Source organism: Parasphingopyxis lamellibrachiae (assembly GCF_003385775.1).
GTDB lineage: Bacteria > Pseudomonadota > Alphaproteobacteria > Sphingomonadales > Sphingomonadaceae > Parasphingopyxis > Parasphingopyxis lamellibrachiae.
Genome location: NZ_QRDP01000004.1, coordinates 2,546,135 through 2,601,927, shown reverse-complemented (window position 1 = coordinate 2,601,927; position 55,793 = coordinate 2,546,135). Strand labels below are relative to the sequence as shown.

The 55,793-nt window shown below is 60.0% G+C and carries 59 protein-coding genes and 1 tRNA gene (2 of these 60 running past the window's edge); 29 read left to right on the top strand and 31 right to left on the bottom strand.

From position 1 onward, the window contains the following. The 9 genes from DFR46_RS13065 to DFR46_RS13025 all read right to left on the bottom strand — a co-directional run. A protein-coding gene (locus DFR46_RS13065; protein ID WP_116236837.1) for a trimeric intracellular cation channel family protein crosses the window boundary here: on the bottom strand, positions 1–422 show its 5' portion. 205 nt of this gene lie to the left of the window's left edge; 422 of the gene's 627 nt are visible here — the first part of the coding sequence; its start codon is at positions 420–422; its stop codon lies beyond the left edge, outside the window. 54 nt (positions 423–476) lie between these two features. After that, positions 477–1,169, bottom strand: coding sequence for a PepSY domain-containing protein (locus tag DFR46_RS13060; protein ID WP_116236836.1), 693 nt, complete (start codon positions 1,167–1,169; stop codon positions 477–479). 46 nt (positions 1,170–1,215) lie between these two features. Next, positions 1,216–2,622: a dihydrolipoyl dehydrogenase gene (gene lpdA / locus DFR46_RS13055; protein ID WP_116236835.1), complete on the bottom strand. Its 1,407-nt coding sequence runs from the start codon at positions 2,620–2,622 to the stop codon at positions 1,216–1,218. Between the two features lie 30 nt (positions 2,623–2,652). Continuing rightward, positions 2,653–3,897 (bottom strand): 2-oxoglutarate dehydrogenase complex dihydrolipoyllysine-residue succinyltransferase, encoded by a 1,245-nt coding sequence (gene odhB, locus DFR46_RS13050; protein WP_116236834.1) that lies wholly within the window; start codon positions 3,895–3,897, stop codon positions 2,653–2,655. A 1-nt stretch (position 3,898) separates the two neighbouring features. Beyond that, the gene (locus DFR46_RS13045) at positions 3,899–6,802 is read right to left on the bottom strand and encodes a 2-oxoglutarate dehydrogenase E1 component (RefSeq protein ID WP_116236833.1); all 2,904 of its coding nucleotides are present in this window, start codon (positions 6,800–6,802) and stop codon (positions 3,899–3,901) included. Between the two features lie 56 nt (positions 6,803–6,858). Further along, positions 6,859–7,743, bottom strand: coding sequence for a succinate--CoA ligase subunit alpha (gene sucD / locus DFR46_RS13040; RefSeq protein ID WP_116236832.1), 885 nt, complete (start codon positions 7,741–7,743; stop codon positions 6,859–6,861). Between the two features lie 30 nt (positions 7,744–7,773). Further along, positions 7,774–8,736, bottom strand: coding sequence for a malate dehydrogenase (mdh, locus tag DFR46_RS13035; protein WP_116236831.1), 963 nt, complete (start codon positions 8,734–8,736; stop codon positions 7,774–7,776). Between the two features lie 119 nt (positions 8,737–8,855). Next, positions 8,856–10,232, bottom strand: coding sequence for a M20/M25/M40 family metallo-hydrolase (locus DFR46_RS13030; protein ID WP_116236830.1), 1,377 nt, complete (start codon positions 10,230–10,232; stop codon positions 8,856–8,858). 77 nt (positions 10,233–10,309) lie between these two features. After that, positions 10,310–10,687: a VOC family protein gene (locus DFR46_RS13025; protein ID WP_116236829.1), complete on the bottom strand. Its 378-nt coding sequence runs from the start codon at positions 10,685–10,687 to the stop codon at positions 10,310–10,312. A gap of 73 nt (positions 10,688–10,760) precedes the next feature. Between DFR46_RS13025 and DFR46_RS13020 the strand changes: the two genes are divergently transcribed. Then, on the top strand, positions 10,761–11,291 hold the full coding sequence (locus tag DFR46_RS13020) for a winged helix-turn-helix transcriptional regulator (RefSeq protein ID WP_116236828.1): 531 nt from the start codon (positions 10,761–10,763) through the stop codon (positions 11,289–11,291). A gap of 19 nt (positions 11,292–11,310) precedes the next feature. Here DFR46_RS13020 and zapE read toward each other — a convergent pair whose 3' ends face one another. The 4 genes from zapE to DFR46_RS13000 all read right to left on the bottom strand — a co-directional run bounded on the left by zapE (position 11,311) and on the right by DFR46_RS13000 (position 14,813). After that, entirely contained in the window at positions 11,311–12,420 is a 1,110-nt protein-coding gene (zapE, locus tag DFR46_RS13015; protein ID WP_116236827.1) for a cell division protein ZapE, read from the bottom strand. Next, positions 12,417–12,869, bottom strand: a complete 453-nt coding sequence (locus DFR46_RS13010) for a PaaI family thioesterase (protein WP_245953854.1) — start codon at positions 12,867–12,869, stop codon at positions 12,417–12,419. The genes zapE and DFR46_RS13010 overlap by 4 nt, the downstream gene beginning before the upstream one ends. 16 nt (positions 12,870–12,885) lie before the next feature. Further along, positions 12,886–13,668: a succinate dehydrogenase iron-sulfur subunit gene (locus DFR46_RS13005; protein ID WP_116237350.1), complete on the bottom strand. Its 783-nt coding sequence runs from the start codon at positions 13,666–13,668 to the stop codon at positions 12,886–12,888. Between the two features lie 137 nt (positions 13,669–13,805). Then, the gene (locus DFR46_RS13000) at positions 13,806–14,813 is read right to left on the bottom strand and encodes a D-alanine--D-alanine ligase family protein (RefSeq protein WP_245953853.1); all 1,008 of its coding nucleotides are present in this window, start codon (positions 14,811–14,813) and stop codon (positions 13,806–13,808) included. Positions 14,814–14,922: 109 nt separating this feature from the next. Here DFR46_RS13000 and DFR46_RS12995 point away from each other — a divergent pair, with 109 nt between their 5' ends. Further along, positions 14,923–16,071 carry an alpha-hydroxy acid oxidase gene (locus DFR46_RS12995; protein WP_116236824.1) on the top strand — a complete coding sequence of 383 codons (1,149 nt, stop codon included), beginning with the start codon at positions 14,923–14,925 and terminating at the stop codon, positions 16,069–16,071. Between the two features lie 18 nt (positions 16,072–16,089). On the opposite strand, the gene DFR46_RS12990 is transcribed toward DFR46_RS12995, so the two are convergent. The 6 genes from DFR46_RS12990 to sdhC form a co-directional block, all read right to left on the bottom strand. Next, a complete protein-coding gene (locus DFR46_RS12990) occupies positions 16,090–16,908 on the bottom strand; it encodes a class I SAM-dependent methyltransferase (RefSeq protein ID WP_116236823.1) in 819 nt (272 codons plus the stop codon). Positions 16,909–16,994: 86 nt separating this feature from the next. After that, a complete protein-coding gene (locus tag DFR46_RS12985) occupies positions 16,995–18,305 on the bottom strand; it encodes a M20/M25/M40 family metallo-hydrolase (RefSeq protein ID WP_116236822.1) in 1,311 nt (436 codons plus the stop codon). Between the two features lie 34 nt (positions 18,306–18,339). After that, on the bottom strand, positions 18,340–18,681 hold the full coding sequence (locus DFR46_RS12980; protein WP_116236821.1) for a hypothetical protein: 342 nt from the start codon (positions 18,679–18,681) through the stop codon (positions 18,340–18,342). Further along, entirely contained in the window at positions 18,681–20,495 is a 1,815-nt protein-coding gene (sdhA, locus tag DFR46_RS12975) for a succinate dehydrogenase flavoprotein subunit (RefSeq protein ID WP_116236820.1), read from the bottom strand. Before sdhA ends, DFR46_RS12980 begins: the two co-directional genes overlap by 1 nt. Next, a complete protein-coding gene (sdhD, locus tag DFR46_RS12970) occupies positions 20,495–20,881 on the bottom strand; it encodes a succinate dehydrogenase, hydrophobic membrane anchor protein (protein ID WP_116236819.1) in 387 nt (128 codons plus the stop codon). The genes sdhA and sdhD overlap by 1 nt, the downstream gene beginning before the upstream one ends. After that, positions 20,881–21,318, bottom strand: a complete 438-nt coding sequence (gene sdhC, locus DFR46_RS12965; RefSeq protein ID WP_116236818.1) for a succinate dehydrogenase, cytochrome b556 subunit — start codon at positions 21,316–21,318, stop codon at positions 20,881–20,883. Before sdhC ends, sdhD begins: the two co-directional genes overlap by 1 nt. 160 nt (positions 21,319–21,478) lie before the next feature. Here sdhC and DFR46_RS12960 point away from each other — a divergent pair, with 160 nt between their 5' ends. Genes DFR46_RS12960 through DFR46_RS12950 form a run of 3 tightly spaced genes read left to right on the top strand, consistent with a single transcriptional unit; the run spans position 21,479 to position 24,494 of the window. Then, positions 21,479–22,795, top strand: coding sequence for a methyl-accepting chemotaxis protein (locus tag DFR46_RS12960; protein ID WP_245953852.1), 1,317 nt, complete (start codon positions 21,479–21,481; stop codon positions 22,793–22,795). Between the two features lie 39 nt (positions 22,796–22,834). Continuing rightward, positions 22,835–23,557, top strand: a complete 723-nt coding sequence (locus DFR46_RS12955) for an SDR family NAD(P)-dependent oxidoreductase (protein ID WP_116236816.1) — start codon at positions 22,835–22,837, stop codon at positions 23,555–23,557. Between the two features lies 1 nt (position 23,558). Continuing rightward, positions 23,559–24,494 (top strand): 50S ribosomal protein L11 methyltransferase, encoded by a 936-nt coding sequence (locus DFR46_RS12950; RefSeq protein ID WP_116236815.1) that lies wholly within the window; start codon positions 23,559–23,561, stop codon positions 24,492–24,494. On the opposite strand, the gene phhA is transcribed toward DFR46_RS12950, so the two are convergent. Beyond that, entirely contained in the window at positions 24,442–25,320 is an 879-nt protein-coding gene (gene phhA / locus DFR46_RS12945; RefSeq protein ID WP_116236814.1) for a phenylalanine 4-monooxygenase, read from the bottom strand. The genes DFR46_RS12950 and phhA overlap by 53 nt on opposite strands. A 68-nt stretch (positions 25,321–25,388) precedes the next feature. Between phhA and DFR46_RS12940 the strand changes: the two genes are divergently transcribed. Beyond that, entirely contained in the window at positions 25,389–26,054 is a 666-nt protein-coding gene (locus DFR46_RS12940) for a TIGR02117 family protein (RefSeq protein WP_116236813.1), read from the top strand. Here DFR46_RS12940 and ligA read toward each other — a convergent pair. The 3 genes from ligA to DFR46_RS12925 all read right to left on the bottom strand — a co-directional run bounded on the left by ligA (position 26,051) and on the right by DFR46_RS12925 (position 30,779). Beyond that, positions 26,051–28,180 carry an NAD-dependent DNA ligase LigA gene (gene ligA, locus DFR46_RS12935; protein ID WP_116237349.1) on the bottom strand — a complete coding sequence of 710 codons (2,130 nt, stop codon included), beginning with the start codon at positions 28,178–28,180 and terminating at the stop codon, positions 26,051–26,053. The genes DFR46_RS12940 and ligA overlap by 4 nt on opposite strands. 67 nt (positions 28,181–28,247) lie before the next feature. Continuing rightward, a complete protein-coding gene (gene recN, locus DFR46_RS12930) occupies positions 28,248–29,909 on the bottom strand; it encodes a DNA repair protein RecN (protein ID WP_116236812.1) in 1,662 nt (553 codons plus the stop codon). Positions 29,910–29,978: 69 nt separating this feature from the next. After that, positions 29,979–30,779 (bottom strand): outer membrane protein assembly factor BamD, encoded by an 801-nt coding sequence (locus DFR46_RS12925; RefSeq protein WP_116236811.1) that lies wholly within the window; start codon positions 30,777–30,779, stop codon positions 29,979–29,981. A gap of 100 nt (positions 30,780–30,879) precedes the next feature. Here DFR46_RS12925 and DFR46_RS12920 point away from each other — a divergent pair, with 100 nt between their 5' ends. Further along, positions 30,880–32,049 carry a glycosyltransferase gene (locus DFR46_RS12920; protein WP_116236810.1) on the top strand — a complete coding sequence of 390 codons (1,170 nt, stop codon included), beginning with the start codon at positions 30,880–30,882 and terminating at the stop codon, positions 32,047–32,049. On the opposite strand, the gene DFR46_RS12915 is transcribed toward DFR46_RS12920, so the two are convergent. From DFR46_RS12915 to yajC, 4 genes are read right to left on the bottom strand one after another with little or no spacing between them, the layout of a single operon-like run. Beyond that, the gene (locus DFR46_RS12915) at positions 32,026–32,412 is read right to left on the bottom strand and encodes an Mth938-like domain-containing protein (protein ID WP_116236809.1); all 387 of its coding nucleotides are present in this window, start codon (positions 32,410–32,412) and stop codon (positions 32,026–32,028) included. The two genes, DFR46_RS12920 and DFR46_RS12915, sit on opposite strands and share 24 nt — an antisense overlap. Continuing rightward, a complete protein-coding gene (gene secF / locus DFR46_RS12910) occupies positions 32,412–33,392 on the bottom strand; it encodes a protein translocase subunit SecF (protein WP_116237348.1) in 981 nt (326 codons plus the stop codon). The genes DFR46_RS12915 and secF overlap by 1 nt, the downstream gene beginning before the upstream one ends. Beyond that, positions 33,392–34,996, bottom strand: coding sequence for a protein translocase subunit SecD (gene secD, locus DFR46_RS12905; RefSeq protein WP_116236808.1), 1,605 nt, complete (start codon positions 34,994–34,996; stop codon positions 33,392–33,394). The genes secF and secD overlap by 1 nt, the downstream gene beginning before the upstream one ends. 15 nt (positions 34,997–35,011) lie before the next feature. Next, positions 35,012–35,341 carry a preprotein translocase subunit YajC gene (yajC, locus tag DFR46_RS12900; RefSeq protein WP_116236807.1) on the bottom strand — a complete coding sequence of 110 codons (330 nt, stop codon included), beginning with the start codon at positions 35,339–35,341 and terminating at the stop codon, positions 35,012–35,014. A gap of 178 nt (positions 35,342–35,519) precedes the next feature. Here yajC and DFR46_RS12895 point away from each other — a divergent pair, with 178 nt between their 5' ends. From DFR46_RS12895 to DFR46_RS12875, 5 genes are all read left to right on the top strand, one after another. Continuing rightward, the gene (locus tag DFR46_RS12895) at positions 35,520–35,828 is read left to right on the top strand and encodes a putative quinol monooxygenase (RefSeq protein WP_162843476.1); all 309 of its coding nucleotides are present in this window, start codon (positions 35,520–35,522) and stop codon (positions 35,826–35,828) included. Between the two features lie 54 nt (positions 35,829–35,882). Further along, positions 35,883–35,959: transfer RNA gene (locus tag DFR46_RS12890), tRNA-Pro, on the top strand. A 144-nt stretch (positions 35,960–36,103) separates the two neighbouring features. Then, a complete protein-coding gene (locus DFR46_RS12885) occupies positions 36,104–36,514 on the top strand; it encodes a holin family protein (protein ID WP_116236805.1) in 411 nt (136 codons plus the stop codon). 127 nt (positions 36,515–36,641) lie between these two features. Continuing rightward, a complete protein-coding gene (locus DFR46_RS12880; protein ID WP_116236804.1) occupies positions 36,642–36,893 on the top strand; it encodes a hypothetical protein in 252 nt (83 codons plus the stop codon). Continuing rightward, positions 36,878–37,498, top strand: a complete 621-nt coding sequence (locus DFR46_RS12875) for a DUF6969 family protein (RefSeq protein WP_116236803.1) — start codon at positions 36,878–36,880, stop codon at positions 37,496–37,498. Before DFR46_RS12880 ends, DFR46_RS12875 begins: the two co-directional genes overlap by 16 nt. Positions 37,499–37,510: 12 nt before the next feature. On the opposite strand, the gene DFR46_RS12870 is transcribed toward DFR46_RS12875, so the two are convergent. After that, entirely contained in the window at positions 37,511–39,418 is a 1,908-nt protein-coding gene (locus tag DFR46_RS12870; RefSeq protein WP_162843475.1) for a hybrid sensor histidine kinase/response regulator, read from the bottom strand. Between the two features lie 109 nt (positions 39,419–39,527). Between DFR46_RS12870 and hslV the strand changes: the two genes are divergently transcribed. Continuing rightward, positions 39,528–40,085, top strand: coding sequence for an ATP-dependent protease subunit HslV (gene hslV, locus DFR46_RS12865; RefSeq protein ID WP_116236801.1), 558 nt, complete (start codon positions 39,528–39,530; stop codon positions 40,083–40,085). 46 nt (positions 40,086–40,131) lie between these two features. Beyond that, complete coding sequence (gene hslU / locus DFR46_RS12860) at positions 40,132–41,445, top strand: ATP-dependent protease ATPase subunit HslU (RefSeq protein WP_116236800.1); 1,314 nt, start codon at positions 40,132–40,134, stop codon at positions 41,443–41,445. A 21-nt stretch (positions 41,446–41,466) separates the two neighbouring features. Here hslU and DFR46_RS12855 read toward each other — a convergent pair whose 3' ends face one another. Then, positions 41,467–41,988, bottom strand: a complete 522-nt coding sequence (locus tag DFR46_RS12855) for a hypothetical protein (protein WP_116236799.1) — start codon at positions 41,986–41,988, stop codon at positions 41,467–41,469. A gap of 169 nt (positions 41,989–42,157) precedes the next feature. On the opposite strand from DFR46_RS12855, the gene DFR46_RS12850 reads away from it, so the two are divergent. Further along, complete coding sequence (locus DFR46_RS12850) at positions 42,158–42,763, top strand: peroxiredoxin family protein (RefSeq protein ID WP_116236798.1); 606 nt, start codon at positions 42,158–42,160, stop codon at positions 42,761–42,763. Positions 42,764–42,772: 9 nt separating this feature from the next. Here DFR46_RS12850 and DFR46_RS12845 read toward each other — a convergent pair whose 3' ends face one another. Then, positions 42,773–43,576: a class I SAM-dependent methyltransferase gene (locus DFR46_RS12845; RefSeq protein ID WP_147297689.1), complete on the bottom strand. Its 804-nt coding sequence runs from the start codon at positions 43,574–43,576 to the stop codon at positions 42,773–42,775. 122 nt (positions 43,577–43,698) lie between these two features. Between DFR46_RS12845 and DFR46_RS12840 the strand changes: the two genes are divergently transcribed. Beyond that, entirely contained in the window at positions 43,699–44,457 is a 759-nt protein-coding gene (locus DFR46_RS12840; RefSeq protein WP_116236796.1) for an aspartyl/asparaginyl beta-hydroxylase domain-containing protein, read from the top strand. Between the two features lie 43 nt (positions 44,458–44,500). Here the strand turns inward: DFR46_RS12840 and DFR46_RS12835 are convergent, their stop codons facing one another. Further along, a complete protein-coding gene (locus DFR46_RS12835) occupies positions 44,501–45,835 on the bottom strand; it encodes a DEAD/DEAH box helicase (protein WP_116236795.1) in 1,335 nt (444 codons plus the stop codon). Between the two features lie 401 nt (positions 45,836–46,236). Here DFR46_RS12835 and DFR46_RS12830 point away from each other — a divergent pair, with 401 nt between their 5' ends. The 13 genes from DFR46_RS12830 to DFR46_RS12770 all read left to right on the top strand — a co-directional run. Beyond that, complete coding sequence (locus DFR46_RS12830) at positions 46,237–46,806, top strand: NifU family protein (RefSeq protein ID WP_116236794.1); 570 nt, start codon at positions 46,237–46,239, stop codon at positions 46,804–46,806. Positions 46,807–46,833: 27 nt separating this feature from the next. Further along, complete coding sequence (locus tag DFR46_RS12825) at positions 46,834–47,427, top strand: malonic semialdehyde reductase (RefSeq protein ID WP_116236793.1); 594 nt, start codon at positions 46,834–46,836, stop codon at positions 47,425–47,427. A gap of 15 nt (positions 47,428–47,442) precedes the next feature. Further along, positions 47,443–48,057 carry a tRNA (adenosine(37)-N6)-threonylcarbamoyltransferase complex dimerization subunit type 1 TsaB gene (gene tsaB / locus DFR46_RS12820; protein WP_116236792.1) on the top strand — a complete coding sequence of 205 codons (615 nt, stop codon included), beginning with the start codon at positions 47,443–47,445 and terminating at the stop codon, positions 48,055–48,057. Next, the gene (gene rimI / locus DFR46_RS12815) at positions 48,054–48,539 is read left to right on the top strand and encodes a ribosomal protein S18-alanine N-acetyltransferase (RefSeq protein WP_116236791.1); all 486 of its coding nucleotides are present in this window, start codon (positions 48,054–48,056) and stop codon (positions 48,537–48,539) included. The genes tsaB and rimI overlap by 4 nt, the downstream gene beginning before the upstream one ends. A 102-nt stretch (positions 48,540–48,641) precedes the next feature. Beyond that, positions 48,642–49,064: a Ros/MucR family transcriptional regulator gene (locus DFR46_RS12810; RefSeq protein ID WP_116236790.1), complete on the top strand. Its 423-nt coding sequence runs from the start codon at positions 48,642–48,644 to the stop codon at positions 49,062–49,064. Positions 49,065–49,134: 70 nt separating this feature from the next. Continuing rightward, complete coding sequence (locus tag DFR46_RS12805; protein ID WP_116236789.1) at positions 49,135–49,557, top strand: Fur family transcriptional regulator; 423 nt, start codon at positions 49,135–49,137, stop codon at positions 49,555–49,557. Positions 49,558–49,722: 165 nt separating this feature from the next. Next, a complete protein-coding gene (locus DFR46_RS12800; RefSeq protein WP_281270041.1) occupies positions 49,723–50,301 on the top strand; it encodes a lysophospholipid acyltransferase family protein in 579 nt (192 codons plus the stop codon). Then, positions 50,298–51,086 carry a lysophospholipid acyltransferase family protein gene (locus DFR46_RS12795; protein ID WP_245953850.1) on the top strand — a complete coding sequence of 263 codons (789 nt, stop codon included), beginning with the start codon at positions 50,298–50,300 and terminating at the stop codon, positions 51,084–51,086. The genes DFR46_RS12800 and DFR46_RS12795 overlap by 4 nt, the downstream gene beginning before the upstream one ends. Before the next feature lie 8 nt (positions 51,087–51,094). Beyond that, positions 51,095–52,441, top strand: a complete 1,347-nt coding sequence (gene miaB / locus DFR46_RS12790) for a tRNA (N6-isopentenyl adenosine(37)-C2)-methylthiotransferase MiaB (RefSeq protein WP_116236787.1) — start codon at positions 51,095–51,097, stop codon at positions 52,439–52,441. Further along, positions 52,441–53,433, top strand: a complete 993-nt coding sequence (locus DFR46_RS12785; protein ID WP_116236786.1) for a PhoH family protein — start codon at positions 52,441–52,443, stop codon at positions 53,431–53,433. The genes miaB and DFR46_RS12785 overlap by 1 nt, the downstream gene beginning before the upstream one ends. Then, complete coding sequence (gene ybeY / locus DFR46_RS12780) at positions 53,430–53,954, top strand: rRNA maturation RNase YbeY (RefSeq protein WP_116236785.1); 525 nt, start codon at positions 53,430–53,432, stop codon at positions 53,952–53,954. The genes DFR46_RS12785 and ybeY overlap by 4 nt, the downstream gene beginning before the upstream one ends. Before the next feature lie 12 nt (positions 53,955–53,966). Further along, entirely contained in the window at positions 53,967–54,878 is a 912-nt protein-coding gene (locus DFR46_RS12775; protein ID WP_116236784.1) for a hemolysin family protein, read from the top strand. After that, positions 54,875–55,793 carry the 5' portion of a PQQ-dependent sugar dehydrogenase gene (locus DFR46_RS12770; RefSeq protein ID WP_116236783.1) on the top strand. The gene runs 449 nt beyond the window's last position, so 919 of the gene's 1,368 nt are visible here — the first part of the coding sequence; its start codon is at positions 54,875–54,877; its stop codon lies beyond the right edge, outside the window. The genes DFR46_RS12775 and DFR46_RS12770 overlap by 4 nt, the downstream gene beginning before the upstream one ends.

Sequence of the window (55,793 nt, the reverse complement as noted above, 5' to 3'; positions counted from 1 at the left end):
TCGCGGATTATGCCGCCAAGGCAGGCGGTGAAGATGCCCATCATCACGGCCGCGACCGGAGGAATCCCGAAGCTCAGCGCTTTCGCCGCACCGAACACCGCATAGGCCGCCATGCCGATCGCATCCAGCCAGTCGAGCGTCTTGCCACGCCAAAGCCGCGCCGGCGTTATCCAGACGAGCAAGGCAATCACGAGACAGGCGGTGAGTGGCCGTGTGTCTTCAATCCAGAATACCGGCGCGCCGATCAAAAGGTCGCGCACCGTGCCGCCGCCCACGCCCGTCGCCAGCGCAAAAAAGGCGAAGGTAATCAGCGTTTGCCTGGCCCGTGCAGCTGCTACCGCCCCGGTGGCCGCGAACAGGCCGATCCCGACAATATCGAGCGTCGAGAGCACAGGGCCGATGGGGAAATCGATGGAGGTCATATATTGCGGCCTTGAAGGAAAAGCGCGGTTTCGACAAGCTCAGCCTAAACTGTGTTAGCCTCTCTTCCGGCGCTTTTTCAAATAGCGCCAGGGCAGGATGATCGCGCCGAACAAAGTCATTAGCAGGGCGAGCAAGGCCGACCCGATCAGGATGGGATGGCTGGTATCCTCGCGCTCGCCCAGATCCATGATATGCAGGCCCCACATGAAATCGAACACGCGCCAGAGCCGAGTTCGGATGGCCAGCACATCGCCGGTCTCCGCATCGACATAAACATGATGCGTGTTGCCAAAACGGGCCTGCCAGGCCGGGCGGCCGCGGCGCAGATCCATCGGGTTGGCGTCGGCTTCAAAACGCTGCATCCGTGTCAGCGGCTGGTCTCCGGCATAGGCGGCTTCGGCGATCCGCGCGGCTTCCTCGCTCGTAAGCTGCGGCGGGAGATATGCGCCGGTTGCGACCGAAGCGCGCCGCCCGCCGCCATCGGCATAGCGGATGATCCACTGTGCGCCCCCGGGACGCTGGGTCAGTTCGACGGTCCGAACACCGCGAATATTGCTGTCGATCCGGGGAAAAACAGGCGGGTTTTCCGGCGTTGCAACCGGCGGTGCCTCCGCACGCAGATGGGTTCCGCGCACGGTTTCGATGGGCTGGGCGACCATGAATAGGCCCGATATCGTCCAGAGCAACAGCGGAACGCCGGCAAGCCAGCCGAGCCAGATATGCCATTCCATCAGTCTCAGGCGCATCGACGTTTCCCTCCCGGGTCCGCTTTCGCCCTATCTGAAGGAAGGGTCAAATATGGATCGGCTTGCCCTGCACGGCCATTGCCGATTCCTTCAGCGCTTCGGCATGCGTCGGATGGGCATGACAGGTATAGGCGATGTCCTCGCTCGTCGCGCCGAACTCCATGGCCTGAGCGGCCTGTGCGATCATCGTTCCGGCCAGCGAGGCTATGATGTGTACGCCGAGCACCCGGTCGCTTTGCGCATCGGCGACAACCTTCACGAAACCGTCGGTATCGCGGTTGGTCTTGGCCCGGCTGTTGGCCATCATCGGGAATTTACCGACCTTGACCTCATGGCCGCGTTCCTTCGCCTCTTCTGTCGTCAGGCCGACCGAGGCGATTTCAGGCATCGTATAGACAACCGACGGGATAACATCGTGATTGATGATGCCGACCTGGCCGGCGATCCATTCGGCGACCGCAATGCCTTCATCTTCAGCCTTGTGAGCGAGCATCGGCCCGGGCACCACATCGCCGATAGCACGAACGCCATCGACGCTGGTGCGGAATTCGCCGTCGATCTCGATCTGGCCGCGAGCATTGGTTTCCAAACCGATCGCGTCGAGGCCGAGATTTTCCGTATTGGGTATCCGGCCTATGGAAACGAGCACGCAATCAGCCTCGATCGTTTCCGCATCGCCGCCCTTGGCCGGCTCCACGGTCAGCGTCGCCTTGGTCTTCGTCGCCTTGGCGCCGGTCACTTTGGTGCCAGTACGGATATCGAATCCCTGTTTCTTGAACAGCTTGGCGGCTTCCTTGCGCACATCGCCATCCATGCCGGGCAGGATCTGGTCGAGAAATTCGACCACGGTCACCTTCGCGCCAAGCCGCCGCCAGACCGAACCAAGCTCCAGCCCGATCACGCCGCCGCCGATGACGACGAGATGCTTGGGAACCTTGGGCAAAGAGAGCGCACCTGTGGAATCGACGATCACTCCGCCGGCATTGTCTATCTCGACACCCGGAAGCGGCGTCACCGAAGAGCCCGTCGCAATGACGATTTCCCTGGCGGTGTAGCTTTTATCGCCGATTTTCACGCTGTGCGCGTCGGTGAAGCTCGCATGGCCTTTCAGCCAGTCGACCTTGTTCTTCTTGAACAGATATTCGATGCCGCCGGTCAGTTCGCCAACAGCCTTTTCCTTTTCGGACAGCATCTGGGGCAGATCGAGCTTCGTACCCGTTACCTTCACGCCGAATTTTTCGAGTGCGCCTGAATGGGCTTCTTCGTACAGTTCGGACGCGTGGAGCATCGCCTTGGAGGGAATACAGCCGACGTTGAGGCATGTGCCACCAAGCGTTTCTCGGCTTTCTGCGCAGGCCGTTTTCAGCCCGAGCTGCGCCGCGCGGATTGCCGCCACATAACCGCCCGGCCCGGAGCCGATGATCAGGACGTCATAGTCGAATTTGTCAGCCATTATTTTTCCTCAAGCGCCAGGCGCATAATTCTAGAGATCGATCAGAAGCCGCATCGGATCTTCAAGCGCTTCCTTCATGCGCACAAGTGCGGTCACCGCTTCGCGGCCATCGACGAGGCGGTGATCGTAGGAAAGCGCAAGATACATCATCGGCCGCGCCGCAATGGAACCATCGGGCATGACGACCGGTCGCTGCTCGATGCGGTGCATGCCAAGGACTGCGGACTGTGGCGGGTTTATGATCGGTGTGGAGAGCAAAGACCCGAACACACCGCCATTGGAAATCGTGAAGGTGCCGCCCCTCATCTCGTCCATCGAGAGCGTACCATCCTTGGCGCGCTTGCCGAAATCGGCGATCGTATTCTCGATCTCCGCGAACGTCATCTGGTCTGCATTGCGGATAACCGGAACGACAAGGCCGTTCGGAGCTGAAACCGCGACAGAAACATCGACATAGTCGTGATAGACGATCTCATCGCCATCAATGCGTGCATTGACCGACGGTACATCGCGCAGGGCAAGGCAGGCGGCCTGTACGAAGAACCCCATGAACCCGAGGCGGATACCATGCTTCTTCTCGAACAGTTCCTTATACTGCTTACGGGCATCCATGACCGCAGTCATGTCGACATCGTTGAAGGTGGTGAGCAAGGCCGCCGTGTTTTGGGCATCCTTCAGGCGCTTGGCGATCGTCTGGCGCAGGCGCGTCATCCGCACGCGTTCCTCACGGCGCTCGCCCGATGCGACCGGCGCAGCGACTGCCGGTTCCACCCGCTCCATACTCGGCTCGCGCGCTTCGGCTTTTTCGGCTTTGGCAGCAGCCAGAACATCGTCCTTGGTCAATCGGCCATCTTTGCCGGTTCCATGAATTTTCGAAGGATCGACGCCATGTTCGAGCACCAGTCGGCGAACAGCCGGTGACAGGGTGAGCGGCTGGCTGTCGGGATCGGCGGCTGGCGGCGTTGCTTCGGCGGTCGCCGGTGCAGATTTCCCAGACGCATCCTTGGCGGCTTCCGCCTTGGCCGGCGCAGCGCCCTTGCTGTCGCCGATCCGCGCGATGACCGCACCGACTTCAATTGTGTCGCCGACCGCAACCACATGCTCCTGAAGCACGCCAGCCACCGGCGACGGGACTTCTACGGCCACCTTGTCGGTTTCCAGGCTGGCAATGGGTTCATCCCGGCCAACGGTTTCGCCAGGCTGTTTCAGCCATTCTCCGAGCGTTGCCTCGGTGATCGATTCTCCCAGTGTCGGGACCTGAACATCGGTTGCCATGCTATTTCTTTCCCTGACTATGGCCCAAAGCGGCTGCGACAAGCGCCTCCTGCTGTTCCTTGTGGCGTTTGGCGAGGCCGGTTGCCGGCGAAGCACTGGGCTCGCGTCCTGCATATTCCGCACGGTCAGTGCCGACACCGGCTTCTTCCAGACATTCCTCGATATAGTGGCGCGCGAACATCCATGCACCCTGGTTCTTCGGTTCTTCCTGGGCCCAGACCACCGTTTCGAGATTGGTCATCCGCTTCAGCCGCACCACCAGCGGTTCGCCCGGGAAGGGATAAAGCTGCTCAAGCCGCACGATCGCCGTATTCTTGTCGCTCGCCGCGTCGCGCGCTTCGAACAGGTCGTAGGCCACTTTGCCCGAACACAGGACGAGCCGTTTGACGTCTTTGTCCGCGGGCGCGCTGGGATCGGACTTGATCCGCATGAAATGGCTGTCGCCCAGAAAATCGTCGATATTCGAAACTGCAGCCTTGTGCCGAAGCAGGGATTTGGGCGTCATGATGACCAGCGGCTTGCGGAACGGCCGCAGCATCTGCCGCCGGAGTATATGGAAATAATTGGCAGGCTCCGTGATATTGGCGACCTGCATATTGTCTCCTGCGCAGAGCTGGAGGAATCGCTCCAGACGCGCGGAGCTATGCTCAGGCCCCTGCCCTTCATAACCATGCGGCAGGAGCATCACGAGACCGTTGGCGCGGAGCCATTTGGCCTCGCCGCTCGCAATGAACTGATCGATCATGATCTGCGCGCCATTGGCGAAATCGCCGAACTGCGCTTCCCAGAGTACGAGCGTTTTCGGATCGGCCAGGGCATAGCCATATTCGAATCCCAGCACGCCATATTCGGAAAGAGGGCTGTTCAGCACCTCGAACCGGCCGCCCGGCACATGCTTGAGCGGCGTATAGCGCTCGGCTGTATTCTGATCGACCCATTCGGCATGGCGCTGGCTAAACGTACCGCGCCCTGAATCTTGGCCTGAAAGGCGAACGTGAAAATCTTCGTTTACCAACGTACCATAGGCAAGCGCTTCCGCCGTCGCCCAGTCAAAATTCTCGCCGGTTTCGAACATCGCCCGCTTGGCATCGAGAATACGGCCGAGAGTCTTGTGGATATGCACGTCTTCGGGAACGGTCGTAAGAATATCGCCGATCGACCGTAACGTGCTTTCCTCGACGCCGGATACGACCCCTCGCCGCGCCGTTTCGGGATCCGCCGGAGCGCCGAGGCCGCCCCAGCGGCCGCCAAACCAGTCAGCCTTGTTCGGCAGATAATCGTTTCCCACCTCAAACTCGTCCTCGAGCAGGGCGTTGAACTCGTCGATGGCGCCATCGGCCCAGCTTTCATCGATCACACCTTCGGTGACCAGCCGATCGCCGTAGATTTTCGACACTTTGGGGTGCGATCGGATCGCCTTGTACATAACCGGCTGGGTGAAACTCGGTTCATCGCCTTCATTATGGCCGAAGCGCCGATAGCACCACATGTCGATCACTACATCGCGGCCGAATGCCTGACGAAATTCGATAGCAAGCTTGCAGGCAAAGGTGACCGCTTCGGGATCGTCCCCGTTCACATGGAGGATCGGCGCCTGGACCATCTTCGCGATATCCGACGGATAGGGGGACGAGCGCGCAAATTGCGGACTTGTCGTGAAACCGATCTGATTGTTGATGACGAAATGAATGCAGCCACCGGTATTGTATCCACGAATGCCGGAAAAACCGAAGCATTCCGCAACAATACCCTGCCCGGCAAAGGCGGCATCGCCATGGAGCAGGATTGGTAGCACTTCCTTATGGTCCGCCAGATCGTCGCGCATGACCTGCGTTGCGCGCACTTTGCCTAGCACAACCGGATCGACCGCCTCGAGATGCGAGGGGTTAGGAACCAGCGACATATGGACGCTGATCCCGTCAAATTCCCGGTCCGTTGACGTGCCGAGGTGATATTTGACGTCGCCGGAACCGCCGACATCTTCGGGATTGGCCGCGCCACCGGCAAATTCGTGAAAAATCGCGCGATAGGGTTTGGACATCACATTGGCGAGTACGTTCAACCGGCCGCGATGCGCCATGCCGAATACCATCTCTTCGACGCCATCCGCGCCGCCATATTTGATGATAGCCTCAAGCGCCGGGATCATGGATTCGCCGCCATCGAGCCCGAAGCGCTTGGTGCCTACATATTTCTTGCCGAGAAAGGTTTCCCATTGTTCGGCCTCGATGACCTTGCGCAGGATGGCCTGCTTACCCTCCGGGGTGAACTGAATGGAGTTTTCCTTGCCTTCCATCCGCTCCTGCAGAAACCGGCGTTCCTCCAGGTCGTTGATATGCATATATTCGAGGCCAACCGGGCCGCAATAATTGTCGCGCAGGATCGCCACGATCTCCCTGACCGTCGCGCTTTCAAGGCCCAGCGCCCCGCCCAGATAAACCGGCTTGTCGAGATCGCTCTCGACAAAACCGTGAAATTCCGGGGTCAGGTCGGCAGGTAGATCGCGTTCATGCAGTTTCAGCGGATCGAGATCGGCGGCAAGATGGCCGCGAACACGATAAGTGCGGATCAGCATCATGGCGCGGATCGAGTTACCCGCGGCACGCTCAATTTCATCGGCTGACAGTTTCGCGCGCGAATATGACGGAGCCGACGGTGCAGCAGCAGGTTCGGCGATCGTCATCTGGGTCGGATCGAGCCCGGCCATCAGCGTATCGGTGCCTGTCAGTGGCCAGTTGGCGCGCTGCCAGCTCGGCCCGTTGGCCGCTTCCTCCAGACCTTCGAAAAAGGAGCTCCAACTCGCATCGACTGCGTTCGGATCTTCAATGTAACGCCGATACAATGCTTCAACGAAGGACGGACTGACGCCTTCCAGCTCTGAGAAGTCTATGCCCTCATAGCCCATGAACTGTGATCCTTAGCTGTCCCACACCGTCAAACTGGCGTTGGGGGCCGTCTTTATCAACCTTTGAGCAATGCTGCGAGTGTCGTACCGAGTTCGGACGGGCTTGGGGAAACCGAGATACCGGCCGCCTCCATCGCCGCGATCTTGTCGTCAGCCCCGCCCTGTCCGCCGGAAACGATCGCGCCAGCATGGCCCATACGCCTGCCCGGAGGTGCCGTGCGCCCTGCGATAAAGCCGACCGTAGGCTTGGAACGGCCAGCCTTGGCTTCGTCGGCCAGGAACTGCGCCGCCTCCTCTTCCGCGCTGCCGCCGATCTCGCCGATCATGACAATCGATTCTGTTTCGTCATCTGCAAGAAACATCTCGAGCACGTCGATAAAATTGGTGCCGTTCACCGGATCGCCGCCGATACCAACCGCAGTCGACTGACCCAGGCCAACCGCCGTGGTCTGGTGTACCGCCTCATAAGTCAGTGTACCGGACCGGCTGACAACGCCAACCGAGCCCTTGGAGAAGATACTGCCGGGCATGATCCCGATCTTGCACTCGTTCGGCGTGAGGACGCCCGGACAGTTCGGCCCGATAAGCCGCGAACTGGACTGTTCCAGCTTCGCCTTGACCGTCACCATGTCGAGCACCGGAATGCCCTCGGTAATCGCGACAATCAGCGGGATTTCCGCTTCGATCGCCTCGATGATAGAGGCTGCGGCGAATTTGGGCGGCACATAGACAACGCTGGCATCGGCGCCGGTCGCATCACGGGCTTCGGCAACCGTGTCGAACACCGGCAGGCCGATATGTTCGGTCCCACCTTTGCCCGGCGTTACGCCGGCAACCATCTTCGTGCCGTAATCCAGACCCTGCTGGGTGTGAAATGTCCCGGTATCGCCGGTCATGCCCTGAGTGATGACCTTGGTATTCTTATCGACGAGAATGCTCATCGTGCTGGCTGTCCTGTTTTTCTGGAAGAGTTAGGCGAGTGAACCGTCAAGGCCCTTGCAGACCTCAAGCAGCTCTTTGACCGCATCGACCGAGACGTTGAAATTCGTGCGCGCTTCATCACCGAGTTCGATCTCGATTACCCGCTCCACGCCGTTGGCGCCGATGATTGTCGGCACGCCGACGTAGAGGTCATCAACGCCATATTCGCCGGTCAGATGCGCAGCGGCGGGCAAAACCCGTTTCTTGTCCTTCAGATAGCTCTCCGCCATCATGATCGCGCTCGTGGCAGGTGCATAATAGGCGCTGCCATTGCCGAGCAGGCCGACAATCTCGCCGCCACCCTTGCGGGTCCGGTCGACGATCGCGTCGATCTTCTCCTGCGTCGACCAGCCCATCTTGATGAGATCGGGAATGGGAATGCCGCCAACGGTTGAGTATGCCGGAACCGGAACCATTGTGTCGCCATGGCCGCCAAGCACAAAGGCGGTGACGTCTTCAACCGACACGCCAAACTCGTCGGCGAGGAAATGGCGGAAACGTGCGCTATCGAGCACGCCCGCCATGCCGCAAACCTTGCTGTGCGGAAGGCCGGAAAATTCGCGCAGCGCCCAAACCATCGCATCGAGCGGGTTGGTGATGCAGATGACGAAGGCGTCAGGGGCGTGTGTCTTGATGCCCTCGCCCACCGATTTCATCACCTTGAGATTGATTTCGATCAGATCGTCGCGGCTCATGCCGGGCTTGCGCGCCACGCCGGCGGTCACGATGCAGACATCGGCGCCCGCGATGTCGGCATAATCCTGCGTGCCCTTCAGCGTGCTGTCATAGCCTTCGACCGGACCGGCCTGCGATAAATCGAGCGCTTTGCCCTGCGGCATGCCCTCGGCAATATCGAACAGGACGACATCGCCCATTTCCTTCATTGCGGCGAGATGGGCGAGCGTGCCGCCGATCATACCTGCACCAATAAGCGCGATCTTTTTGCGGGCCATGATTATCCTCTTGTCTGCTGGCTAACGTCCCTGAAACGCGCCGGGCTTAGACCGTGAGACATGAGTCGGCAACCGTTCGCAGGTGCAAAAATGCGATGAATCTGACCGGGGCGGGAATGCTAGTCGGCAAGGGCCCGGATAAGGTCCGTCCAATGGTCGATATTATCGTACAGACTCTGCACCGGCAGGCGCTCATCACGGCCATGGGCGCGCTCGTCTTCGGGGCTGACAATCCAGGCGCCGTTTACGCCATAGGTTGGAATTCCGGCGGCCCGGAAAAACAACCCGTCGGTCGCGCCCGTGCTCATATTGGGGACGATAGCCGCGCCCGGATGCCGCGCATGGACGGCCTGTGTAAAGGCAGTGATGACATCCTCGCGGAGCGGCGAGGCATCCGTCGGCCGGGCAATCGCCACCGGCTCGACCGTGATATTGCTGGGTGCGGCGATCTCCCGCAATGTCGTCAGCACACTGGCGGGGTCGACACCCGGGAACATTCGGCAATTGACGGTCGCCTGCGCCATCTGGGGAAGCGCATTGTCGGCATGGCCGCCCTGCAGCCTGGTTGCGACGCAGCGCGTTCGCGTGGTGCCGACAAGGGTTGGCGATGCCTCTACGATGTCCGCAGCCTCACCGTCGGAAGGATCGGCGAGCCAGCGCTCAATCGCGGCCCGGACCTCGGGTTCCGCCGTTGCCGCCCGCGCAGTGAAATAGGCCCGCGTCGTTTCATTCAGCATAGGCTCAAACCGGTGGGCCTCGAGGCGACCCAGCGTGTGGGCAAGATCATAGATCGCATTGTCCGGCCGCGGGCGCGAGCTGTGGCCACCCGGATTGGTCGCGGTAAACGTGAAGGTCTGGTAGATTTTCTCAGCCGTCTGGATGCCGAAACCCAGCAATGTGCCATCGGCAAGATAGGCGCCGCCGCCGGCGTCCGCATTCAGCGCCATCTCGACCTGCGACAAGTCGATCCATTCGGACGCAGCCAGTTCGGCGCCCTGCTGCGTCGTTTCTTCATCGCCCGTGAACACCAGAATGATATCGCGGGTCGGAGCAAAACCCTCGGCCCGGAGCCGCAACAATGCAGTGGTCAGGGCAACCACACCCTGCTTGTCGTCCGCCGTCCCGCGCCCGTAAAAATAGCCATCCTCTTCGATGAAGGTGAAGGGATCGCGCGACCAGTCTTCGGGCAGCGCCTCTACGACATCCATATGAGCGAGCAGCAAAATCGCCTTTTCACCGGACGGGTTGGCGGCGGGCCAGCGAACAACCATGGACTGCGTATCGGCATGGTCATGCACGGTTACATTATCGATCCCGGCTGCCTCGAGCTGCGCCTGGAGATAGGATACCAGCGCCGCCATCTGCCCGCGCCCGGCCACCGTCGGAATCTCGATCGCCGTCCGGTAAATTTCGCGGCCGCGTTCATGCCAAGGATCGGTCTGCGCAGAAGCCGCAGTGCTGGCAAGCAGGGCGGTGGCGAATAGGGCAAGGCGCATGGGCTGTCTCCGATTGACGATCGGCGCGAACCTTTGTCAGTTTCAGCCAGCGGGTCAACATATATGCGGCGCCGCTGTTAGCTCGAACCCGAGAGATCTTCATAGAACATCAGCGTGTTGCCATCGGGATCGAAAAAGGTCAGCAGCCTGACCATCTCGGGAATGGTCTGGATCGCCCCATCTTGCTTGATGCCCCTCGCATCGAGTTCCGCCTGCGCCGCTTCGATATTCTTCACGCCGAACGTCGGAGTGACGCCGCCTCCCTGCTTGACCTCTTCGACTTGGGACAATCCAAGATTGACCTTGTCGACCGATGTCGAGAGTTCGGCCCAGGCAATGTCATCCATGCGATAGAGCAGCGCAAATCCCAACACATCCTCATACCAGGATATCGCCTTGCCGAGATCGCTCACGCCAAGACCGCAAGTCAATCCGCCGTCAAACTCCATCGCCATGATTCGTCTCCTGATTTGATAGTCTTGTTTTTATACTATATATAGATTGAGTCAAACACGAACGGACCTCTCTATGCTGTTGATGCACGACATTCGGATTTTGGGAGAGCGGCGCTGGGCCGTACCAGTGCTCTCCGCGCTGGCAGACGAAGGCGGCGGCGGCCGCTTCGTTCTGCTGCTCAACCGGGTCGGGTGCGCGCGATCGGCGCTGGCGAGCACACTGGACCATCTCAAAACGAGCGGCTGGATCAAGCGCAATCCGGGCCATGGCCACCCCCTTCGCCCCGAATATCTTTTGACGCCCAAGGGAGCGGCTATCGCTAGCCAGGCGCAAAATATCGGAACTGTATCGGATCGACTAAACCTGACGCCAAGAGCGTTCCAGCGCTGGACGCTCCCGCTCACCTACGAACTGCAAGCATCGCCCCGCCGCTTCACCCAGTTGAAAAGCGAGCTCGCTCCAGCAACACCCCGAGCGCTTTCACTGACCCTGAAACAGATGATAGGAAACGATCTGGTTTCGCGCAGGATCGTCGAAGAATTCCCGCCCGCACCGCTTTATGATTTAACCGCCCGCGGCCGGGATTTGGCGCAAGCCCTATAGGGTCAGCGCTAAAGCTCGCTCACATACCGTGGCCGGAAGCCAGATAATCCTGTGACTGCATCTCGATAAGCCGCGAAGCCGTGCGCTCGAATTCAAACGCGCCATCGCCTTGGCCATAGAGATTCTGCGGCTCCGCATCGGCCGCCGCCAGCAGTTTGACCTTATGTTCGTACAGCGCGTCGATCAGCGTTTTGAAACGGCTGGCTTCGTTGCGTTTGTCCGGCTCCATCACCGGGATTCCAACAATCAGGACCGTATGAAATTTCCGCGCGATAGCCAGATAATCGGCAGCACCGCGCGCTTCCGCGCACAGCCGCTTGAATGAGAAAACAGCGACTCCTTTCAGGGATTTAGGCACATGGAGCGTCCGCCCGCCAGGGACGGCAATATCTTCGCTGGGAACATGTTCGGCATCGTCGGGCGAATAATCCGTCAGACGGAAAAAGGCTTCGCGCAGCTCCGCTGTGGCCGCCTCGCCATTGGGCACATACCATGTCGGCATGCCGCCCAGCCGCTCCAGCCGATAATCGGTCGGTCCATTGAGCGATACGACTTCCAGACGCTCTTCTATCAGGTCGATAAAGGGCAGAAACAGCTCGCGGTTGAGGCCATCTTTGTACAGATCGCCCGGCGGGCGGTTGGATGTCGTGACGACCGTAACCCCCTTCTCCAGCAGCGCCGTGAAGAGACGGGAGAGAATCGCGGCATCGGCCGTGTTGTTGACGACCATCTCGTCCAGCGCGAGCAGGCGGGCACTATCGCGGATCGCATCGGCCACCGGCAACACGGGATCGCCCTTTTCCTTGGCGCGTTCGACGCGCAGCCGGTCATGGATTTCGAGCATGAATTCGTGGAAATGCACGCGCCGTTTGGAGGGCATGTCGAGACACGCGTAGAAAAGATCCATCAGCATGGATTTGCCTCGTCCGACGCCGCCCCAGAGATAGACGCCGCGAACGGGATCCGGCTTCTTGCCCAATGTCCGCCAGAGCACGCTGCCGCGCCGCGGCGCCTGTTCCAGTTTTTCCGTCAATTGAACCAGATGTTGGACCGCCCGTTGCTGATCGTCATCGGGCCGAAGCTCCCCGGCTTCGACCAGTGACCGGTAGCGCGCGGCAAGGGCGGTCATCGGGGAGGGCTCGCCTTGCGGATGGTTCCCGAAAACGCGGCAACCTTCACCTCTTCCTGCACCACCAAGCCGCGCAAGAAGACGAGCCGTCCCGTTTCGCGCAGGATCTCCACCTCGGCGTCCAGCGGCTTGCCGAGCATGCCGGGCGCCATGAACTGGCATGTCAGATCGAGGGTCACCGAACGCCCCGCATGCTGAATGCCCAGCATGCGCGACCCGGCGAAGAGGGATATATCGACAAAGCTCATCACCACGCCACCATGGACGGCGTCCGCGAGATTGCTGTGAATCCGCTGCGGCCAGATCCGGCAACGCGCGGTCGTTTCGCTTTCCTTGCGGACGCGAAACGGGCCCAATATCTGATTGAAACGCTCTTCTTCCCTGATCTCCCAGATCATCCAGCCCGGATTTTCAGGGTCGGGCTCGTGACGAAATTTGGATTCGGACAAGAGAGCTCCGCTCCGCTCAGACCGAGCGTTCGAGCAGCATCTTCTTGGTTTCGGCGATCGCTTTGGCCGGAGACAAGCCCTTGGGGCAGACATTGGCGCAGTTCATGATCGTGTGGCAGCGATAGAGTCGGAACGGATCTTCAAGTTCGTCCAGTCGTTCGCCGGTATGTTCGTCACGGCTGTCCGCGAGCCAGCGATAGGCCTGCAACAGGATAGCCGGGCCGAGGAACTTGTCGCTGTTCCACCAATAGCTGGGGCAGCTTGTCGAGCAGCATGCGCACAGGATGCATTCATACAGACCGTCCAGTTTTTCGCGATCTTCCGGCGATTGCAGCCGTTCCTGGCCGGAGGGCTCAGGCGTTTCTGTTTTCAGCCAGGGCTGGATCGACGCATACTGGGCGTAAAAATGCGTGAAATCGGGAACAAGGTCCTTGATCACATCCATCGCCGGCAGCGGCGTGATCGTGACTTCCTTGCTTTTGCAATCTTCGATTGCCGTGGTGCAGGCCAAGCCGTTCTTTCCGTCGATATTCATCGAACAGGAACCGCAAATACCTTCGCGACAGGAACGGCGGAAAGTGAGCGAGCTATCCTGCTCGCCTTTCATCTTGATCAGCGCATCGAGCACCATCGGGCCACATTCGTCGAGATCGATTTCAAACCGGTCATAATGCGGGTTCTCACCACTGTCGGGGTCATAACGATAGACTTTGAACGTCTTGGTCCGGGCGCCATCCGATTTATGCACCTCGCCCTGCTTGGTGATCCTGCTGTTCTTCGGAAGCACAAATTGAGCCATGGTTCGTTCATTTCCCTCGCGTTTGAAAGCGGGATAGCGCCTCATTCCGCCATGCGGAAGGGGGAAGTGCGGTACATTTTCTTCAGCCGGCGAAAAAACCGCATCCGGCAATGCCGGTTCGGTGCCTCCTTAATCGGTCAACGGCCGATAAGGCCGTTGCGCCGCAGGCTGTCGGCCAAAATCGTTTCGATCAGTTCGGCCTGGGTCAGGCCGGCAAGCTTGGCGGCGCGGCCAAACACTTTTTCCGACCACAGGTTGCAATTGAGATTGACTTCCAAAAACTGCACATCGCCGGTTTCGCGATCCAACCGGAACTCAAAGCGGCCATAATCGAACGGTCTGAACTCCCGAAAAAGCCTGGTCGTCAATTCCGCAATTTTGGGAACCCATTCTGCATCCTCGAACGGATCAAGCGAATATTTCTGTGCACGGTCGACAAGATCGCGTTTCTCATAATAGGTTCTGAGATGCGTCGGGTCGGCCTGCTGGAAAATGAGCATCGGCAGGATTTCGGGGTCACCGGTCGTGATGACCGGCACCTCCACATCGCTGCCATTGAGAAACGGCTCGACAATCGCATCATGGCCCTGATTATGGATATCGGCGACTGCATGGGCGACACCATCCCAATTGGTCGCATCCTGCACGCCCCATGAGGCGGACGAAGCGTTGGGCTTGATGACCAGCCTTTCGCCCTCCGGACAATCGGCTTCGTCCACCGGCGCGCCGCGGCGATAGATCGCCCAGGGCGAAGTCGGTACGCCGGCGCGCACGGCAACGAGTTTCGAAAGATGCTTGTCATCGGAGAGCCCGCGAATGATCGGGCTGGCACCGAGATAGGGTATCCGGTGCATGTTGCAGAGCAACGGGCCGAGCATCTCGGAATTCACGAAACCCGCGCGGTTGAGCAAGGGAAAGACAAAATCGACATCGGGCCGGGTGATGAGCGCATCGAAACTGTTGGCAAGCGTCAGATTCAGGCCCAATTCTTCGAGGATGCTGCGCGTCTCGTGATGATAGAGCGCATGGTTGCCATCCTCCGGATGAAGGCCGCCGTCCCAAAGCGCATGTTTGGCAATGAACATGATGCGCAGCCGCTCTTTTGCTTCCTGTGGAATCACGAGCGGTTCGATGGTTTGGAACACAGATTTATCCTGAATATTGCGACCCCTGCCGGCGCTTGTAGCCGCCACCGGGGCGCTTCGCCAATAGCTGACTGTGCAAGGTTGGGCGGTTGGGTTAGAGCATATCGCCATGCGGTTGAATGATTGCCACAATAGTGAGGATTTCCGGAGACTTGCGAAACTGCGCCTGCCCGGCCCTGTGTTCCATTATATCGATGGCGGAGCCGATGACGAAGCGACTCTGCGCCGCAACACGGCTGCATTCGACGATTGCGATCTCGTCCCCAATGTCCTGGCAGGGGTCCAGGACATAGACATGTCGACAACGGTCATGGGCCGAAAAATCGCCATGCCGCTTTTCCTCTCGCCGACGGCGCTCCAACGGCTTTTTCATTGGCAGGGAGAAAGGGCAGTGGGCCGGGCAGCGGAAAAATTCGGCACATATTTTGGCATTTCCTCGCTCGCGACCGTCAGCATCGAAGAGATCGGGGCCGACTATGCCTGCCCCAAAATGTTTCAGCTCTACATCCACAAGGACAAGGGACTGAACCGGGCGATGGTCGAACAGTGCAAGGCCGCCAAATTCGATGCCCTCACGCTCACCGTCGATACGATCGTCGGCGGCAATCGCGAACGCTGCCTGCACACCGGCTTTACCTCGCCGCCCCGTATCACCCCGCACTCCTTTCTGAGCTACGCCGCCAAACCCGCCTGGGGATTGAACTATCTGCTGCGCGAAAAGTTCGAGCTTCCCAATCTCAGCGGCCATGTCGCCGAAGGCAGCAATGTGGCGCTGTCGGTCGGCGAATATTTCTCGACGATGCTCGACCAGTCGCTCGATTGGGAAACAGCGGCGCAGATCCGCGCCGAATGGGGCGGTGAGTTCTGCCTGAAAGGCATCATGTCGGTTGACGACGCTCGGCGCGCTGCGGATATCGGCGCGACTGCCATCATGGTCTCCAACCATGGCGGTCGCCAGCTCGATGGCAGCCGCGCACCGTTCGACCAGCTTGCCGAAATCGTCGATGCGGTCGGCGACAGGCTCGACGTAATCTGCGACGGCGGCATACGGCGCGGCAGCCATGTGCTCAAGGCGCTCAGCGTAGGCGCCAAAGCCTGTTCAGGCGGTAGATTATATCTCTATGCCCTCGCGGCGGCCGGTCAGCAGGGCGTGGAACAGGCGCTGGGCAATCTGCGCGCTGAAATCGAGCGCGACATGAAATTGATGGGCGTTACATCGGTCGACCAGCTCAACCGGAACAATCTGCGCTGGCGATAGAGAAATCCGCTCTTGCCGCTAGGCCGTGGCCGTAACCAGCCAGACCGCGCCGTCCAGAACGACCGATCCGGTCGCGTCGTTGAAGGGAGACAGCGCATCGTAAATGGCTTTGCGCGCTTTGGCGCGGCCGGCCTCGTCCAGCTCAAGCATGGCCCGGGAACCCGGCCCAACCTGGCAGGCGAAGTCCGTCGCGTCGTCCAGACCGTGCGCACTCAGCCTTATCGGAATGTCATGGCCGGCGATCCCGATATCGCGAAAACCGGCGGACGCCAGAATATCGGTAACCCGGTCCCGGTCTGAAAAGGCGAAGGGGCCGGGCGCATGCGGATCGACCGGTGCAGGGTCCGCCAGCAGGGGCTTGACCGCCAGTGCGGGAACCATCGCCCAGGGATTGCGAGCCGGGGCCTGCCAGCAGACAAACAGGAGCCTGCCGCCCGAATTCAGGTTCGCGCGAATATTCTCAAAAGCTGCGTCGGGATCGTCAAAAAACATCACTCCGAAACGGGAAACGGCGGCGGTGAAGGCCGGATCGCCGCGAAATTCGCCGGCATCGGCAGCCAGAAATGTCAGATTTTCCCGCGCCCGGAACTGGGCGCCCGCGATCATCGTCTCGGATAGATCGATACCTGTTACTTCGGCGCCTTGCTCGGCCAGCCACTCGGAAACCGCGCCGGTTCCGCATCCAATGTCTAGCACCCTTTCACCGGCTGCAACCGCCGCAGCATCGACCAGAACGGAACTTGCCGGGGCCAGCATCTCATCGAGACGCGCCTGGTGTTTCACCCAGTTTGGACCGCCCTGTTCGTTCCAATAGTCGCGCTGATCGTCGTTCGGCATGGTGCGAATGTCCTTCGGTATGGGGCGATCAAATTAATCTGAGGAAACGGTTCCGCTCGCCCGGTCCGGGCCGATCCGTCAGCTTGTTACCTCTCCTCGGCAGCGAGCCGTGAGATAAGGATGGCTGCACGCTTCGCCTGACGCGGGATCACGCTGAGATCGATTGTTTCCGCAGGGCCATGACTGCCCTCTCCGGCGGCGCCGAGGCCGGCCAGGGCATCGGTATATTCAGCGACAAAGGCTATATCGGCAGCGCCTCTTAGCGCAGGATCGAGCAGCCCCATTTCGGGCAGACCGAGATCCGAATTCACGCTGTTGAGCCGGTCGAACAATGCCCGGTTTCCTGCGGTCGGCGCCATCGGCGGATAGCCCTCGTCGAACAGGATTTCCGCGCCTGTACCGGGCGCATGATCGGCCACGATCTCCCGCATCCGCGCCCGGACCCGATCGGTCTGTTCCTGCGACAAGGTCCTGAAATCGCCGCGTGCTATCGCGATCGGCGGGATGATATTGGTCTTGCCCGTCGCCTGTGCGCGCAGTGCCTGCTCATCGAGTTCGGCGGTCGTACCACCAGCGAGTAGGCCGACGTTGAAGGTGAGATTCGGCTCGGGCAGTTCGCTGCGGAACCGCGAGATGATCCGCGCCATTTCGTAGATCGCCCCGTCGCCGGCCCAATCGCTGAAGATGGTCGAGCTGTGGCCCTGATTGCCGCTCGTCGTCAGCGTCCAGCTGTTGGAGGAACGCCGGGCAATCGTACCCATGTCCTGCCCATCGCGAATGGCGAGCCCTTCGAAACCAAGCGCGATATCGGCCCATTGCCCGGCCTCCACCAGATCGCGGCGTCCAATTGCCGCAGGCTCGCCGAAATCTTCCTCGTCGCCGGTCAGCGCCACGACGATATTGGCTCCCTCGAGCGTTCCCGCTTCGTGCATCGCCCTCAGCGCCGCGATAATCACGGCCACACCGCCCTTGTCGTCAACGACGCCCGGCCCGGTCGCGCGGTCGCCATTGCGGGTGAAGGTCTGAAAGGCGGAATCTGGCTCGAACACCGTATCGGTGTGGCCGATCAGCAGGATACGCCTGTTTGCGGGGTGGCCTTCGCGCCGCGCAAAAAAATGACCGGCCCGGTCGACTTCATCCTGATCGATAATCTCGACGGTAAAGCCCAGCGCCTCGAATTCCGGCCGAAGCATCGCCATGACGGCTCGGTTTCCCTCGACATTGCGCGTGCCGCTATTCTGGTTGACCACCCGTTCCAGCAGAGAGACAGTGCGCTCCATCTCGGCGTCGACGGTCTCGGTCATTCGCTGTTCCGCGGATGAGAGTTCGGCCTGTGCCGGTGCACCCGACGCGAGCGCGGCCAGTGCACATAATCCAATGAATTTCGACGGTTTCATACTCTTCTGTCCCCTAGATAGCGGCTGGCTGCGCCTAGCGCAGGATGGCCATCACAATGGCCAATGCGATAAATTGTCCGATGGCGATCAGGATGATCGTTCCGCGCAGACGCCGGGCCCGCGCTTCGCCCTGGGCATCGAGTTCGGCAATGGCTTCAGCCAGTTCTTGCTTTGTCGGCAGGCTCGCCATGGCCTGGCGGAGGAGTTCCGCATCAGACGCCTCGTCAAGCGGCGGCGGGATTTCATTTTCCGTATCGGATTTGCGCTTGGCCAGCCGGTCAGCCAGCATGGTGCCCGCCTTGGTTGCGGCCTCGATACCCGCGCGACGGACTTGCGGATGGGCCAGCGCGGAGATGATCCATGCCGGCCACGCCATTAGTAAACGCGCGCCTTGGGTTTGATATAGTCGATCTCTTCAGTCAGCGTATAATCATGGACCGGGCGGTAATCGAGGTTGACGTCGCCGCCCTTGCCGCCCCAACCGGTAAACCATGAAAGCGTGTGCTTCATCCATTCGCCATCGTCGCGGTCTTCGAAATCGTTGCGGGCATGAGCGCCGCGACTTTCCTTACGGACAATGGCCCCCTTGATCGTGCAATGGGCCTGGGAAATCAGGTTATCCAGTTCCAGCGTTTCGATGAGATCGGTATTCCAGATCAGCGAGCGATCGCTGACATCGACGTCCTGCATCTGCTTGTAGATGCCGTCCATCTTCTCGACACCCTCGGCCATGATCTCTTCGGTGCGGAAAACGGCGCAATGCGCCTGCATGGTTTTCTGCATGTCGAGCCGGATTGTCGCCGTCGGCGAACTGCCCTTGGCGTTGCGGAAATGATCGAGCCTTTCGAGCGCCATATCGGCGGCATCCTCCCGCAGCGGCTTGTGCGCGGACCCCGCTTTGGTGATTTCATTGACGCGCAAACCGGTTGCGCGGCCGAAGACGACAAGATCGATCAGCGAGTTGGAGCCGAGGCGGTTCGCGCCATGCACCGATACGCAGGCCGCTTCGCCGATCGCGAACAAGCCCGGGACGACATGGTCCGGATTACCATCTTTCAGGGTAACGACTTCGCCGTGATAATTGGTAGGAATCCCGCCCATATTGTAATGGACCGTCGGCACTACGGGCAATGGCTGGCGCGTAAGATCGACACCGGCAAAAATCTTGCCGGACTCGGTAATGCCAGGCAGCCGTTCGGCGAGAATGTTCGGATCGATATGGTCGAGATGAAGGTGGATATGATCCCCCTCCTTGCCAACGCCGCGCCCTTCGCGAATTTCGACCGCCATCGAGCGCGAGACGACATCGCGCGAGGCGAGATCCTTGGCGCTCGGCGCATAGCGCTCCATGAACCGTTCGCCTTCGGAATTGGTCAGATAGCCGCCCTCTCCGCGCGCGCCTTCGGTAATAAGGACGCCCGCACCATAGATGCCGGTCGGGTGGAACTGGACGAACTCCATATCCTGCAGGGGCAGACCAGCCCGCAGCACCATGCCGCCGCCGTCGCCAGTGCAGGTATGGGCCGAGGTGCAGGAGAAATAAGCGCGGCCGTAACCACCGGTCGCCAATACCACATTGTGCGAGCGGAACCGGTGAATGCTACCGTCTTCCATGCACATCGCGATCACGCCGCGGCATTCGGGCCCATCGGGGCCGTCTTCCATGATCAGGTCCAGCGCGAAATATTCGATGAAAAAGTCTGCATCATATTTCAGGCTCTGCTGATAGAGCGCGTGAAGCATGGCATGCCCGGTGCGATCCGCCGCAGCGCACGTGCGCTGGGCGGGAGGGCCTTCGCCCATATTCTGCATCATGCCGCCAAAGGGACGTTGATAGATCTTGCCCTCATCAGTGCGGCTGAACGGCACGCCAGCATGCTCGAGTTCGTACACGGCGGCTGGCGCTTCGCGCACCAGATACTCGATCGCATCCTGATCGCCCAGCCAGTCCGACCCCTTCACGGTGTCGTACATATGCCAGGTCCAGTGATCGGGCCCCATATTGCCGAGGCTCGCGGCGATCCCGCCCTGGGCAGCAACCGTGTGCGAGCGCGTCGGGAAAACTTTTGTGATGCAGGCCGTGCGAAGCCCGCCAGCGGCCGACCCCATGGTCGCACGCAGGCCAGAGCCGCCGGCGCCAACGACTACAGTGTCATAGGTGTGATCGATAATCTTGTAAGCATCGGCCATTATGCGGCGCTCCCGAATGCTATTTTCGCGATGGAGAAAATGGCGATAGCCGCCGCTCCGATCGCATAGAAATTGAGAAGGACGAGCAGCCCCAGTTTCGAGGCTTCGTTATGGACATAATCTTCCAGAACAACCTGCAGGCCCAGCCGCAAATGCCAGAAAACATTCGCCACGAGCACAATTGCCGCAATGGCAACCAGAGGCGAGGAGAGCCAGTCGGTAACAATCGCGTGGCTGAGGTTGGGGAGCCGGACCAGCGAAATGATAAACCAGCTGACCAGCAGGAGGTTACCCGCCGCCGTCAGCCTTTGCATCCACCAATGATGGGTGCCCTGCTTTGCGGAGCCGAGGCCGCGTACCCGGCCCAATCCTGTGCCTGTACCCATTAGCCTTCTCCTCCTACGAGACCCATGATCGCGGGCCAGAGCAGCCAGCCCCATAGGACAAGGGTCGCAACAATGGCTCCGGCTACCACCGCTATCGCCCAGCGGCGGTTTGTTTGCAGCTCATATCCCGCGCCAGCATCCATGACGAAATGCCGCAAGCCATTAAAAAGATGCGTGAAAAACGCCCAACTGAGGCCAATCCCCAATACGGCGCCCACAATGTTGATCGCGCCGCTTTCCACCGTCAGCAATCCCATAAAGCAGGCATAGCTTTCTTCGCCGCTGGCCGCTGCGAAAAACCAGCCCGCCAACAAAAGGCCGCCAACCGTTGCAAGGCCAACGCCGGTCATCCGGTGCAGAATGGAGACAAGCATGTTCGCGCCCCATCTCCAGTGACTCAAATGCGGGGATAATGGGCGAGAATGATTGCGTGACATAGGGTTTCTCTGGAGCTTTCCTGTTGCGCCTTCCTCTTAGACGAACCGCGCCTTCATGCAACCGGTCGCAGGATCGAAATTTGCAACACTAACACGCTATTAACCAATCCCATTTATGCAGGATATCCTTGGTATTTTATCGGGTGAGTTCGGAATAGAAATGAGCATTCAAGATCATATTGCCGTTTTCGATCATGATGGCAGCCTCGAGGCCATGATCAAGAAAATCGGCACTCTTGTCGAAGGGCATGAGCGCGCCCTGGCGGAAGAATTCTGGGACCGGTTCATAGCTATACACCCGTCGCTGGGCGATATGACGCCGGCACAACTCGAAAAGGCGATCGTGTACTCCACGGAATATAGCGTGGAAAAAATGAACCGGCCCTTCAATCAACGCTGGATCGATATCGCAGAGGCGCATGCGAAACGCATTCTCATAGCCGGAATATCGCCGAAAGAACTGTTTGCGTCATTGGCCCTGGTCAACCAGACGGTTCTGAAGATTATCCGCGATGCGACGGACGGAGATGCCGATCTCTTTCTCAAGCTTTCTCAGGCATATCTGGCATTTACCGCGCTCGAGTTCGATATCACCTCATCCTTTGTCAGTGACATTCTCCTCAGGCAGGAGGATCAGAAACGGCAGGAAAGCACCCAATTGTTCCGCGAAATGATCGAACAGACGGTCAAGGATGCAACCGGAGACAGTATGGCTGTGATAACCCGCACAAATGATGCGTCGCAGTCTGTCCGTGGCATGTTTGGCAAGGCATCGGAAGTAGCGGCAGCCGCCGAACAGTCGGCCATCGCCATGCGCGAGGCGGCCCAAACCGCAGCCGGCCTGATCCGCGCCATCGAGGAAGCGCGCAGCGAAGTGGAGACATCCGCCGAAGTCGCAACGCGGGCGTCCGAACAGGCGCAGGAAGCGGTACGCGTCAACGAGGCCTTGTCCGAGCATACGGTTTCGATCGAATCTATTCTCGGCCTGATCCGCGATGTTGCCGGTCAGACCAACCTGCTCGCCCTCAATGCGACCATCGAGGCGGCCCGTGCTGGCGATGCCGGCCGGGGCTTTGCCGTGGTTGCTCAGGAAGTGAAGTCCCTTGCCAATCAGACAGCGCAGGCGACGGACAATATTGCGAATAAAATCGCCGCGATACAGTCGGCGACCGCCCAGACCGTGGAAACCAACGAATCCATCCGTGCCACAGTGACCGAAGTACAGGAATCGGCGACCCGTATTCGCCGTGCGATGGAACATCAGGCCCAGACGGTGACAACCATCACCGCCGCAGTCGACGAAACCGCGCTGGCTGCCGATTCCATGTCGGGAACCATAGCGGCAATCCGCGAGGACAGCGAAAGCGTTTCATCAGACATCAGCCGCGTTTCGGATGGCTTCCGTGAAGTAGACGGCCATCTCCAGAAACTGACCGGCGCAACGGGCGAATTCGTGCGCCGCATGGCAGACGGCTAAGAGCTTCCGTTCGCCAGACAGTCCGCCTATCGAGGGCGGATGACTGATACGAAACCCAAACACATCCTGATCACCGGTGCACGCCGGGGGATCGGCAAGGCAGCCGCGACAAAGTTGCTGGAATCCGGTTCCCGTCTCGCCTGCCACGCTACACAGCGCGATGAAGGTATCGCCATCGCCAGCGATTTCGACACGCCCGGTGCGGCCGGAGCAACATGGCAAGAGGCACTCGATCTGCTCGATGGGCGGATAGATGTCATCGTCAACAATGCCGGTGTGTTCGAAGCCTCTTCGATCGAACAGGATGACGAAAGCTGGCGCGTCGATTTCGACCGAACCTTGCGGATCAATCTGACCGCGACCGCCGAACTTTGCCGGCTTGCCGTCCATCATTTCCGTGAACAGGGCGGCGGCCGGATCGTCAACATTGCCAGCCGCGCCGCATATCGCGGCGACAGCCCCGACCATTGGCATTATGCGGCGTCGAAAGGCGGCATGGTGGCAATGACCAAGACGATTGCGCGGGGCTATGCGGCGGAAAATATTCTCGCCTTCACGGTTTGCCCCGGCTTTACCATGACCGGCATGGCCGAAGACTATCTGGAGAGTCGCGGCGGTGAAAAACTGCTGCGCGACATCCCGCTGGGCCGCGTCGCAACGCCGGAGGAAGTCGCCGAAACAATCCGCTTCTGCGCTCTCGACGCGCCGCCTTCGATGACCGGCGCGGTTATCGATGTAAACGGCGCCAGTTTTGTCCGCTGAGATGGAAAGCTGGAAACTGACCCTGCCCTGCACCAGGGCCGAAGCGGAGATCCTCAAAGAGGATATCGCGCCCTTCGTCCTGCTGGAACCCGTGCCGGTCCTCATGACAAGCGAGATCGATCCCGCCGCGCCCGATGACTGGCAACTCGACATTTATTTCGAGGAAGAACCTTCGGCGGCCACGGTGACTATGGCCAAGCAACTCGTCCCCAGCTCAGCCGACACCACGCCCGTTATCATCAGGCTTGACGATCAGGACTGGGTGGCCATCAGTCAGGAGGGTCTGGCGCCGATCCGGGAAGGCCGTTTCTTCGTTCATACCCCCATCCACCGGGATGAGATTCCGGAAGGGGCGCTCGTCTTCGAAATCGATGCGGGCCAGGCCTTTGGGACGGGCCATCATGAGACGACTGCCGGATGCCTTGCGATACTCGATACACTCAAATCGCAGGGACGGCGGTATCGTAGCATCGCGGACATCGGCACGGGAACCGGAATATTGGCTTTCGCCGCAATGGCGCTTTGGCCGAATGCCGAGACTATCGCCTCGGATATCGATCCGCTTGCGATCGAGGTGGCGGAGCAAAATGCCGCGATCAATGCCGTGCGGATCGGCCGGGGCTCCGGTCAGGTCGAAATGCTGGTCGCCGCGGGACTCGCGCATCGCCGCCTGCGCGCCCGAGCGCCGTACGACCTGCTGATCGCCAATATACTGGCCGGACCGCTGATCGAGCTTGCTCCCATCTTCGGCAATGGCGTCGCGCCGGGCGGAACGCTTGTGTTGGCCGGCCTGCTCGACAAGCAGGCAGACGCCGTAGCTTCTGCCTATCGCCGCAATCGCTTCCGGCTCGCCGAAAGGCTGAACCGGGGTGAATGGTCTATCCTCAGGCTGGAGAAGCGGCGCGTTCGCGGGCATAGGCCTGCGTCCCGCGGGTAATCACCCGGTCACCTTCGGCGATATCGTCGGGTGCATAGTCGCGCGCATCGGCAAGTTCGGCATAGAGGGGCGCGAAATCGGTTTCCACGGTCTGGCGCAACAGCTCCTCGAAACTGGGTATGACGAAGTAGACCTGCTGGAAATCGTCGATCCGGTAATTGGTCTGCATCACCCGTTTCATGTCGAAGCCGATCCGATTGGGGCTCGGATCGTCGAGCGCGAACACGCTTTCCCCATGGCTCGAAACAATGCCCGAACCATAGATGCGCAGGCCTTCCGGCTCCTCGATCAGCCCGAATTCCACCGTATACCAGTAGAGCCGGGCGAGATGGTCGAGACTGTCATATTCGAGCGCCCTGAGCCCGCCCCGGCCATAGGCTTCCATATAATCGGCGAACACCGGGTTCGCGAGCATCGGCACATGACCGAATACATCGTGAAACACGTCCGGCTCCTGCAGATAGTCGAGCTGGTCGCGCCGGCGGATGAAATTGCCCGCCACGAAGCGGCGGTTGGCCAGATGATCGAAAAAGACATCATCCGGAACGAGGCCCGGTACGGCCACGACCTGCCAGCCCGTCTCCTTCATCAGCTTTTCGGACAGTTCCCCGAAATCGGGTATTCCCGGCTTTGATAGATTGAGCACATCAATACCATCGAGAAAAGCGCGGCTCGCCCGGCCCGGCAACTGCGCAAGCTGCCGTTTGAACAATATATTCCAGGTTTCGTGGTCTTCGGGTGAATAGGCGTTCCAGTCCTGCGGGATCGTCCAATCCGCACCCGCGCCTTCCGGGGGCTTTTCCAAAACATGTGTGTCTTCTGTCATGGGCATCAATATAACAGTAATGGACGAAAAGGACGAATGATCGAGATCAAAAATATCGAAGAAGCCCGATGACAGGGATCGCGCGGTGTACAGGCCGGATCATATCGGCCCTCGGCCTGACTTTCCTCGCCTATATTCTCGCCGGAATCGGGGGATCGCTGGTCCCGAGCAATGCAGGATGGCAGGAACCCGACACCGGGATCACGATCTATGTGCATGACAACGGCGTCCATACCGGACTGGTCCTTCCGCGCCGCAACGCCATCGCCGACTGGAGCGATCTTGTCCGACCCGAACATCTGGCCGATCCGCGCTATGCAAGCGACCATCTGCTGTTCGGATGGGGCGACCGGACCTTCTACCTGGAAACGCCGACATGGGGCGACCTGCGGCCCTCGACGGCATTCGCCGCACTGTTCGGCAGCGAGGCGAGCCTTGTCCATGTCGATCATATCGCCGCGCCGCGGCAGGCCGATGATCTGCGCGCGATCAGGGTAACGCCCGACCAATACCGGCGGGTTGCACTGGAGATCCGCGCCCGCTTTGCCCTGGGCAATGGCGGACAGTCCCGGCCCGTAGGCGGTTATGGCCCTGCCGATGTCTTTTACGAAGCGCACGGCCGGTACAACGCGCTGAGGACCTGTAACGAATGGACGGGATCCGTATTGCGGAACGCCGGAATACGGGTCGGCGCCTGGACCCCGTTCAATTTCGGCGTGATGCGCTGGTTTTAGCCGGCCCCTGCGACGATCTTCGCCCAGGCGACTTCGTCAATCACATCGATACCAAGGTCGGCCGCCTTTTTGAGTTTGGATCCAGCCCCCGGCCCGGCCACGATCAGGTCCGTTTTCGCGCTCACCGATCCGGCCGCCTTCGCACCCAGTCTTTCGGCCTGCGCCTTGGCCTCGTCCCGGCTCATCGTTTCCAGCTTGCCGGTAAACACCACCGTCTTGCCGGACACCGCGCTTTCGGTGACTACCACCTCGTAACGCGGCGGATCGACCTCACCCAGCAGATCGTCCCAGGCCGCCCTGTTATGCTCCTCATGGAAGAAATCGGCGAGCGCAAAACCGGCCGCCGTCCCGATCCCGTCGGTGCCCACTTCGAGGATGGATTTCACGGCCTCGGTCATCCGGTCGCGAAACTTGCCGTCCGACTCATCCTCAGCCTGGGGGTTCGCTTCGCGATAGGCAAATATCGCCGCCGCCTTTTCCGGCAGGCGCCGGATATCGCCCAGTCCCTTGAGCAGGTCGCGGGCCGTGACAGCGCCGATATGGCGGATGCCGAGACCGAACAGCAGGCGCGCGGCATCCGGCTCCCGTTTCGCCTCGATCGCGGCGAGCAGATTGTCGACCGATTTCTCCTTCCAGCCTTCCCGCGCGAGCAGGTCCTTGCGCTTCTCGCGCAAGCGGAAGATGTCGGCGGGCCCCTTGTCGAGCCAACCGAGATCGAAAAATTCGCGGATGCTCTTTTCGCCCAGCCCGTCGATATCCATGGCGACCCGGCTGACGAAATGGATGAGCCTTTGAATCCTTTGCGCGGGGCAGATCAGCCCGCCCGTGCAGCGGACATCGACCTCGCCCTCCTCCGCCACGGCATCCGATCCGCAGCGCGGGCATTCGTGCGGAAAATCATAGAAATCGCGCGCCTCGTCCCGCGAGAGATTATCGACAACCTGCGGGATAACGTCGCCCGCGCGCTGGACGACGACCCGATCGCCGGGACGGACACCGAGCCGCTCGATCTCGTCGCGATTGTGCAGCGTGACGTTCGACACGACGACGCCGCCCACCGTAACAGGCTTCAGCCGTCCGACCGGCGTCAGCTTGCCCGTCCGGCCGACCTGGATGTCGATGGCCTCAAGAACCGTTTCGGCGCGCTCGGCGGGGAATTTGTGCGCAAGCGCCCAGCGCGGAGCCTTGGCGACGAAGCCGAGCCGCGCCTGCCAGTCCAGCCGGTCCACTTTGTAGACAACGCCGTCGATATCATAGGGCAGGTCTGCGCGAAGCCGTTCGATCTCGCGATACTGGCCGAGCATTGCGTCCAGCGTTTCCAGCGGTTTGAGATGCACCGACACCGGGATGCCCCAGCTCCGAATCTCTTCCATGACGGCCATCTGCGTGTCGCCGGGCACGGCGCTCGCCACGCCCCAGCCATGGGCGAGAAAATTCAGCTTCCGGCTTTCCGTGATCGCCGGATCGATCTGGCGCAGCGATCCGGCGGCCGCGTTGCGCGGATTGGCGTAGATTTTCTCGTCCGCTTCTTCCTGGCGCGCGTTCAGATCGGCGAAGGCCTGTTTCGACATATAGACCTCGCCGCGAATCTCGAAAATATCGGGAGCATGGGTGGGCAGTTCTTCCGGGATATCGCCAATCGTCCGGGCATTGGCGGTCACATCCTCGCCCACCTGTCCATCGCCGCGCGTCGCCGCCTGCACCAGCTTGCGATCCTCATAGCGGATGGAGAGCGACAGCCCGTCGATCTTGTCCTCCGCCGTCATCGCGACGGGCGCGTCTTCGGCAAGGTTCAGGTAGCGGCAGATGCGGGCGAGGAACTCGGCGATATCCTCATCAGCGAAACCATTGTCGAGCGAATAGAGCCGCTGTTCATGCGCAACTTTCGAGAGCGGTGAATGCGCGATGGCCGCGCCGATCTGTTTTGACGGGCTGTCCTCGCGCACGAGATGCGGGAACTGCGCCTCCAGTTCCGCATTGCGACGGATCAGCGCGTCATAATCGGCGTCCGAAATTTCCGGCGAGTCTTCCGCATGGTACAGCCGGTTATGCCTGGCGACCTTCTTCGCCAGCCGCATCAGCTCATTGGCGGCATCGGCTTCGGAGAAGCTCGAAATATCGGGCATCATTCCGCCTCCTCTGAAGAGGAGGGGGCTTTTATGCCATCGACACGCTCAGCATTGGCGCACGCGATCATACGCCCTCCAGCAGCCGATCCGCCTGTGCTCGCGCCTCCTCGGTAATCTCCGCGCCCGACAGCATCCGGGCGATTTCTTCGCGGCGCTCCCCATCATCAAGGCGTTGCACGCCCGTGCGCGTCACCAGCCCGTCCGAGCTTTTCGCGATCTGCCACTGATGGCCGGCGCGCGCGGCAACCTGCGGGCTGTGGGTGACGACGAGCAATTGCGCGCCTTGGGCGAGCCGGGACAATCGTTCGCCGATCGCGCTCGCCACCGCGCCGCCGACGCCGCGGTCGATCTCGTCGAAGATCATCGTCGCCGCGCCGCCCTGTTCGGCCAGCGCCACTTTCAACGCGAGGATGAAGCGGGAAAGTTCGCCGCCCGATGCAATCTTGGCGAGCGGGCCGAAAGGCGCGCCGGGGTTGGTTGAAATCTCGAAAGCGACGCGGTCTTGCCCGCTTGCGGTCCATTGCGCGTCATCCAACGTCTCGACGGCTGTGTGGAACTTGGCAGCGTCCAGTTTGAGCGGGGCGAGTTCTCCGGCGACTGCCTTGTCGAGCGCCTTGGCTGCGGCGGTGCGTTTCTTGCTCACCGCATCCGCCTTGACGACATAGGCCGCCCGCTTGGCCGCTACATCGGCCTCCAGCGCGGCAAGATGCGCGCCGCCAGCTTCAATCCGTTCCAGCTTCGCCGCCATCTCTTCGGTCAGAGCGGGCAACGCATCCGGATCCACCCTATGCTTGCGGGCGAGGGCACGGATGTCGAAGAGCCGCGTTTCCGCTTCATCAAGCCGGGCGGGATCGAAGGCAAGGATATGGGACGCTTCGGCGAGCTTTTCTTCGGCCAGATCCGCTTCGATCAGGGCGCGGTCCAGCGCGGCCAGCGCCTCCCCCAGCACTTCATGTTCGCCGGCAATGCGGTCGGCGCGGCGCGCGGCCTGCCGCAATTTGGCGAGCCCGCCGTCCGACCCGTCGAGCAGTTCCGCAATCTCGGTGAGATCGTCCGCGATCCGATCACCCTTCTGCATCTTCGCCCGGGCCTCGGCGAGCGTGTCCTCTTCGCCCGCTTCGGGAGCAAGCGACCTCAGCTCTTTCACCGCATGATCGAGAAAATCCCGATCCCGCTCGGCTTCCTCAACCTCGGCACGCGCCTCGGCAAGTTGATCCTCTGCCGCGCGCCACGCATCCCAGGCCCTGGCCAATCCGTCGAGGTCGATATCACCAAAGCTGTCCAGCAGCGCGCGGTGCCCCTTGGCATTGAGCAATCCGCGATCGTCATGCTGGCCGTGTATCTCAACAAGCAATCCGCCAATCTCTCGCAAAAGCGCCGCGGAAACCGGCTGATCGTTGACGCTGGCCCGGCTGCCCCCATCGGCCTTGACGATACGGCGCACGATAAGCGGCTCGCCCGGTTCGGCATCCAGTCCGCTCTCGGTGAGCAGAAGCCCAACGGGATGGCTGGCGGGAAGATCGAAGGTTGCACTGACAACAGCACGTTCCGCGCCCTGACGCACCAGTCCGCTATCGGCGCGCACGCCCAGCGCCAAGCCTAGCGCGTCGAGAAGAATGGATTTACCGGCACCTGTCTCGCCGGTCAAAGCTCCAAGCCCGTCCGAGAAAGACAGGTCCAGCGCCTCGATCAGCACCACATCGCGAATGGAAAGGCCGGTCAGCATGTCCGGCTTTTAGCCGAATTGACGCGCGAAACCAGCTCTGGAATCCCCAACGACGGTAAATCGCTGACCTTAATCGGTGCCGGTTGCCTGCACGCCGCCATGACGCCGCATCAGCTCATAAGCACGGGTGTACCAGCGCGATTCGGGATAGTTGTTCCCGAGCACTGCCGCCGAACGCCGTGCTTCCTCGACTATGCCGAGCGCCAGATAGCTCTCGGTCAGCCGCATCAGCGCTTCGGGCGCATGGGTCGTCGTATCGTAGCTGTCGACAACATTGCGGAACCGGACCGTGGCGGCCAGCCATTGGCGGCGACGCTGATAGAAGCGGCCGATTTCCATTTCCTTGCCCGCCAGATGGTCATTGACCAGATCAAGCTTCAGACGCGCATCAGCCGCATAAACGCTTTCCGGATAGCGGCGAACGACCTCGTTCAGAGCGACCTGCGCCTGGCGCGTGACCGACTGGTCCCGCGTTACATCCGACATCTGCTCATAATAGCTGATCGCGATGAGATAATAGGCATAGGGCGCATCGCGATTGCCCGGATGGATCGAGATGAAGCGCCGCGCGGAGGAAATCGCCTCCGGATATTCGCGCGCAAGATAAAAGCTGAAGGCGCCCATCAGCTGGGCGCGACGCGCCCAGGGCGAATAGGGGTGCTGGCGCTCGACTTCGGAGAAGATCGCCGCGGCCAGGGCGTATTGGTTCCTGTCCAGCCTGTCCTTCGCCAGATTGTACAGGGTGTTGACGTCGCGCGCGACATATTGCGTGTCGGCACGGGTTTGGGCACTCGGACCGGCGCACGAAGCAAGCGGAACGAAAGCGGCAGCGGCTAACAACAGTGCTGCGGGGCTGGACTGGATACGCATTCCACAGCCTCTAGCGCAGCCAATCGCAGACGCCAAGGGAGCAGATTCTTCTGTTGCGGAGAGGGTTCCGAACGGCAGTTGTTCGGCTATAGCCGGACCGATGTTACGCGTGTTGACCCTTGCGACCCTGTTTCCCGATGCTTCGCGGCCGACTTTCGGCGGCTTTGTCGAGCGGCAGACGCTGGGGCTGGCGACACGGGCCGATGTCCAGCTTGAGGTAGTGGCGCCGATCGGCATGCCGCCATGGCCGCTCAACCGACATTCCCATTATCGGCGCTTCGCCGAAATACCCGAAACCGAAGTGTGGAAAGACATAATCGTCCACCGACCGAAATTTCGGCTCGTCCCGCGCGTGGGCGGTCCGATGGCGCCGGCGGCGATCGCGAAAGCCCTGCTCCCCCTCCTCCACAAGATTCGCGAACGTTTTGCGTTCGATATTATCGATGCGGAATTTTTCTATCCGGACGGCCCCGCTGCCATGCGTCTTGCCGAAGCACTGAACCTGCCCTTCTCCGTCAAAGCGCGGGGCGCGGACATCCACTATTGGGGCAAGAGGGCGGGATGTGCGTCGCAGGTTCTCCAGGCCGGAAAGCGGGCCGGCGGCCTTCTCGCCGTCAGCGAGGCGATCAAGCGGGACATGACAGCGCTTGGCATGGCGGCGGACACTATCACCGTCCATTACACAGGAATCGACAAGGATCGCTTCCACCCGGTCGACCGGGCTGCAGCGAAGGAGGCCTTGGGTATCTCCGGACCGCTTATCGTAACGACAGGGGCCTTGATTCCGCGCAAGGGCCAGGCGCTGGTCATCGAAGCGCTGAGACAGATTCCCGATGCGAACCTCTGGTGTATCGGCGAAGGGGCCAACCGGCCCGCGCTGGAAAAACTGGCACGGGATCTCGGCCTGTCGGAACGCGTGCACCTGCCCGGCAACCTGCCGCATGAAGAGGTGGCCGAGATGGTCGCAGCGGCCGATGTGATGGCGCTGCCCTCCGCATCGGAAGGGTTGGCCAATGCCTGGGTCGAGGCGCTTGCCTGCGGAACGCCCATCGTGATCAGCGATGCGGGCGGCGCCGCCGAACTGCTGGACCGGGCCGAAGCGGGCGCGATCGTCGAACGCGATCCATCCGCCATTGCCACCGCGATCCGCTCAATCCTGAGCAATCCACCAAACCAGCAAGCCGTGCGCAGCACTGTCGACAAATTTTCCTGGGAGCGGAACGGCGATGCGCTGTTCCGGCATTTGTCAGGCCTGGTCGAGCGGCAATAAAGCGGCAGCGATCCAGCGGCCTTCATTCCGCAACAGCCCCCAACTGCGCGCCGCCGCGCGGCTGTCCATTGCCTCGACGCCGATATTGCGCTCTTCGACGGCGGCCACAAAAGCCGGCGCCGGGCGGCGCAGATGCGCGCCGGTCCCGAGCAACAGAAATTCCGGAAATGGCTCGATGGCCAGCAAAGGCTCCAGCAAGTCAGGATTCAGTGCGTTCCATCCGGGGGCTTCCCAGCCGCGCACCCACTCCGGGGTGAGCCACAGTCCGCCGTCGAATATCTGGTCGTCAACGCGAAACCCGTTACCGGCAAAGCCAGTCAGCAGTGGACCAGAAGCAGGGGTTTCGCGCTGAAGCGCAACCATTAGCGGTCGTACCCCTCCTTATGGATTCTCTGCCCCGAAGGGCTGGTCTCTTCGGGAACGAAAGTATCGGAACCGACCTTGAGCCAGATGAGAACCGGTGAGGCCATGTAGACCGAGCTGTATGTACCCACGAAAACGCCTAGCAACATCGCCACGGTAAAGCCGAACAGCACGTCCGGACCGACGAAAACCAGGACCACAAGCGCTATAGCCATGGTCAAGCTGGTCATCACCGTGCGGGCGAGTGTCTCGTTGACCGAAAGATCGAGCAACGGAACAATCTCCATCTTGCGATATTTGCGGAGGTTTTCACGAATCCGGTCATAGACGACGATCGTGTCGTTCAATGAATAGCCGATGATCGTCAGCAGAGCCGCGACGATATTGAGATTGAATTCGAGCTGGGTGAGCGCAAAAAAGCCGAAGGTAAGCGCAACATCGTGAAACAGCGCAAACAGCGCGCCGACCCCGAACTGCCACTCGAAGCGCAACCAGATATAGAGCGAAATCGCCAGCATAGCGAGGCCAAGCGCCAATGCGCCGGCCCGAAACAGTTCGCCCGAAACCTTGCCCGAGACGGAATCGACCGAATCGATCCGCGCGCCTGCATGCTCGCCTTCGATCATCTGGGTAACGCGTGTGGAAACAGCGCTTGCCAGTTCCGGGTCATCGTCAACCCCCTCGGTAACCCGCATCCGGATCGATACCTGATTCTCGTCGCCGAAACGCTGTATCGAAGCTCCTTCCACGCCAAGAGCATCGATATCTTCGCGCAACTCGGCAATGGGAGCCACGTCATCCTCGGTAAACGTCACCTGGATCATCTGGCCACCGGCAAAATCGACGCCGAAATTCAACCCCCGTGTGACCGTGAGCGCAATCGAGGCGACAGTCAGAATGATCGACAAGATGATCGCGACGTTCCGCCATTTGAGGAACCTGATATTCGTGTCGTCCGGAACAAGCTTGAGAAGACGCATCATATGTTCAGCTCCGTCGGGCGCTTATTCTTTATCCAGACCGAAACCATCATGCGCGTCACGGTTACGGCCGTGAAGACCGAAGTGACGATGCCGAGCACCAGCACAACCGCAAAACCGCGCACGGGGCCCGAGCCGAAGGAGAACATCAGCACGCCGCCGATAAAATTGGTGATGTTCGCGTCGAAAATCGCCCGGCTGGCTTCCTTATAGCCGGTCTGGACAGCATCGATAACCTTGCGGCCGCGCCTCTGTTCCTCGCGTATTCGTTCGTTGATTAGCACATTGGCATCCACAGCGGCGCCCACGGTGAGCACGAAGCCTGCGATTCCCGGCAAAGTCAGCGTCGCATCGAGCAACGCCATGATCGCAAGGATCAGGAAAAGGTTCAGGCCAAGCGCGACATTCGCATAGATACCGAAACGTCCATAGGTGACGATCATGAACGTCATCACCGCGATGGTGGCGATCATACCGGCAAGCCCGCCCCAGCGGATCGAGTCCCCGCCGAGCTCCGGACCAACGGTGCGGTTTTCGATAACGGCAAGTTCGATCGGCAAGCGGCCCGACCGCAGGGCGATGGCGAGCTCGTTGGCGGACTGCACCGAGAAGCTCCCGCTGATCTGCGCATTGCCGCCCAGGATGGGCTCGTTGATATTGGGCGCCGAAAGCACTTCGCCGTCGAGCAGGATCGCGAAAGGCCGACCGACATTTTCCTGGGTCACACGCCCGAATTCGCGTCCGCCGGTTCCGTCGAAAGTAAGATTGACCGTTACCTGACCAGTGCGCTGGTCGAATCCCTGTTGCGCATTCACGAGCTGATCGCCCGACACCATTACGCGCCGCTGGACGATGACGCAGCCCGTGCCATCGGCCGGATTGGCATAGGGCATGGCCTCGCTGCCGATGGGCGCCTGGCAAGCCAGCGCCATATTCGGATCGGCTTCATAATTGACCAGCCGAAACTCCAGCGATGCCGTACGCCCGAGCAGGGCCATCAGCGATTCCGGACTATCGAGACCCGGCACCTGCACGACGATACGTTCGGTGCCCTGCCGGATAATTGTCGGCTCGCGCGTACCGAGCTCGTCAATTCGCGTCCGTACGACCTCGGTAGCGGTGTTAACCGCGATATCTATCGCTTCGGCATTGCCGGCTTCGGTCGGCGTTACGACGATCTGCAACGAATCCTCGTTCTCGACGCTGAAATCGCGCTGACCGGTGAATCCAACAGGCTGGGTCAAAGCCCGCACACGCTCCATCGCATCATCAAGCTGCGCCTCGTCCCGCACCGTAAAAGTTACGGCTCCGCCGCGGCGCGACAGACTTCCGATTTCTATGGTCGGACCGTCATCCTCCATCGCATCTTCAATCCGGTCGGACAAAGTCTGGAGGCGCTGTTCCTGGAACTCTTCGGTTTGCGCCTCGAGCAGGATGTGTACACCACCAGAAAGATCCAGGCCCAGATTGATCGAAGGCTGCGGCAGGAACTCGGGGATATAGGCGCGCTGCTCCTCGGTGAGGAGACTGGGAATCGAGAGCAGGACGCCAATGACGAGCATCGCCGTAAGCATCCAGACCTTCCAGGGCGGAAAATCGTTCATGACGTGCTGTCTGTCCTAGTCGTTCGCTGCGGGAGCATGGGGATTGCGGACGTCGGAGAGCGTGCCCTTGAGCGCGGTCACCTTCTGTCCGCCGCCAAGATCGATTTCAATCTCTTCGTCATTCACCTTGGTAACCTTGCCGAGCAGACCGCCGCCGGTCACCACCCGGTCACCTTTTTTTACCGCAGCGATCATCTCGCGATGTTCTTTCATCCGCTTCTGCTGCGGACGGATCAGCAGGAACCAGAAGATCACGAAGATAAGGATCAGAGGCACAAGCTGGATAATGAAGGAGCCGGCGCCTCCGGATGGAGCGGCAGCGGCGAGAATAGGAGTGGCGGACATGGATGGAACCTGTAAGCTGGTTAGCGGGGCCTCTACAACAAATGCCCCTGTTCAGAGGCGCGCCTCTATCACCTAAGGTGCGTTTCGCGCAACTTCCATGCGCAGCCTGCACATTTATTTGCATACCGGCCTGTGTCGGTTAGCAGGAGCGCACAGAAAACTAAGGAGAGGACATGCCATGATTATCGTCGAAGGCTGGGTTCGGATGGAAGCCGGCGAGTTGGACAGGCTCCGTGATGCTGCTGTCACCATGTTGGAGGAAACGCGCAAGGAAGACGGGTGTATCAGCTATGCATTCGCCCGGGCCATCGAAGAACAGGATGTCATGCGGATCGCGGAAGTTTGGGAAAGTCAGGAGGCACTTACCGCGCATATGCAGACGCCGCATATGGCAGCCTTTAATCAAGCGCTGGGCGGTGCAAAAATTCTCGGCGTCAGCGTCAAGAGTTATCCGGCGGAGTCCTGTCAGACGCTGATGGGCGAATAGCGCGCGCAGACTGTTGCAACCATCGTCGGACAACGGTAAACGCGCCCCCTTGGTCGGGGCGTAGCGCAGCCTGGTAGCGCATCATACTGGGGGTGTGGAGGTCGCTGGTTCGAATCCAGTCGCCCCGACCAGTCACTTCCACCGAAATTACAGCGATTGAGGCGCACACTGGGCCATGCAACCGTCGCGGTGTGCAGCCCTGACGAATATTTTGCTGTCCTATAGTTCTCCATATAGGTTATTTTTGTACGCTTCTGTTTACCAAGGAGATGCATATGTCTGTGTTTACAGCCTTACTCGGCCCGCTCTCGACCGTTATCGATCGCGTTTTGCCCGATCGCGAGGCGCGGGATCGCGCCAAGCTGGAACTGCTGAAACTGGAAGGCACACAGGCGGCCGAAGGTATCCGCGCCCAATTGTCGGCGATCATCGCAGAGGCCCAATCGCCCGACCCATGGACCAGCCGGGCCCGGCCGAGTTTTCTCTACGTGATGTATGTAATGCTGCTCTGGGCGCTGCCCATGGGGCTGTTGGCAGCCTTTCGTCCTGATGCAGCCCAGGACATCGCGGCCGGCATGAACGCCTATCTCCAGGGCATACCCGAACCGCTCTATGCGCTCTTTGGCACGGGCTATCTGGGTTATACGGCGGCGCGCCAATGGGGGAAGGTCAAAGGCGTGGAATAAGATTCCCCCGCTTCCCGGAGAATTGGGGCGGCGCAATCCGGTGCGATCGCGGTAAAGCACCCTTGGGTGTAACCGCCTTCGCTATCCGGACGAACCAGCTTAGCCTCGATACTCAAGGGAGAGAATAATGCCTGACACGACCGAGAAGCGAAGCCTGGCCTCGATGCTGGCGGTTGCCGGCGGCCTCGCACTTGCCGCGCCGGCACTACAAGCCTGCTCATGTGCAGCCGGTTGCTGCGCAGCCGTTGCGGAAGCCGGTTCCGGCTGCTGCGCCGCCACCGGCGATGCCCATGACGGCGGCTGTTGCGCAGCCGCAGCGGAGCGCGGTTGTGCCGCGGCCGCCGAAGCAGTGGCCGAAGGCTGTTGCGCCGCGCACTGACCGACGATCCTGAAACGACGCTATTTGCTCTGACTGAGCAGATGGCGTCGCAGGGTGTTTCGCTCGTTCCCCGGGTTGTTCCGCTGGATACCGATTTTCGGCAATGGACACACTATCCCGAAAAGGATGCTGTCAGCCCGACCACCGGCGCGCGCTGGTTCTACCATGCCCACCCGCCTGAGCTGCGGGCATCCGGAGAACATGGCCATTTCCACCTGTTTCTGCCGCTCGATGCATTTGCAGGTATCGAACCGCGCGCCACGCCCGAACCGAAAAACGAAAAGGGTAAAAGCCCGGCCAGGGTCGTCCACTTTATCGCTCTGTCCTGCAACCTTGAGGGTATACCCACGCATTGGTTCACGACAAATCGCTGGGTCACCAACGAATATTTCATGGCCGCGGATGCGATAATCGAGCGGCTTGAAGGATTCGACGTTCGCGACGCCAATGCCGATCCGCTCGTCAATGGCTGGCTGACCGCCGCCGTCACCGCCTTCCGGCGGCAAATCGGGGAGTTGATCTGCCAGCGCGACGCGGCGCTCGCCGACAGGTCTCTGGACGACCGGGATTTGGAAATACTCTCGACCGGCGCTTTCGAAATCTGATCGTTGAAGCGGTCAGGCAGCCTTGCTGAACGTATCCATGGTTTCGCGCAGTTTGGTCGAAAGCGTGCCGCGCTTATAGGGCTTGGGCAAGATGGGGAATTCGCTGCCCTCTCCCCGGGCCGCCGCTTCGCTGTATCCGGTAGCGAGCAGGATCGGCAATGTCGGTTTCTGACAGCGGACTTTGGCCGCCAGATCCAGCCCGCTCAGCCCCGGCATAACGATGTCGGAAAAGACGATGTCGAAACCGCTCGGCTCGTCATCAAGGGCAATCAGCGCTTCTTCACCGCATTTTGCATGAACCACTTCACAGCCCATATCTTCAAGCAGCGATTGCGCAAAAACGGCAACCGTCCGGCTATCTTCGACCAGTAGCACCCTCGTGCCCCGCGGCACGTCAAGGTCTGCGCCCTTATCCTCGCGACCGGTGCTGCTTGCCAGTTCGGCTTCCGCGCGCGGAAGATGCAGGCTCAGCGTCGTACCCCGGCCCACTTCGCTCCTGATTTCCAGTCGCCCGCCCGATTGCGCTGCAAAGCCGTATGCCTGCGATAGGCCCAGACCGGTGCCTTCGCCGGGGCCCTTTGTCGTGAAGAAGGGCTCAAAGACATGGTCCAGTATTTCGGGTGCAATCCCGACCCCGGTATCTGAAATAGACAGGCAGACTTCCTCGCCGTTCGGGCCGCCGACATTTTGCGTAGCCAAAGTCAGCGTACCAGCCCCTTCCATCGCAAAGCGCGCGTTGATCGCGGCGTTGAGGATGAGGTTTTCCAGCTGTGTCGGGTCGGCACGAACGGGCCAGAGATCCGCCCCCGGCATCTTGAGAATACTGACCTCACCGCCGAGGGTTCGTTTCAGTAGCTCTGTCATATCGAGAATCACGGCATTCAGGTCGACCCGCTTGGGCTGAAGCGGCTGGCGCCGGGCAAAAGACAAGAGCTGGCCGGTGAGCTCAGACGCGCGATCCGCCGTTTCGACGATCGCGTTTATGTGCCGCGCCTTGGCTTCGTCGGAAAGCGTCTGATTTTTCAGAAGCTCGGCCGATCCGCGGACCACAGTCAGCAGATTATTGAAGTCGTGCGCGATCCCGCCCGTCAATTCGCCCAACGAGCGCAGTTTCTCGGACTGGTTGAGCGCTTCTTCGGTCGCCGCCAGATGGCGCCTTGCTTCATATTGCTCGGTGATGTCGCGGGTGATTTTTCCGAAACCGATAATGGAGCCACCCTCGTCATGGATGGCCTGAACATGGCTCTCCGCCCGGAAACGCTCGCCATCGCGCCGTACACGCCAGCCTTCTTCGAAATACCGCCCGGCGATGCGGGCCTGTTCCAGAATCTGGTCCGGCATGCCGCGTTCGCGTTCCGCTTCGGTATGAAAGACGGACATATGCTGGCCGATCGCTTCTTCCGCCGTATAACCGATGATCCGTTCAGCGCCGGCATTCCAGTTTGTGATATAGCCTTCGGGACTAAGCATGAAGATCGCATGATCGTGCAGTCCCTGAATCAGGGTCTGAAATGCTTCCTCGCTCGCGTGTAGAGCACGAGCTGCGTCATGCTGCCTGGTTTCATCGTAGACGATGCCGACATAGCCGACATGGTCACCGGCAGAATCCACTTTCTTCACGATACTGATCCGGGTCCATGCTTCGGAACCATCCCAGCGCTCTCGCAGTCCGACCGAATCCAACCGCCCTTCGCGCGCAGCGGTTTTCAGATTTTCCCAATAGAGGCCGGATTCCCGATCTTCGGCCGTATAGAATTTCTCGAGCGGATAGCCGACAACTTCGTCGACAGGTGCAACCTGATAACTGCGGGAAATCGGCGTCCAAGCCGTACACACGCCGTCGAGATCCAGAGCAAATATCGCGAAATCGCTGATCTCACCCAGCAGTTCGCTCACCTGCGGATCGTCTATCAAGGCCATTCTGGATGCTTGTGCCGCGCTCATGAGGATTGCGTAACGGCGAATGGTTACCAGCATCTTAAGACATAGCGAACTTGCGAGATGCCAAAGGCATCATATATTCCGCTTCATGGACGATAAACGAAGCAGCGCGCCGTGGCACGGCACAACCATTCTCGCAGTTCGCGACGACAACAAAGTCGTGATTGCAGGTGACGGTCAGGTCTCGATGGGACAGACCGTTATGAAGCCCAACGCAAAAAAAGTTCGCCGCCTCGGCGATGGCAAGGTAATTGGTGGCTTTGCGGGGGCAACAGCCGATGCCTTTACGCTCTTCGAGCGGCTGGAAGGCAAGCTGGAACGGCATCACGGCCAGCTCATGCGGGCAGCTGTCGAACTCGCCAAGGATTGGCGGACAGACAAATACCTCCGCAATCTCGAGGCTATGATGATCGTCGCCGACAAGGAAATCACGCTGATCCTGACCGGCAATGGCGACGTGCTCGAGCCAGCCGACGGTTTTGCGGCAATCGGATCGGGCGGCAATTTCGCACTGGCCGGAGCCCGGGCGCTCATGGATTATGAGCAGGACGCCGAGAAGATCGCGCGCCGGGCGATGGCCATAGCCGCCGAACTTTGCGTCTATACGAACGATCAGTTGACGATCGAGACGATCGAGAGCGACTGAATTTCCGCATATACCCCGCCAGACAAACCCGAAAGCATATATCCGAATGAATGACGCCCTCACCCCGAAAGCCATTGTGGCTGCGCTCGATGAGCATATCATCGGACAAAAGGAGGCCAAGCGTGCAGTCGCCGTCGCGCTCCGCAACCGATGGCGGCGCCAGCGGCTTCCTGAGGAATTGCGTAACGAAGTCACGCCGAAAAACATTCTGATGATCGGCCCCACGGGCTGCGGCAAAACCGAAATCAGCCGGCGGCTCGCGAAGCTGGCGGACGCGCCCTTTGTCAAAATCGAGGCGACCAAATTTACGGAGGTCGGCTATGTCGGCCGCGACGTAGAACAGATCGCCCGCGATCTCGTCGAGGATGCAGTGCGCCTCGAAAAGGACCGGCGAAGAGAGGCTGTCCGCGAAGATGCAAGCAAGGCGGCTATGGACCGCCTTCTGGACGCGCTTACCGGCAAAGGCGCGAGCGACGCGACCCGGGAGAGCTTTCGCCAGCGGGTCATGGACAATCACATGAACGACACAGAGGTTGAGATCGAGGTCGAGGACACGCCGAACATGCCGATGGATATCCCCGGCATGGGTGGTCAGGTCGGGATGATCAACCTGTCGGACATGATGGGAAAGGCGTTTGGCCAGCAAGCCAAGAAACGCCGGAAAATGCGGGTTGCCGATGCCTGGGACAAGCTGGTCGAGGAAGAATCGGAAAAGCGCCTCGACCAGGATGACGTCGCCCGGGTCGCACTCGCCAATGCGGAGGCCAACGGTATCGTCTTTCTCGATGAGATAGATAAAATCGCCGTATCGGATGTTCGGGGCGGCTCGGTGAGCCGCGAAGGCGTACAGCGCGATCTGCTGCCGCTTATCGAGGGCACAACCGTTGCGACAAAATATGGCCCGATGAAAACCGACCATATCCTGTTCATCGCATCAGGTGCCTTCCATGTGGCCAAGCCAAGCGACATGCTTCCCGAGCTTCAAGGCCGCCTCCCGATCCGCGTCGAGCTTCGCGCCCTGACCGAAGAGGATTTCGTTCGCATCTTGACCGAAACCAAGGCCAACCTGCCCGACCAGTATCAGGCGCTGATCGGCACGGAAGGCGTCGAGATCGAATTTTCCACAGAGGCCATCGCCCAGGTCGCCAAAATTGCTGCGGAAGTGAACAGCCAGGTCGAGAATATCGGTGCGCGGCGTCTGCAGACGGTTATGGAGAAGCTTGTCGAAGAGATCAGCTTCGCCGCCGGATCGGAAGAACGCGAAGAGGGCGCGGACACACTCGTGATCGACGCCGCCTATGTAGACAAACAGCTGGCAGCCGTTGCGCGCGATACGGACTTGAGCAAATATGTCCTATAGTCGGTGCCGGGCCGAATGTGGCTAGCAGCTGGTTATCGGCGTACTGAACAGATAGCGGTCTCCCGGGCCATAATAGACATATTCAATCTCCCCACCGAGATTGATGAGCGAACGTGTTTCCGTATTTCCGCATATGCTCTCAGGGTTCTGGGTCGAAGCGAATTGGCGAAACTGCGCAATCTGAGCTGCGCTGAACTCACGCGATAGTTCGTAACGATACTGGATCCGGCTCCCCTGAACACGGGCAGCCGTCACTGTGGTCAGCTCGTCGATGGAAATCGGAACCTGCGCATTGATCTGCCTTGCCGCTTCAGCAAGCCCGGCCTCCAACCCCGAATTGGCCGGCCCCGCATCGGCGACGGGCGCCGCTGGTTCATCCTTGTCGTCCGCAGCCGATGGGCGGTCAGCCTCTTCGGAAGATTCCGACGATGCGGTGCGAGTTGGCGTCTCCTCAGTACCCCGGTCCAGCAATCGTGGAATCAGCAACACCGCGAGAAACACGACGATCGCCGCAGCCGCTATGATAAGTATGTTTCTGTTCATCCTGCAAATCCCCCACAACGATATATCTCATACTGGTCCCTTGGCGTGCAAGCCCGGTCAGCGACAATCTAAAGATATACTTCGCGATCGCAAAAAACTGTGATCTGGATCGTAACCTCACGGCCCGATATCGCGAATACCCAGCTGCACACTTAATTGGAGCAGAGTCATGCGCGCCATCACTATCGTTCTCGTTTCCGCTGCCGCGACACTTGGTGTTGCAGCCTGCACGCAGCAGGGGAACCCGGCCTCCGAACCGGTCGAACAGGTTGCAAGCGAACCAATGGACCATTCGGGCCCTGCGATCGGCGAAGCCATTCCGGCAAATTTCCTGGTCCGCGACGTGACCGGCGCGGAACGCGGCCTGGACGACCTTGCCGGTGAAAATGGTCTGGTACTGGTCTTTAACCGGTCGGCGGACTGGTGCAGCTATTGCCAGGGGCAGATGGTGGAGCTGCGAGAGATTCAGGGCGACCTGGAACAGCGAGGATATGCGCTGGCAACGCTCAGCTATGATGCCCCCGCGATACTCGCCGATTTCGCCGAACGCGAAGACATCGATTATGCGATGCTATCGGACGAAGGCGCGACGATGATCGACGCGTTCGACCTGCGCGATCCGCAATATGCGGAAGGCAGCTTTGCTTATGGCGTACCCCGGCCCACGATTCTGGTAATCGGCGAGGATGGTATCGTTCAGTCCAAGATGGTCGAAACCGATTATCGCATCCGTCCCGAACCGGCCGATATCGTTGCCGCGGTGGACGCGCTCTAGCTCCTATTCCTAGCTGTGCGGCTTGCGGAAACGGTAAACGACGCGGTCTGTTTGTCCCCGGATTTCGGGAGCGAACACGCTGAGCTGGTGATCATCCTCGGGATTGCGGAGAAAATCGGCTTCACCGTCGAGTACAAAACCCGCTTCCGCCATCATGGCGCGGATGGTCGCTGGATCAATGCGATGCGCACGCTGCGTCTCTGCCGCCGGATCTGACCCCGCAAGTCCGACATGATCGACGATGCCAACGATACCACCAGGCTTCATCCCGGTGTATAGAGTTGCAAGAAATGCAACCGGATCGCTGGAAAGCGGAGTTTCACTTCCGGCCGGAACGAACCAGAAATCGTGAAACACCATGTTGAACAATGCAAAATCAATGCTGTTCGGTTCAAATGCAACCTCATCGATTTCATATTCGAAGGGAACAGCATTGGGGATACGTGTGCCATAGCCCCGGGCATCAAGCCCTTCACGCATCCCAAACTGTTCAACAAGGCCGGGCATGTTATGCGGCATCACAACGCCTTCAGAGCCGACGGCCCGCGCCATCAGTTCAGAATAGTAACCGCCTGCTGCAACGAAATCGAAAACCCGATCGCCTTGCTCCAGCCCAAGGAAATTCAGCAGGCGCGCAGGTTGCCTGGCATTGTCTTGCTCACGATCTTCTGCGGTACGATCCGGGTTAACCAATGCCGCATCAATATCGGCGGGCACAGCCGGAGCGATAGTCGGAATCGCCAACAAAACTGCCGTCCAAACCGTCACCAGATATTTTCGCATTGCCCTGTCCTTATCCTTGGTTTCTGCCATATCCGCCCTTTGCAGGCGCGGCGATTGGGGCGAAACCATGGCACGCCCAGTCGCAATATTCTCAAATTTTCGACCTATGGCGGAGTCGGGTCGTCGAACGCATGTTTCCAGCGGAGCGCATAATGGCCGAAACCTACGAACCAACCAGGCCCTGGATTATCAATATCGGCAAAAAATTGCGCCCGATGGTCGATTCTGTCGTCGCCAGAAATTCGTCAGTTTCCAACGACCCGGTGCTGAATCCGGCCGATTTCCCTTATACGCGGGAGCTGGAAAAGCATTGGGAAACCATCCGCGACGAAGCGCTCGCCATATCCGCGCGGCCTGACCGGGTTCCCGCGCTGGACGAGATTTCTCCTGATCATCAGGGAATCGCGCCGGCCGGCATGTGGCGGTCTTTCTTCCTCTACGGCTATGGCTATCCAGCCGAGGAAAATATCGCGCGCTGCCCGAAAACTGCCGAGATCGTCAGCCGTATTCCCGGCCTCAACAGCGCGTTCTTCTCAATCCTGAAAGCCGGCACGCATATTCCCGATCATCGGGGCGTGACGAAAGGGCTGATCACCTGTCATCTCGGCCTGTCGGTTCCCGAGGAAGGGGATTGCCGGATGCGCGTACACGATCAGGTGGTTCGCTGGGAAAATGGCAAGACGCTGGTGTTCGACGATACCTATCGGCACGAAGTGTGGAACGACACCGATAGCACGCGCGTGATCCTGCTGGTCCAGACGAAACGGCCGACGCGGTTTCCCGGCAATATGATTGGCGGCCTGTTCCTATGGGCGGTCAAGCGTACGCCCTTCGTGAAGGAAGCGCGCGCCAATATCGCCAAATGGGACGAGAACCTCAGCGATCTCGAAGCGGCGCGCAACGCGGACTGATCCCGCTGCGCGCTCGCTCGATCGGACTTGGTTCAGACCGGTGTCAGCCCTGACGCTGAACCGCTCCGCGATGGGCGCCAACACCATTTCTGTTGCGGTTCCGCCGGCGTTTCTGGCCCTGCCCGGCCTTCTGCTCACCGCCACGCTGATTCCGTCCGCCCTTGGACGGCCCGCGGCGATTGCCACCCTGCGATTTGCCGGACTTGCGGGGCGCTGCCTTGGGCAGCTTGGCCGCCTGCGCCATGAAGTCTTCGGGCAAGGGCTGGGGTTTCAGCTTGACTCCGGTCAGCCGTTCAATCTGTTTCAGATAGGAGCGCTCATCATCATTGTTCACATAGCTGATGGCGATGCCGCTTGCGCCCGCACGGGCGGTGCGGCCGATACGGTGGACATATTGTTCCGGCACATTGGGCATGTCGAAATTGATCACATGGCTTACCGCCGGGATATCGATACCGCGCGCGGCGATATCGGTCGCGACGAGATATTTGATGTCGCCGTCGCGGAAGGCGCGCAGCGCCGCTTCGCGCTGGGGTTGGCTCTTGTTGCCATGGATGGCGGCCGCGCCGATGTTCGCTCCGGCGAGGAACCGGACGATACGATCGGCCCCGTGCTTGGTGCGGCTGAAGATCAAAGCGCGTTCGATCTCCTGGTCGCGCAGGGTTAGCGTGAGCAGGCCCTGCTTTTCGGCCTGATTGACGAACGTCATTCGTTGTTCGACGCGTTCAGCTGTCGTCGCCTGTGGTGCCACTGAGACTTTGACGGGATCGCGCAGAAAGCCCTTGGCCAGCTGTTCGATATTTTTCGGCATGGTGGCCGAGAAGAACAGGCTCTGCCGGCGGTGCGGCAGCAGCTTTGCCAGACGTTTCAGATCATGGATAAATCCGAGATCGAGCATCTGATCGGCTTCGTCGAGAACGAAAATTTCGACCTGGTCGAGCTTCAGCGCGCGCTGATCGATAAGATCGAGCAGGCGTCCGGGCGTAGCGACAAGAATGTCGACCCCCTGTTCAAGCTTGCGCTTCTGTTTGCCAACGGGGACGCCGCCGAACACCGTCTCGACGGAAAGCCGCATGAACTTTGCATAGCCGCGAATATTCTCCGCAATCTGGCTGGCAAGTTCGCGGGTCGGCGAAAGGATGAGCATCCGGCAGGCCTTGTGCGGGCTGCGCATCGGATTTTCGGAAAGATAGTGGAGCGAGGGCAGTGAAAAGGCAGCCGTCTTACCCGTGCCAGTCTGCGCGATGCCGCACAGATCGCGGCCTTCCAGCAGCGGCGGGATGGCCTGAATCTGGATCGGCGTCGGCGTGTTGTAATCCTTCGCGGCAAGGGCGCGCTGGATGGGTTCGGCAAGGCCGAGTTGGTTGAATTGTGTCAAAATATATACTCACATGAGCGACGGCGGGCGCACACGATCATTCGGGCGCGCAACCGCATGTCGCGGGTTGCGAAACGACCCGCGTGAAAAGGGAAGCCTCAGGAAAATCTAGCGCGGAGTTATCGGCCGGTCTCGCTACTGTGCGGACGCTCACGCTGCCGATTGTTGGGAGAAGCAGGATATCCGCTTCATGCTGCGCTGCAACGTATATGGGAGCAATTGCGCGAATACGCAAGGTAATTACACAAATGGCAAAAAAGCGATCTCGATCGAGTTAGAATCGATCTGCAGCAATCCCACAGCGAGAGGAATGCCTGTCGCATAGGCATCCCATCTGTGTGCCAAGCAAAGATCGCCCCCAGCCCCTTGATCGTCGGCCCGCGGGAGGCCATGTCCTTTCCATGCTTATTGAAACCGAAACCACGCCCAACCCGGCCACACTGAAATTCCTTCCCGGACAACAGGTCATGTCATCCGGAACGCGCGACTTTGCGGCGCCCGAAGAGGCGGAAGCTTCGCCGCTCGCCGAAGGACTGTTCAATCTCGGCGATGTAGTCGGCGTGTTTTACGGCTCCGATTTCGTTTCAGTGACGGCAGCTCCCGGTGTCGACTGGGCCGGTCTCAAGCCCGATGTCCTGGGCGTATTGCTCGATCATTTTGCCAGCGGCGCGCCATTGTTCAAGGCGGGCAGCGCAGCTGAAATCGCCGTTCCAGCGGAAGATTTCGATGACGATCCCGAAGATGCCGAAATCGTCGCGCAAATTCGTGAACTCATCGACACGCGCGTCCGGCCCGCCGTGGCACGCGACGGCGGTGACATCGTTTATCGCGGGTTCCAGCAAGGCAAGGTTTTCCTGCAGATGCAAGGCGCGTGTTCGGGTTGCCCCTCGTCCACAGCAACGCTGAAACAGGGCATTGAGCAGCTGCTCAAGCATTATGTGCCGGAAGTGACTGAAGTCCGCGCTATCTAAGGGCCGTAAAGGCCAAGGGGAAATTTGATGGGAACGCCGCTTTCCGACGACGCGCTCGATACGATCTTTCGGACAGCGCGAACCTATAACGGCTATCGGGACAAACCGGTGAGCGAAGGTCAGCTCGAAGCGATCTGGGATCTGATGAAGATGGGACCGACCTCGGCCAATATGCTGCCCGCGCGAATGGTCTGGTGCATAAGCGCTGACGCAAAGGCGAAACTTGCCGCACATACAATGCCGGCCAACGGCAAGAAGATTCTTGCCGCACCGACCACTGTGATCATAGCAATGGACACGAATTTTCACGAGCTTCTTCCTGAATTTTTCCCGCACGATCAAACCGCCAAATCCTGGTTCAGCGACGACGCGTTCCGCAAACAAAGCGCCTTTCGGAACAGTTCGCTCCAGGGAGCTTATTTCATCATTGCGGCCCGTGCGATCGGCCTCGACACCGGGCCCATGTCAGGCTTTGACAATGACGCCGTGGACAAGGCTTTCTTCCCGGATCAGCCAGCGGTGAAATCCAACTTCATCTCGACGATCGGCTATGGCGATCCTGAAACAATTTTCGAACGGAGCCCGCGTCCTAGCTTTGCGAGATTCAACACCATTGCCTGAAGCGGCTGACCGCCCATGATGCTCGCAATCGATACCGCGACGGACGCCTGTTCCGTAGCGCTTTTCGATGGCGGCAAGCTGGTGGCGGAGCGGCATGAAATCGTCGGCCGCGGCCATGCCGAAAAATTGATCCCAATGATCGCGGAACTGCCGGGCAAGGGGCGCGCGCAGGGCATAATAGTAGATTGCGGCCCGGGAAGCTTTACAGGATTGCGCGTCGGTCTGTCCGCGGCCCGCGCTCTCGGCCTCGGATGGCAGGCGCAAGTATATGGTTATTCGTCCCTTGCGTTGATGGCGGCAATGGCCTTTTCCGATGCGAATGCACCGGGTAGACTGGCCGTGACGATAGCCGGAGGTCATGGCGAGATGTTCGTTCAGCGCTTTACCAGAAAACCCTTTGCCGAAATCGCGCCGCTGGCTTCGCTCACACCCGATGCAGCGATAGCCGAAATTGAGGAACCGCTGCTGATCGGCAATGCCGCGGCAGAACTTTCGGCCTTGTCAGGCGTCGGAGAAGCAAGGGACATCAGGCCGCGTGCAGCCGAAACGATGTTGCTTCCCAAGGCGTTCAGAGAATTGCCCCCAAGCCCCATCTATGGCCGCGCACCAGATGCCAAGCCGCCGCAATGACGATGGTAGCCCACCCCTATCCTGACTGTCTGGCCAAGGGCGAACTCGACGACCTCATGACCATAATGGAGGATTCTTTCGAACCGCGCTTTGGTGAAGGTTGGTCGCGATCGCAATGCAGCGGTATGCTGGGCGACAGAAACAGCTGGGTTTCGATCACCAGTGAAGAAGGTGAACCGACCGGTTTCGCACTTTCGCGAATGATCGTCGACGAGGCTGAATTGCTGTTGATCGCCGTACGGCCAGCCTACCGTGGCAAGGGCATCGGGGCCGGTCTTTTGCAGCAGGTTTGCGAGACGGCTGCGGCGAAAGGGGCGAAACGCCTCCACTTGGAAGTACGGGACGGCAACGCGGCCGCGAATCTCTATCAAGCCAGCGGATTTCAGACGATCGGTCGAAGAAAGAACTATTATCGCGGCGGAAATGGCGAGCGGTTCGATGCAATTACATTGTCACTTCAACTAGATCGCGAAACTGTATAAAAATCTTCCCCAAATTTGGTTGATTTCTCCATTTTGAACCGACATCTATGATGCGAGTTTTCATAGAAAACCGACCAAAACCAAAAAATGGGATCGCACCGCATGACAGATACAGTCGACATGACCGAAACATTGATAACTCTAACGGCCGACATTGTTTCCGCCCATGTAAGTAACAACAGCGTCGCCGTATCTGATCTGCCGTTGCTTATTCAGAGTGTTCACGGGGCACTTGAAGCTCTGGACGATGCAAATGCACCGGAAGAAAAACCGGAACCAGCCGTTTCAATCCGCTCATCCATCAAGCCCGACTATATCGTCTGCCTGGAGGACGGGAAGAAATTGAAGATGCTCAAGCGCCACCTGATGACGCATTATGGAATGACACCCGACGAGTATCGCCAGAAATGGGGCCTTGCTGCCGATTATCCGATGGTTTCACCCAATTACGCCGAGCAGCGCCGCAAGCTGGCGAAGAAAATCGGCCTCGGTCGCAAGCGCGGCTCCCGCAACAAGGCGAAATAATCGGGTGGCGGCGGAGACAATCCGTCGCCTCTCTCTTTTCAGCCGCGCGGTTATTCTCTAGACCTTCGCCATGAACCGAAAAATCGATATTGAAGCGCTATGTGCGGAAAAAGGCCTGCGTATCACCGAACAGCGCCGTGTGATTGCGCGGGTGCTGTCGGAAGCAGACGATCATCCCGATGTCGAAGCGCTTCATGAGCGCGCCTCTGCTGTCGACAACGGGATTTCGATTGCGACCGTATACAGAACAGTCCGCCTGTTCGAAGAAGCCGGAATTCTCGAAAGGCATGATTTCGGCGACGGCCGGTCGCGCTACGAGGCAGCGGCAGATGATCATCATGACCATCTGATAGACGTTGAATCCGGTAAAGTTATCGAATTTGTTGACGAAGAACTGGAAGAATTACAGCGGCGTATTGCAGAGAAACTCGGCTATAGGCTCGTCGATCATCGCATGGAGCTATATGGCGTATCCCGCGAGCGCGGTAGCTAGGCCAGGCCGTTGCCACGCTTTCTGTTTCGCCTGACATGGCTGGTCGGATTAATCCTGCTCTGCGTCCCGCTTCACCTGCTATGGCGTCTTTTCCGGCTGGAATCCCCGTGGCCACAGCGCTTTCTTGGATGGTGCGGACGCGCCTGCGGCCTGCGCGCCACCATCGTGGGAAAGCGGGCCAAAGGCACGATTCTCTTCGCTTCCAACCATCAGAGCTGGATGGATATTCTGCTCATCGGTGGCGCGACCGGCGCCTCCTTTGTTTCCAAGGAAACTGTCCGCAATTGGCCGATCGCAGGCTGGCTCGCGACTATGGTTGGGACAATTTACATCGCCAACAGCGATCGCCGGGCGGCGGGAGCGCAGGCTGAACGTATCCGCCAGGCACTGACCGCAAGCACATCGGTCGCCTTCTTCCCGGAAGGCAAGCTCGATAACGGAACTTTGCAGCCGTTTCGCCCGGCCCTTTTCGGCGCGGTCATCCCGCCCGTCGACCACATTGCTGTGCAGCCCGTCGCTCTGGACTATGGCGAGCATAGCGAGGACCTGATCTGGCCAAGCGGGACGCACGCGGCAACCAATGCGCGTCAGGTTTTCGCGCGGCGCGGGGTTGAAAATGTCACAATTCACCTGCTCGACCCCATAGAAATCGACGAAAATTCTCACCGCAAAGATGTGGCCGAACAATGCCAATCCGCGATCGCCGACGCGCTCGGACAAAAGATCGACCGCGAACTGGCGTGAGCACGAACGCGCCGGAAAGCTATCCGCCAATCGGCTTTTTCGGCCCCCTCCGGTTTCTCTTCCGCTTTCTGGCCATGCTGGGCCTTCTGCTGCTCTGCCTTCCTCCGCACTATCTCACCAAGTTGTTCGGTTATGTGTCCCATTGGCCATCCCGCTTCCTCTTCGGGATCGCATGGATCTGCAACGTCCGCATCGCAATCGAAGGCGTGCGCCTGAAAGAAGACGTATTCTATGTTTCCAACCATCTGAGCTGGCTGGACATTCCGATAGTTGGGGGTGTTACGCGTGCGGCCTTTGTCGCACAGGACGGCATCGCAAAATGGCCAGTCATCGGCTGGCTGGCGAGCATCAACAACACGGTTTTCGTGTCCCGGACAAACAAGCTCAGCGTCGCAGGTCAGGTCGAGACCCTTCGCGAGGCACTCCACGATCATCAGCCGGTCACGATATTTCCCGAAGGCACGACGACCGATGGAACGAACCTGCTTCCCTTCAAGCCGCCGCTCTTCGCCGTTTTGTCACCGCCTCCCCGCGGTATTCGCATCCAGCCGCTATTTCTCGATTTTTATGGCCTTGGGCCGGAAACGGCGTGGGTTGGCGACGAAAGCGCTCCGCACAATGCATGGCGAATTATGTGCCGACGAGATGTGATTCCCGTGCGCCTCGTGTTTCTCAAACCCTTCGATCCGATGCAGTGCAACGATCGCAAGGAGATTGCGGCAACGGCCCGCGAACAGATTCGGCAGGCGCTCTCCGCTTCTCTTGGCGGCAAGCCTGTCCTATAGGCGCGGCCATGAGTCGAACGAACCGTCGGACCGATCCGAAAAGCTATTTCGTCAAAAGCTTTGGCTGCCAGATGAACGTCTATGATGGCGAGCGCATGGCCGAGCTTCTGGATGCCGAAGGTCTTGCGCCCGTGGATGATGCGGATGCAGCCGATCTCGTCGTGCTCAACACCTGCCATATCCGCGAAAAAGCCGCCGAGAAGGTCTATTCCGATATCGGTCGTTTGCGCCGGGACGATGGCTCAACGCCGATGATTGCCATTGCCGGCTGCGTTGCGCAGGCCGAGGGTGCCGAGATCCCGCGCCGCGCCCGCGAAGTCGATATCGTTGTCGGGCCGCAGGCTTATCACAATTTGCCGACCCTGGTCGCCAAGGCCGCACGCGGTGAAGATGCGCTCGACACGGACATGCCGGTAGCATCCAAATTCGGCGCCTTGCCGAAACGTGCGAAACAGGCACCCAGCGCCTTCCTCACCGTTCAGGAAGGATGCGACAAATTCTGCACCTATTGCGTGGTGCCCTATACCCGCGGCGCGGAAGTATCGCGTCCATGGAAGGCTGTGATCGACGAAGCCAGGGCGCTGGTCGATGCCGGCGCGAAAGAAATCACGCTGCTCGGTCAGAATGTAAATGCCTGGGAAACGGACGATGAAACGGGCAACCGTCAGGGGCTGGATGGCCTCATCCGCGCACTCGACCGGATAGCGGGCCTTGAGCGCATCCGGTACACCACCAGCCATCCCAATGACATGACTGAAGGGCTGATCCGGGCGCATGGCGAAGTCGACGCGCTGATGCCCTATCTCCATCTGCCCGTGCAGTCCGGCAGCGATCCTATTCTGAAAGCCATGAACCGCAGCCATAGCGCGGCCAGCTATCTCGCGATTATCGAGCGGGTCCGCGAAGCGCGGCCGGATATCGCGATCTCGGGCGATTTCATTGTCGGCTTCCCCGGCGAGAGCGACGAAGATTTCGAAGCAACGCTCGATATCGTGCGCGCGACCAACTATGCACAGGCCTTCTCGTTCAAATATAGCGCGCGGCCCGGCACGCCGGCGGCGGAAATGACCGACTGCTTCATCGCGCCGGAACTGGCCGACGAGCGCCTCCAGCGCCTGCAGGCGCTGCTGAACGAACAGCAGATGGCCTTCAACCAGCAGGCGATCGGCAAGCGCACTCGTGTCCTTCTCGAACGCGAGGGCCGCAAAACCGGCCAGCGGATCGGCAAATCGCCCTGGCTGCAATCGGTCCATCTGGATACCGACGAACCGATCGGCACGATGATTGATGTCGACATCCTCTCCGCCGGGCCGAGAAGCCTGGGCGGAGCGATGCCAGCCGAGGAAGCCGCCTGATGCCGAAAAAAGCTGCGCAAAAGCCACGCGAAGATCGCACCCGGCTCGATCTCGAATTCGAGAAACAGGATCTACTGGGCGGGTTGTTCGGGGAATATGACCAGAATCTCGTTGCTATCGAGAACCGACTTGGCGTCTATATCGCCGCGCGCGGCAACCGGCTGACGATCGAGGGCGAAGAGGCCAATGCCGAACGCGCCCGCGAAGTGCTCACCGGTCTCTACAACCGCCTCGCCGAGGGGCAGGAAATCGACGCCGGCGCCGTTGAGGCTGTCATCGCCATGTCCGCCGAGCCCACGCTCGAGGACGTCGTGCGCAAGGACGTCTCAGAACCGCCCAAGGTGATGATCCGGACGCGCAAGAAAACCATCGTTCCGCGTTCGCTCGCCCAGACCCGCTACATGGAAGCCCTGGCGCGCGAAGATGTGATCTTCTCCCTCGGCCCCGCGGGGACCGGAAAAACCTATCTCGCTGTCGCCCAGGCCGTGCACCAACTGATCACCGGCTCCGTCGACCGGCTGATCCTCTCTCGCCCCGCCGTGGAGGCCGGCGAACGGCTCGGCTTCCTGCCCGGCGATATGCGCGAGAAGGTCGATCCCTATCTGCGACCGCTATATGATGCGCTCTACGACATGCTGCCCAGCGACCAGGTCGAACGGCGCATCGCCAGCGGCGAAATCGAAATCGCGCCGATCGCCTTCATGCGCGGACGCACGCTTGCCGATGCTTTTGTGATATTGGACGAAGCGCAAAACACGACGCCCGCTCAAATGAAAATGTTCCTGACGCGTTTCGGCGAAAATAGCCGGATGGTCGTGTGCGGAGACCCGAAACAGGTCGACCTGCCCGGCGAGGGCGTTTCCGGCCTTGCCGATGCGGTTTCGCGGCTCGAAGGCGTAGAGGGTATCGCGACGATACGGTTCGGCGTCGGCGATGTTGTCCGTCATCCGGTCGTGGGGCGGATCGTCGAAGCCTATGAGGGCTCCGGATGATTGCCGTGGCCATTCAGCACGAAGGCCAATGGCCGGGTACGGTGGATTGGGACCTTCTGGCGCTAAAGGCGGTCACCCAGGCAATCCGCCAGACACCACACGGGGATTTGGCGAAAGAGGCCGTGACGCTCGAAATCTCGGTCAAGCTGACCGACAATGACGAGGTCCAGGGCCTGAACGCGGCCTATCGCGACAAGGACAAGCCAACCAACGTTCTCTCCTTCCCCATGGTCCAGCCGGACATGCTTGGCGCGCTCGCGAATAGCGATGACGGGGAAGTGCTGCTCGGCGATATCGTGCTCGCGCTCGGCGTCTGCCAGGCCGAAGCGGAAGAGAAGCGGATATCGGTCGAAGATCATGCGACGCATCTTATTGTCCATGGCATGCTGCATTTGCTAGGCTATGACCATGAGACAGGTGAAGCCGAAGCCGATGCGATGGAAGCCATGGAGCGATCGGCGCTCGCGGCGCTGGGCATCGCAGATCCATATCAACCCGCTGTGACGACGAACGAGGTATAGCAATTAAACTTTATGTCAGACGACTCGCGTAGCACCGCGTCCACCGAACCAAGCGGTGGACGCATATGGAAAGGCCTTCGCAGCCTTATCTTCGGAGAAAATGGCGAGCCGACCCTGCGGGATGAGCTGGAAGCGGCCATTGACGATCATGATGCCGAACCGCTCGACAATGGCGATCTTTCCGCCGTCGAGCGCCAGATGCTCAAACGGCTACTGCATTTCGGCGAGACGACGGCCGACGATGTCTGCGTCCCGAGGGCCGATATTATCGCAATCGAAGAAAAAGAGAGCTTCGACGCGGTTGTGAAAGTCTTCTCGGAAGCCGGCCACAGCCGCCTGCCCGTCTATCGCGAAACGCTCGATGAAGTGATCGGCATGATCCATATCCGCGACATTTTTGCCGTTCTGGCATCCGATCAGCCGCGCCCGGAAACGATCGAAAGCTTCATTCGCGAACCGCGTTATGTCCCTGAATCCATGGGCGTGCTCGACCTGCTGGCGGAGATGCAGCTCACCCGCACCCATATGGCAATCGTGCTGGACGAGTATTCCGGCACCGAAGGCATCGTCACCATCGAGGATATTGTCGAGGAAATCGTCGGCGAGATCGAGGACGAGCATGATCAGGAAGCAAGCGAATTGCTGGTCGAGATGCCGCAGGGACACTGGGATGCGGAAGCCCGGGCCGAGCTGGACGATGTCGCGGAAATTGTCGACGAGCGTCTGGGCGAGATCGAGGAAGATGTGGACACGCTGGGCGGGCTGGCCTTCGTGCTTGCTGGCCGGGTGCCCGCCCAGGGTGATATGCTTGACCATCCAAGCGGTTGGCAGCTTGAGGTGACCGAGGGTGACAGCAAACGCGTTACCCGCCTGAAATTGCATCCGCCCAGCGACGATGATGAACGAGGAAGAGAGCAGAAATGACCCGCAGAAGACTGATCATAATTCTGTTCGCCCTTGTCGTGCTCGGCATCGTTGTCTGGCTTATGATCCGTCCCCATGAGGCCCGCCTCAGCGTAGAAGCCGTGAGCGGGACCACGCCGCAGATCACCACACCGCGCGAAGAGACGCTGCCGACGATCAATGTCGCCGAAGCGGTTGGCTGGGAAGAGGGAGAAATGCCGACCCCCGCCGAAGAACTTGCCGTCAATCTGTTTGCCGACAATCTCGATCACCCCCGCTGGATGCTGACCCTCGAAAATGGCGATGTTCTGGTTGCCGAAACGCGGCAGCCGCCCCGGGAATATCGCGGGATAACCGGCTGGCTCGAACGCCGGTTGATGACCCGCGCCGGGGCGCTTGGCCCCTCGGCCAATCGTATCACTTTGCTGCGCGATGTGGACGGAGACGGGACAGCCGATCAACGGTCCGCCCTGCTGGATGCTGATAACGGCCTGAATTCGCCGTTCGGAATGACGGTTACTGAAGGCTATCTCTATGTCGCGAACACCGACGCGCTGGTGCGTTTTGCGTTCGAACCCGGCCAGACGGAGATCGACGGCGAAGGCGAAGTGATTGTCGAACTGCCCGCCAATGCGCCCAACAGCCATTGGACGAAGAATGTCGTGGCTCATCCCGACAATCCCAACCTGCTTTATGTCGCCGTCGGATCGACCAGCAATATCGGCGAGAATGGCATGGCGGCCGAAGAAAATCGCGCAGCTGTCCTCGAAGTGAATGTCGAGGACCGGGCGTTCCGGATTTTCGCCGCCGGCCTGCGCAACCCGGTCGGGCTGGACTGGGAGCCAACGCGCAACCGCCTGTTCACCGTGGTCAACGAGCGCGACATGCTTGGCGGCGATCTGGTACCCGACTATCTGACCGAGGTCGTATTCGGTG

Excerpts from the sequence above, each read along its gene's own strand:
- DFR46_RS13060 (WP_116236836.1), bottom strand. The coding sequence starts at position 1,169 with ATGCGCCTGAGACTGATGGAATGGCATATCTGGCTCGGCTGGCTTGCC.
- lpdA (WP_116236835.1), bottom strand. The coding sequence starts at position 2,622 with ATGGCTGACAAATTCGACTATGACGTCCTGATCATCGGCTCCGGGCCG.
- odhB (WP_116236834.1), bottom strand. The coding sequence starts at position 3,897 with ATGGCAACCGATGTTCAGGTCCCGACACTGGGAGAATCGATCACCGAG.
- DFR46_RS13045 (WP_116236833.1), bottom strand. The coding sequence starts at position 6,802 with ATGGGCTATGAGGGCATAGACTTCTCAGAGCTGGAAGGCGTCAGTCCG.
- sucD (WP_116236832.1), bottom strand. The coding sequence starts at position 7,743 with ATGAGCATTCTCGTCGATAAGAATACCAAGGTCATCACTCAGGGCATG.
- mdh (WP_116236831.1), bottom strand. The coding sequence starts at position 8,736 with ATGGCCCGCAAAAAGATCGCGCTTATTGGTGCAGGTATGATCGGCGGC.
- DFR46_RS13030 (WP_116236830.1), bottom strand. The coding sequence starts at position 10,232 with ATGCGCCTTGCCCTATTCGCCACCGCCCTGCTTGCCAGCACTGCGGCT.
- DFR46_RS13025 (WP_116236829.1), bottom strand. The coding sequence starts at position 10,687 with ATGGCGATGGAGTTTGACGGCGGATTGACTTGCGGTCTTGGCGTGAGC.
- DFR46_RS13020 (WP_116236828.1), top strand. The coding sequence starts at position 10,761 with ATGCTGTTGATGCACGACATTCGGATTTTGGGAGAGCGGCGCTGGGCC.
- zapE (WP_116236827.1), bottom strand. The coding sequence starts at position 12,420 with ATGACCGCCCTTGCCGCGCGCTACCGGTCACTGGTCGAAGCCGGGGAG.
- DFR46_RS13005 (WP_116237350.1), bottom strand. The coding sequence starts at position 13,668 with ATGGCTCAATTTGTGCTTCCGAAGAACAGCAGGATCACCAAGCAGGGC.
- DFR46_RS12995 (WP_116236824.1), top strand. The coding sequence starts at position 14,923 with ATGCGGTTGAATGATTGCCACAATAGTGAGGATTTCCGGAGACTTGCG.
- DFR46_RS12990 (WP_116236823.1), bottom strand. The coding sequence starts at position 16,908 with ATGCCGAACGACGATCAGCGCGACTATTGGAACGAACAGGGCGGTCCA.
- DFR46_RS12985 (WP_116236822.1), bottom strand. The coding sequence starts at position 18,305 with ATGAAACCGTCGAAATTCATTGGATTATGTGCACTGGCCGCGCTCGCG.
- DFR46_RS12980 (WP_116236821.1), bottom strand. The coding sequence starts at position 18,681 with ATGGCGTGGCCGGCATGGATCATCTCCGCGCTGGCCCATCCGCAAGTC.
- sdhA (WP_116236820.1), bottom strand. The coding sequence starts at position 20,495 with ATGGCCGATGCTTACAAGATTATCGATCACACCTATGACACTGTAGTC.
- sdhD (WP_116236819.1), bottom strand. The coding sequence starts at position 20,881 with ATGGGTACAGGCACAGGATTGGGCCGGGTACGCGGCCTCGGCTCCGCA.
- sdhC (WP_116236818.1), bottom strand. The coding sequence starts at position 21,318 with ATGTCACGCAATCATTCTCGCCCATTATCCCCGCATTTGAGTCACTGG.
- DFR46_RS12960 (WP_245953852.1), top strand. The coding sequence starts at position 21,479 with ATGAGCATTCAAGATCATATTGCCGTTTTCGATCATGATGGCAGCCTC.
- DFR46_RS12955 (WP_116236816.1), top strand. The coding sequence starts at position 22,835 with ATGACTGATACGAAACCCAAACACATCCTGATCACCGGTGCACGCCGG.
- DFR46_RS12950 (WP_116236815.1), top strand. The coding sequence starts at position 23,559 with ATGGAAAGCTGGAAACTGACCCTGCCCTGCACCAGGGCCGAAGCGGAG.
- phhA (WP_116236814.1), bottom strand. The coding sequence starts at position 25,320 with ATGACAGAAGACACACATGTTTTGGAAAAGCCCCCGGAAGGCGCGGGT.
- DFR46_RS12940 (WP_116236813.1), top strand. The coding sequence starts at position 25,389 with ATGACAGGGATCGCGCGGTGTACAGGCCGGATCATATCGGCCCTCGGC.
- ligA (WP_116237349.1), bottom strand. The coding sequence starts at position 28,180 with ATGCCCGATATTTCGAGCTTCTCCGAAGCCGATGCCGCCAATGAGCTG.
- recN (WP_116236812.1), bottom strand. The coding sequence starts at position 29,909 with ATGCTGACCGGCCTTTCCATTCGCGATGTGGTGCTGATCGAGGCGCTG.
- DFR46_RS12925 (WP_116236811.1), bottom strand. The coding sequence starts at position 30,779 with ATGCGTATCCAGTCCAGCCCCGCAGCACTGTTGTTAGCCGCTGCCGCT.
- DFR46_RS12920 (WP_116236810.1), top strand. The coding sequence starts at position 30,880 with ATGTTACGCGTGTTGACCCTTGCGACCCTGTTTCCCGATGCTTCGCGG.
- DFR46_RS12915 (WP_116236809.1), bottom strand. The coding sequence starts at position 32,412 with ATGGTTGCGCTTCAGCGCGAAACCCCTGCTTCTGGTCCACTGCTGACT.
- secF (WP_116237348.1), bottom strand. The coding sequence starts at position 33,392 with ATGCGTCTTCTCAAGCTTGTTCCGGACGACACGAATATCAGGTTCCTC.
- secD (WP_116236808.1), bottom strand. The coding sequence starts at position 34,996 with ATGAACGATTTTCCGCCCTGGAAGGTCTGGATGCTTACGGCGATGCTC.
- yajC (WP_116236807.1), bottom strand. The coding sequence starts at position 35,341 with ATGTCCGCCACTCCTATTCTCGCCGCTGCCGCTCCATCCGGAGGCGCC.
- DFR46_RS12895 (WP_162843476.1), top strand. The coding sequence starts at position 35,520 with ATGATTATCGTCGAAGGCTGGGTTCGGATGGAAGCCGGCGAGTTGGAC.
- DFR46_RS12885 (WP_116236805.1), top strand. The coding sequence starts at position 36,104 with ATGTCTGTGTTTACAGCCTTACTCGGCCCGCTCTCGACCGTTATCGAT.
- DFR46_RS12880 (WP_116236804.1), top strand. The coding sequence starts at position 36,642 with ATGCCTGACACGACCGAGAAGCGAAGCCTGGCCTCGATGCTGGCGGTT.
- DFR46_RS12870 (WP_162843475.1), bottom strand. The coding sequence starts at position 39,418 with ATGGCCTTGATAGACGATCCGCAGGTGAGCGAACTGCTGGGTGAGATC.
- hslV (WP_116236801.1), top strand. The coding sequence starts at position 39,528 with ATGGACGATAAACGAAGCAGCGCGCCGTGGCACGGCACAACCATTCTC.
- hslU (WP_116236800.1), top strand. The coding sequence starts at position 40,132 with ATGAATGACGCCCTCACCCCGAAAGCCATTGTGGCTGCGCTCGATGAG.
- DFR46_RS12855 (WP_116236799.1), bottom strand. The coding sequence starts at position 41,988 with ATGAACAGAAACATACTTATCATAGCGGCTGCGGCGATCGTCGTGTTT.
- DFR46_RS12850 (WP_116236798.1), top strand. The coding sequence starts at position 42,158 with ATGCGCGCCATCACTATCGTTCTCGTTTCCGCTGCCGCGACACTTGGT.
- DFR46_RS12845 (WP_147297689.1), bottom strand. The coding sequence starts at position 43,576 with ATGGCAGAAACCAAGGATAAGGACAGGGCAATGCGAAAATATCTGGTG.
- DFR46_RS12840 (WP_116236796.1), top strand. The coding sequence starts at position 43,699 with ATGGCCGAAACCTACGAACCAACCAGGCCCTGGATTATCAATATCGGC.
- DFR46_RS12830 (WP_116236794.1), top strand. The coding sequence starts at position 46,237 with ATGCTTATTGAAACCGAAACCACGCCCAACCCGGCCACACTGAAATTC.
- DFR46_RS12825 (WP_116236793.1), top strand. The coding sequence starts at position 46,834 with ATGGGAACGCCGCTTTCCGACGACGCGCTCGATACGATCTTTCGGACA.
- tsaB (WP_116236792.1), top strand. The coding sequence starts at position 47,443 with ATGATGCTCGCAATCGATACCGCGACGGACGCCTGTTCCGTAGCGCTT.
- rimI (WP_116236791.1), top strand. The coding sequence starts at position 48,054 with ATGACGATGGTAGCCCACCCCTATCCTGACTGTCTGGCCAAGGGCGAA.
- DFR46_RS12810 (WP_116236790.1), top strand. The coding sequence starts at position 48,642 with ATGACAGATACAGTCGACATGACCGAAACATTGATAACTCTAACGGCC.
- DFR46_RS12805 (WP_116236789.1), top strand. The coding sequence starts at position 49,135 with ATGAACCGAAAAATCGATATTGAAGCGCTATGTGCGGAAAAAGGCCTG.
- miaB (WP_116236787.1), top strand. The coding sequence starts at position 51,095 with ATGAGTCGAACGAACCGTCGGACCGATCCGAAAAGCTATTTCGTCAAA.
- DFR46_RS12785 (WP_116236786.1), top strand. The coding sequence starts at position 52,441 with ATGCCGAAAAAAGCTGCGCAAAAGCCACGCGAAGATCGCACCCGGCTC.
- ybeY (WP_116236785.1), top strand. The coding sequence starts at position 53,430 with ATGATTGCCGTGGCCATTCAGCACGAAGGCCAATGGCCGGGTACGGTG.
- DFR46_RS12775 (WP_116236784.1), top strand. The coding sequence starts at position 53,967 with ATGTCAGACGACTCGCGTAGCACCGCGTCCACCGAACCAAGCGGTGGA.